Here is a 56,198-nt window from a genome sequence, read left to right on the forward strand (position 1 = left end):
ATCAAAACCGAACGGGCTTTGCTGCCATTCTGCTCGGATATAAAGCCATGCTGTTCGATCAGATCCATCAATCGGGCTGCACGATTATAGCCGATATGGAATTTCCGCTGCAGAAGGGACGTCGAAGCACTCCCCTGTGCCATGATAAAACGGCAGGCCTCTTCAAAGAGATCATCCTGCTCAGCCGGGGACTCGCTTCGCTTGATCAATTCCTCTTCTTTAAAGAAGTATTCGGGTTTCCCCTGCAACCTCACATGCTCGATGACTTTTTCAATCTCGTCGTCGGTGACGAACGTTCCTTGCAGACGGCTGGGTGCCGACATGCCATTTCCAAGATACAGCATGTCCCCTCTTCCGAGAAGACGCTCCGCTCCCTGGGAATCGAGGATCGTGCGGCTGTCCACCTGTGAAGAAACTGAGAAAGCAATGCGTGTCGGGATATTAGATTTGATCAACCCGGTAATAACGTCAACAGACGGCCTTTGCGTCGCAATCACCAAATGGATTCCGCAGGCACGCGCTTTCTGCGCAATCCGGCAAATTGAATCCTCGACGTCTGATGGAGACATCATCATCAAGTCTGCCAACTCGTCGATCACTATCAGGATATAGGGCAGATGCTGCGCATGATCCCCTTTTTCTTTCACCAGCTTATTGTAACGGCTGATATCGCGGACGCCACTGTGGGCAAACAATTGGTAGCGGCGCTCCATTTCTTCCACTGCCCATTTGAGCGAAGCGGTTGCCGCTTTGACATCTGTAATGACTGGGCTGACAAGATGCGGGATATGATTATAAGGTGCCAGCTCGACCATCTTCGGATCGATCAACAGCAGCTTCAGATCTCTTGGCGAGGATTTATAGAGCAAGCTGACCAACAGTGAATTAATGCAGACGGATTTACCGGAGCCTGTAGCCCCAGCAATCAGGCCGTGCGGCATTTTTCGCAAATCCAATGTGACCGGCTTGCCTGTCAAATCCAATCCTAGTGCCGCTTCCAGCGGAGAATCCGACTCTTCGAAAACCGGGCTGCCGATAATCTCCGAAATGCGTACTGCACGGCTTGTCCGGTTCGGTATTTCGATGCCGATGGAGCTCTTGCCGGGAATCGGTGCCTGAATCCGGATATCCCTGGCAGCCAATGCCAATTTCAAATCATCCGCTAAGTTGCGGATTTTGCTGACTTTAATCCCTTGAGCGACCTTCAGCTCGAATTGTGTGACGGCAGGTCCTTGGACAGTGCTCAAAATTTCAGCTTTGATCTGGAAATATGATAAAGCTTCAATCAGGCGCTCACCCTGCTCCTCCATCCACTCTTCGTCTTTCCGGTCATTTTCAGGAGGCATTAAATATTCCGGCAACGGAAATTCATAGGCTTTCGATTCAGCTTCAGATACTGAATTCAGTGCTTGCTTCGGCTCTTCAACTGAATCTGCCGTTTTTTTTTCCGCTTGCACAACTGAATTTTCAAGTTTTGGTGTGACGATAGGACGCGATTGCGCCTTATTTTTCAATAGTTCTTTATCAGATTTGAGCATCAGCACATTGAATGGCACGGTTTTTTCACGCTTTGGCGCCGCTGATGGTTTTGTTTCTGTATCTTGCTTTAATTCCGGAGCCGCCTCTGCTTCTGTAGCCGAATCTAATTCCGGGTTCGATTCTGTCACTAACTCATTCTCCGGTTCAGGTTGTGGATCTTGATATGATTCTGGTTCTTGGTGAATTTCCGGTTCCAGTTCCGGTTCCGGCTCTTGATATACTTCAGGTTCTGGGATTGCTCCTGACTCCAGTTCCAGCACTGTTTCACCAATAGGAGCCGATTCTTTGACTTCTGTGGTGTCAATCGATGGCTCCCTATGTACATGGCCAGTATCGGGTACAGCCTGCTCTTCGACAAATTCCGATGTTACAACTTCCGTGTCTTCAGAAGCTTTGGATGCACGTAGATCCGTTGGTGCTTCCCTTTCAGCTTTCGGTGTTTCTTCTATCGTTTCACGAACCGTCTGCTGTGTCCGTTCTTCCTCGAAGATCGGTGCAATTTCATGTTCCACTACCGGTCTTGGCTTATGCCAGCCGGCTCTTGCTCTTTCCTGAATCGCTTCATCATGCAATTCGCGGTTATACTTGCTTTCTCTTTCTTCCGTCATTTTTTGGGTAGGCGCAGGACGTGCCGTATTATAGCCATAGACCGATGAAACGGAGCGGCTTGGTTCGAAACGGCGCGCAGCAGCAGGAAGTTCGGGTGTTTTAGCTTTTCGCTTCGCTGCCGTTGGGCGGACTGGCGCTTCTTTAGGCCCCATAATTGGCTTCTCTGCAGCCGGCATAGATTCTTTTCGAAGAATCTCTCTTTCCTGCTCATCAAAAATAGGCATTTTCGGACGGTTTTCTGCCCGTTTTACGTCATGGATAAAATCGTCTTTTTCTTCATCCGGAATCAAGGGGAAACGAAAAGGCGCTTTTTCCTTCTTTTCAGCCGGGGGTGCTTCATAAACTGCCTCTTCTTCGATTTCATCAGTGTCATCAGTAAACATGCGGTTCCATACATTTTTAAACCAGCTCATAATGCGTCACGCCTTTACTTCAAAAGCTGAACCGATTTCTGCATCTTCAGGAAGCACAAGAATCCCTTTTTCCTGAGGTGCATCCGGCAAAGCCAGTTCTTTTGCTGAACAGATCATTCCGGACGACGCCACTCCCCGAAGTTCCGCATCACGGATGACCATACCTGAAGGCATGACAGCCCCCACTTTTGCCACTACTACTTTTTGCCCCTGTTCAACGTTCGGAGCTCCGCAGACGATCTGCAATTGCTCGTCGCCGACAGCAACCTGGCATACATTCAATTTATCGGCATTTGGATGCTTGTCCTTAGCCTCTACAAAGCCGACCACAAATTTCGGTGAAAAATCCACTTCCAAAGTGAAATCGATCTCGTTTTTCGCTAAAGCATTCTGTAAAGAAGTAACAAGCGCTTCCGATAGCTCCACTTGCTCGCCTTCTGCCAATTCTGCATAACTTGAAGCATTGAACAAGTTGAACCCGGCGATTTTGCCGGCCTCATCTTTGATCAATGTTACATCCCCTGACTGCTCAGGATGGATTTTTTCTGGAGTTTCTGTTTGCAGTTGAACCAGCAGTACGTCGCCAATTCCGTGTTTATTATAAAATACATTCATTTTTTATCGTTCTCCTCGTTAGGTCTATTTTTCGCCATGATGAAAATTGGCTCCAGTTCGTCATTTTCATAAATGAACGATAAGGAAGTGATCGGAACTTTGCCATTGGTGAAGAAGTGCATGGCCATTTGCGCGAGCACGTCGTATCCCGTTTCATTTTGGATATCACCGATGATCAATACATCCTGATGGGGCACTGACACGGTCATATCGCCGGTGATTTTTGTTTTCATTTCTTTTAGGAAAGATTCATTCAGGATTCTTGATGCATCATAGCCATCATTTTCATTCAGAAAATAAAAGACATTTCCTGCAACATGGTCTTCTTTTACAGCGGTTTTCAATTTTCTCACTTGAAACTTCGCAATTTCCTTTATCTGCTCTTCTGTCAGACTTAATGAATTTACCACATTTTCGTCAATTAAGCGATAGGTAGTCCCCACGTCCAAAGCAAAATAAATGCGTGTTTCCGCTGTGTGTTCAGACGTTATGAACTTATGGCCTTCATTGGATTCTGTTGGAAAAGAAGTTGAGCGGATAACCGGAAAAATGTGTTCGGTCGATTTCATTTCGCCTTTCGCTTCCCGTTCCATTGCGTCGAAGGTTTCTGTTATCGTATAGACGATTTCCTGGATGGCCGCATCGCCTTTCGATTCAAATCGGTTGATCACCTGTGGCAAAGAAATGCTCATGCCTTTGCCAAGTTCCTTGTGGCGGATATGTGCAGTTTCTTTTTCACGGTCAAAGCGCCATTCCAATTGAGGACTCGGCATCCGCTCTCTAAGTATATTAAAAAGTTCAGTAGATTTCATCGTTGTTTGGCCTCACTTTCATAAATAAACGGTTCAGCCAAAGTCTAGGCGAACCGTCTGTAATGTTATTTTGGCAGATTCGAAATAAACCCTTCAATTTCTGCTTGTGTTTTACGGTCTTTGCTGACAAAGCGCCCGGTTTCCTGCCCATTTGAATAAGCAAGGAAACTTGGGATTCCATAGACATCCTGTTCGATGCACAAGTCGATAAACTGGTCGCGATCCACTGATACAAAAGTTTGGTCCGGAAACGCTTTTTCAACATCAGGCATTATCGGATCGATGACGCGGCAATCCGGGCACCACCCTGCTGTAAACATAAAAATAGCCGCAGGTTTTTTGGTCAATTCTTGAAATTCCTCAGTTGATTGTAAGTTTCTCATTTAGGTAATCTCCTATTCATCGGTATCTATGGAACGGACGGTTTTCATCATCCAGTCCATATTTTTCGGAATATCACTTTCTTTTGTAATAGTCGTCAATTTAACGCCGCCAGCACTGACTACAAGTTCCAGCTGGTCTTCCGCGATTTCCTTGACTGTAGCAAACCCGAAACGCCCGTTTTGCTGGAAAGTTTCATCGGCTACCCATTGCTGTTCAGGATCAGCTTTTTGCAGATCATAGAACAGGGTGCTCGTGGCTTTTTCATTCGGATTAATGAATAAAGCAAAAGACTCGCTGCCTTTTGTAATCAACCGGTTAAAATCGTCCGCAGGTTCTTCAATTTCATAGCCGCTAGGCATATACAAATCGATTTCCCCTACCGTCTCATTTGCACTTTCCGGCTGTTCTTCAAACGCTTCACGTGCGTTCGATACCCCTTGTACAACCCGTTCTTCCGGTGTTGCCATGCAGCCGGCCAACATACCCGACAGCAAAAGCGTTCCAAAAATCAATCTATATCGAGGCACGCTCATTCCCCCTAACGTTACTGCTATTTATTTTAAAGGTGTTTACAGGCACATGCAACTTAATCGCTGTCCCTCTGGTACTGTCCAATCAATAATTTGACTACATGGCTGAACATTTCCCCTCGATTGACGAGGCCATCCGTTAAGATGCCAATGGCGCCTTTATGCTGGCGGATTCCGCTTTCATTGGCATAGTCGTCCATGACCGGTCCAAGCTCAATCCCCGTGTGGAGCTTGGCCGCAATTTCTTCCGGCAATGGAATCTGGGCTCCGGCTGCTGTAAACAGACGCCCGTCTTTAGCTGCTAAGGCACCCCAGTTGCATAAATAGAGCGCGCCTTCCATCTCGTAGACACCGCCTTCCAGGCCAATGGCGAAATCATTGTCACCTAACGCGTTGTTTGCCCTATTCATTGCTCCCTGCCGTGTTTCCTGCTGGGAAAAAGGCTGCGCTGAAACATCCGATTCTGCATCTATCGCCGATAAATCGACGGACCAGTCCAAACTAGCAAGAACGCTGGACACGGCATTGATTTTTGCTGGATTTTTTGAGGCTATTGCTGCACGAATTTTTTTCATTTCCATTAGTCCTTTCAAAAAAAAAGAGCCCGAAGGCACTTTTCAGACATTTTCTTTGATGGTTTCAAGTGTTGTACGGTCGGACGCTTTAACAAGTTTCGTCAAGAGTTCTTTCGCCGCTGCATAATCATCCGTATGAATGATGGACGACGAGGTATGGATATAGCGTGAGCAGATGCCGATAACAGAACTTGGAATCCCTTCATTGGCTGTATGCACACGTCCTGCATCCGTCCCCCCTTGTGAAACGAAGTATTGATAAGGGATATTATGCGTTTCAGCAGTGTCCAGGATAAATTCGCGCATGCCACGGTGCGTCACCATGCTCTTGTCCAGGATGCGCAATAACGTTCCTTTGCCCAGCTGGCCAAATTCGTTTTTATCGCCTGTCGCGTCGTTCGCCGGACTGGCATCCAATGCGAAGAACAGATCCGGTTTGATCATAGCTGCTGCTGTTTGTGCTCCGCGCAGACCCACTTCTTCCATCACTGTCGCGCCGGAAAATAATTGGTTCGGAAGTTTTTCGTCTTTCAATTCTTTTAGAAGTTCAATCGCAAGACCACAGCCATAGCGGTTATCCCAAGCTTTCGCCATAATTTTCTTATCATTGGCCATTGGTGTGAACGGACTGAATGGAACAATTTGCTGGCCAGGTCGAATCCCCAGCGACAGGGCATCCTCTTTATCGTCTGCCCCGATGTCGATCAGCATGTTCTTGATGTCCATCGGCTTGCTCCGAAGTTCCTCGCTCAAAAGATGTGGAGGAATCGAACCGATGACGCCTGGAATTGTACGCTCTCCAGCAATGATATCCACGCGCGTTGCCAGCATCACCTGGTTCCACCAGCCGCCCAGAGTCTGAAACCGGATCATGCCATTGTCGGTGATTTGCGTCACCATAAATCCGACTTCGTCCATATGGCCTGCAACCATGATCCGTGGCCCATCCTGCTGTCCATCTTTTACGCCAAAGATACTGCCAAGATTGTCCTGGATCAATCGATCGGATACTTGTTCCAGTTCCTGCCGCATAAACTTCCGGACTGCATGTTCATTTCCGGGGGCTCCCGGCAGTTCGGTCAAAGTTTTAAACATTTCACGAGTTTCAGCATTCATATCAAAGTTCCTCCTAAATAAATTACCTCTATTAAGTTTAGAGCTTCTGTCTGACAATTTCCAGTTATATAATTCGTTTTTCGAAAGATTAGCGACATTCAAGCTTTCATTTCGCCCTTCAAAATATTTATGGTACAATTTATCCAGTAAGCAGAGGAGGGATTTTAGTGAACAATCGTGATTTACTTATTGGATTCGCTACAGGCGTAGCAGCAGCTTATTTGGTAAAAGAAGTGGTTGACCGCAAGGAAAAACTATACCCGGCAGATGATGTACTGAAAGAAGTCAAATCTGCATTTAAAGAAGAAGGCCCAATCGACGGTTCTTGGATCTTCATGAAAACCGAGCCTTACAAGCAACATGCGTTGACGACTGAAGTCTATAAAGGCGGCATCACCCGCCATAAAGAAGACGAACTCCAGCAGTTCGAGTTTTTGGCTGATGCTTTTACAGGCGCAGTAATCGAAGTCAAACAGGTATAAAAAAAGGAGCCGAATCGGCTCCTTTTTTATAGGACTTTTTCTTTGCGCTCAAGTGATTCGACAATTTCTTTGCCGTCCGCACTCCATTTCAGGATGCGGTAATAGGCATCATGGTAAAAGCTGAAATAATAGCCGTTTTCCAGCGCTTCTTTCATGAGCTTTTCTTTGGCATAAATCGAATCCATTGGATAATCATCGAATGCCAATACCCATAATGGATTTTGATGGGCGTGCGTCGGCATGATATCCGCCATATGAAGGATGGCTTCATTGCCGCTGGTCATCTTGATGACACTGTGCCCATCGGAATGGCCTCCGGTATGGATCAGTGTAATGGCACCAAATAAGGTTTTTTCGCCTTCAAAGGTTTCGACCTGATCGACGATCGGCTCCCAATTTTCTTTCCAGTAGGTGTTGCGTGAACGGATATTCGGATGCTGCATTTCATTCCATTCCACTGCAGAGACATGGATTTTAGCATTCGGAAAAGCGGAAACCAACTCTTCCCCCTGCCATTTCGTCAAACCCGCTGCATGGTCTCCGTGCAGATGGGTCATCAGGACCGTATCAATATCTTCAGCCGTCAAGCCAAGCTCCGCCAAATCCTCTTCAACACGCGACTGTTCAGAAACCCCTAAGTTGCGCATTTGGCGTTCCGTCAATTTCCCGGCGCCAAGGCCGCTGTCAATCAGGATATTGTGGCCATCGTATTGGACCAGGATCGGATGTGTCGGCAATTCGATTTGGTTTTTTTCATTGACCGGATAACGTTTTGACCAAACTACTTTCGGCACTACCCCAAACATCGCGCCGCCATCCAAAAAAGTCGTTCCCCCATCAAGCCAGGTCAGATTCATTTCGTGAAATTGAAATTTCTGCATTCCCTAATCCCCCTTGTCATGATCAACTAACTGAAAACTGTGCTTCCAACCGGTAAATCGGCTGGCCTTTTTTCGAAAACTTCTCTTCGTACTCCGTCATGATATTCCATTCAGGTTCATTGTCGTGAAGATCCAATGAGACATCCTTTAATAACATACCATATTCAGAAATGCTCGTAAGTGAATATTCAAAAAGTTTTCGGTTATCGGTCTTAAAATGGACTTCTCCCTTTTTAGGCAATACCGCTTCATAGAGTTTCAAAAAAGATTCGTGTGTCAATCTGCGCTTGGCATGACGCTTTTTCGGCCATGGATCCGAGAAGTTCAGGTAGAGCCTGTCCACTTCCCCTTTTTCGAAATAATCGGCGACGTTTTTCGCGTTGACTTTCAATAAGCGCAAGTTGGGAACACCCTTCTCCTCTTCTAAGATGGTCTCGAGCGCCGTAACGATGACACTGTCGAATAGCTCGATGCCGATATAATTGATAGCGGGATTGGCTTTTGCCATACCGATGATAAAACGGCCTTTGCCGGTTCCTGCTTCAATGTGAAGTGGATTTTTGTTGCCGAATACTTCCTGCCATTTCCCTTTTTGCTGCTCCGGGTCCGGAATGACGATCTCCGGATGTGTATCGATTAAATCTGCTGCCCATGGTTTAAATCGTGATCTCATGTTTCATCCTCTTTCTATTCCATTAATTTATTGAATTCCATTTTTTATGGCCGACCGTATAAACAACCGTTTCGTTTTGTGGGCTCATACCAGCATCATCGCCATCCACATGGCGGCAAATCGGTCTGTCGGTAGAAAGACGGAATTCCGGGCCGCTCATTTGGCTGAGCTCCTTGAAACGTGTATGTGCTCCGCTGAATACCGTACCAAAAACCAGCAAGAGTTTCAAACGCGAAATGTGGTGGACGACCGTCAATTCAAGCAATCCGTCATCTGTTTTCGATGTCGGGGATATTTTCATACCTCCGCCGAAATAGGGTTGGTTGCTGACGGTCGCCAGCCAGACATCTTTATAGACAACTGGAGTCCCGCCGTTTTCCACGGTTAAAGTGAATTTCTCGAACTTCAGGAACGTCCTGACTACATAAAGCAGATAGATCAGTTTCCCGAGGCCGACCTGGTTGAGCTTTTTCTTGATGATCGACCGGTTGACCGCAATGGAGATTGCCGCATCAAAGCCGATTCCTGAGCTGCTGACGAACTGATAACCCTCGCCATCGCGAAATTCGCCGAGGTCTTCCTTACGGGAAAAAGGCTGATTGAGAAACTGTTCAATTTCCTGTGCATCTTTGAACGTTCCATAAGCTCTCGCAAAATCATTGCCGGAGCCTGCCGCTACAGAGCCGATCATCAGCTCTTTCGCTCCTGCTGCCCCCACGACGATTTCACGCAAGGTTCCATCTCCACCGAAGCCGATCAACAAGACTGGCTGCTGCAGTTCCCGGAAGCCGGCCGCTATCTCGGTGGCATGTCCAGGAAACCGGGTAATGAGCTGTTCGAATGGAAACTGGATGGTTTTTTCAAAGTGACGCCATTTCTTTAGCGCTCTGCCATTACCCGCGACCGGATTGATGATAAATACTGTTTTCATAAACACTCGCCTTTGGACGTATTAAATGCCGGTGCTCAACGGATAATTCGCGATCTTTTGATAACGCGGATTTTCCATTGGTGCAATTCGAAACAGTGAAAACTCCGTCACTTCGAATAGCATTTTGTCGACTGAAAAATGCATTTCTGCCGGATCGCCGCCAGCCCATTTGCTGGCCAACGTAATATGCGGCACAAACTTCTTTGAATCAGGGCGGATCTGCAGCGATTTCAGATTTTCGAGCACCTGCTGCTGCAGTTCCTCCAATTCCTTGCTGTCTTCAAGAGAGGCATAAATCACTCGGGGAGTTGCAGGATTGCCGAATTTCTTAATGCCATCAATGGTCAGGCTGAATGGCTGCTGATCAATCCCTGCAAGCAGTTTTTCCACCTGATCGATTTCATCGTGCACATCTTCGCCGATGAACAAGAGCGTGATATGCATATCCTCCGGCGGCGTTTGCCTTTTATGGCTCTGTAAATTCCAGGAGCGCCGCTCTTCATCCAACTTCTCCGCAATAGCTGACGGAATTTTTATCCCAATAAAATAATGTGGTTTCATTGTCATCACCTGGCTTCAGTTTACCATGCCACGAGACACAAAAAAATAGTGATTGGCCGGGGCCAATCACTTTTCTCAAGAACTGTATCTGTTTACGATTTTACGCCCACTCCAACGCGTGCTTCAAAAGCGGTCTGCAGTTTACGGGTCAATTCCCCGGGTACACCTTGACCGACTTTTTGGTCGCCGATTTCAACGATCGGCATCACTTCAGAGGTTGTGGAAGACATGAAGAATTCGTCCATTTCGAGTGCTTGCGTTTTCGTGAAAGCTATTTCTTCCACTGGAATGTCCAGCTCTTTGCACAGCTCAAGAATGACTCTTCTCGTAATGCCATTCAAAATAAGGTTATTGGCAGGATGGGTATATAGAATGCCATCTTTAAAACCATACATATTCGATGAACAGCCTTCTGTCACGGTTTCACCACGATGCAGAATGGCTTCAAAAAACCCTTCTTCGGTAGCTTCCTGTTTGGCCAGCACATTGCCGAGCAGATTCAGGCTCTTGATGTCGCAGCGCAACCAGCGGATATCTTCGATGAATTTAGCTGTTACGCCGGATTTCATGCTTGCAATCGGGCGTTCCACCGTTTTGGTATTGCCGGTGATGACCGGAGTTGCCTGAGTCGGGAACTGGTGCTGGCGTTCTGCGGCACCACGGGTGATCTGCACATAAACCTGGCCATTATCGATATTGTTCATTTCAACAAAATCATACATCATTTTATGGAATACGTCTTTTGTATGCGGAATGACGATTTTGATTTTATCGGCGCTTTCATAAAAGCGGTCAATATGCTCTTTCGCTGTAAACAGATTGCCGTCGTAAACGCGAATCACTTCATAGATCCCGTCTCCAAATTGATAGCCGCGATCTTCCTTCGAAATCACCAAATCCTCTTCACGAATAAACTCTCCATTATGCAATATCATATCCATATCCATTCCCTCTTTCCTCATTTTTTACAAGCTAATTGGTAAATCGCTTCCGCGTAGATCGCAGTCGCTTTAATTAAGTTGTCGATGTCGACAAATTCATCCGCTTGATGGGCAACATCCGGTTCGCCTGGGAACAGCATACCGAAAGCCACTCCTTTATCCAAAACACGCGCATAGGTGCCTCCACCAATAGCGATTAGTTCTGCTTTGCTGCCGGTCTGCTTTTCATACGCGTTTTGAAGCGTCTTAATGAACGGATCGTTTTCGTCCACATAATGAGGCGGAGAATTGGACGCAATGTCCACTACGAAATCCTTTAACTGGTAGGCAGCCATCTTCTCTTCAAATGGGTAACTGACGGAATACCGCATGCTGACATTGATCATGGCGGTTTTGTGTTTCTCAAAACGGATAATTCCGGCATTGAATGTCGTATCCCCTGACTGTTCATCCGTAAAATCGAGGCCGAGCTTGCGGCCCCGTGAATCCTGATAGAACGTGTCTGCAACGAATGCAACAAATTTCTGGCCGTCGCCTTCCAACCGGTCCTTCAAAAACAGTGCCAAAAGAATGCCGGCATTGATGCCGTTATCCGGTTCCATCGCATGCGCTGCTTTTCCGTTGAGAGTCAACTCGGTTGAGCCGTTATGCTGTTCGACCACCCCTGTCACCTGATGCTCTCTGCAAAACTCCTTGAATTCTTCCTGCCACTCCTCCAGCTGGCCATTTAAAATGGCTGTCGCCTTATCGGGCACCATATTGGTCCGGTACCCAGCAATAAATGATTCCAGGATGGCATCTTCATACATCGAAAAAGTCGAAAAAACCAGATTGGCGATGCCTTTTTCCGCATTGATAATGGGGAAATCAGCGTCTGGCGCAAACGCCATCGTCGGCATTTCTTCCGTCTCGAAATAGCCTTCTACACAACGGAAGCCGCTTTCTTCGTCGGTCCCGATGATCAACCGGATCCGTTTGGTAAATTCCACATCCGCATCTTTCAGCATATTCAATGCTGTCCAGGCGGCAATTGTCGGTCCTTTATCATCGATGGCACCGCGGCCATAAAGACGACCGTCCTGAATTTCTCCACCGAACGGGTCTTTGGTCCACCCTTCGCCAACCGGCACGACATCGACATGCCCTAAAATTCCGAGTAATTCTTCACCTTGTCCAATTTCCAGATGTCCTGCGACATCCGCTACATTTTTTACCGAATAGCCTTGCTCTCTTCCTTTTTCCAAAAACCAATCCAATGCCTGCTTAACTTCTTTTCCAAAAGGAGCTGTTGGCGTTGTTTCGTCACTCAACACGCTGGGAATTGCCACTAATTCCTGTAATTCACGCAGCATGGTTTCTTTGCGTTTTGTTGCTTCTAGCAGCCAATCCATGTTTCACACTCCTTTTTGTTATGGCTATTGTACACCTTTTTTCAGTAATTTAAAGAATTTGTCTCTAATTTGCATAAAAAATTCTGTCTTTCTAATGTTATTTTTGTGTAAAAATAAAGGAAAATCCTAGAATTCGAGATGTTTTTCCGCTATAATCTAATTGTCAGACTAGTAAGAATGACACATCTTTTTAGGAAAAGGGGCTGTCTTTGGCATCTATCATAAACCTGCTGTATAAACCTCAGCACATCGTCCGCTAGTCTTTGCCAATGGGAAAAAAGATGAAGGAGTGGTTCTATTACTATGAAACCTACAACCGATCGCATGCTCATTCGAATTAAAGATATGTATAAGTACATTCTCGAAAATGGGACTGTAACGACGCAAGATCTTGTCGACGAATTCGGCATCACTCCTCGCACCATTCAAAGAGATTTGAATGTGTTAGCCTTTAACGACTTGGTGACCAGCCCAACTCGAGGCAAATGGACAACGACGCAACGGAAAGTGAAAATGACGTCCTGAAAAGATTTCCTAAACAAAGAAAATGACCGCAGCTATGCGGTCATTTTCTTTGTTTTAAACTGTTTACTTCTTCTTCCGTCAAATGCCGGTATTCCCCGAGATCAAGCTCCGGATCAAGGCTTAACGGTCCCATCGATAAACGCTTCAAGTAAACCACCTGTTTGCCGACACTCTCGAACATCCGCTTAACCTGGTGGAACTTGCCTTCTGTGATGGTCAATTCGATTTTGGAAAAAGCACCGCTTTCGAGAATGTTGAGGCTGGCGGGCTTCGTTACATAACCGTCGTCCAGCGTGACGCCCTCCTCGAATGCTTTTGTATCTTCTTCTGTAACAATTCCTTCGATCTTCGCATAATAGGTTTTGTCCACATGCTTTTTGGGCGACAGTAATTCATGTGCCAATTTACCATCATTGGTCAGCAACAGGAACCCTTCGGTATCCTTATCCAGACGTCCGACCGGAAACGGTTCGAAATGCCGGTCTTCTTCCGCCAACAGATCTATGACTGTCTGATCGTATTTATCTTCTGTCGCCGAAATGACGTCCGGTGGTTTGTTCATCAGCAGATAGATGAACTCGGTATAGGCAACCGGCTCTCCGCCGACCAGCACTTGGTCAGCGTGTTCATCGACATGGACTTTCGGGTCACGGACGACTTCGCCGTTCACTTCCACCGCTTTTGTCTTCAGCAGGATCTTGACTTCTTTTCTGGAACCGAAGCCCATATTGGAAAGGTATTTGTCTATACGCATGCTGTCACTCCTAAAAGCCTAATTTCCGGGAAATTCTTGTTATTTTCGAGCCAAGCAATTTTTGCGCCAAGCCGGTTTTCAAACCGAGATAGCCGTAAACGATGGCACCCACGCCACCAATCAGGATAATGCGCAGCATTGACAGGAATTTATTGTCCAGCCCGATGAATAGGTCCAAACCTGACATCACCAGGTAAACCGCACCGGCCATGATCAGGTTCAGGATAACGATCAAGATGACACGTCTTCCAACCATCTGCGAGCGATAGTTCATCGTTTTGACGATGACCAGCATGTTCATGCCGATGGCCACCAGATAGCCGATAATCGTCGCTGCGATGGCGCCATCTGTTTCAAAACGTTCGATGAGCGGAGTGTTTAAAATCCATTTCAACAATAAGCCGAGAGTTAAGTTGATGATGATCCATTTTTGTTTGTTGATGCCCTGGAGGATTGAGGCCGTTACCGGGAAGGCCGCAAACAGAATAGCCACCGGCAAGTAATGAGCCAGGATTTCAGAACCTACATCACTGACTTCATAGAAGACATGATACAGTTCGTCGGATAACATCGTCATGCCGATAACGGCAGGCAAAGTCAGGAACAGCAGGACCTGTATTGACTGGTCCAGTGTCCGCGACACTTGAAGATGTTCATTGCGGGTAAAATGCTTGGTGATCAACGGAATCAAGGCCATTGAAAATCCAGTGGCCAGCATGACCGGAATCATGACCAGCTTATGGGCCGTCAAGTTCAAAATTCCAAGCAGGTCGATTTCCGAGAAATTGCCGCCGGAACTCATCGCCCGGTTGAAAGTCATCAGATCGACAAATTGGAACAAAGGATTGGCGATGCCGAGGAAAATGACAGGAATCGCATAGATGACGATTTCTTTGTACATATCCCGCAATTTAACATCGTAGGATTCAACTGAATTGGCCAAGAGGCGATTGTATTCCGGTTTTTTCTTTTTCCAGAAATAAGCCAATGTGACGATTCCGCCAAGTGCTCCAACGGCCGCAGATAATACAGCAAATTGAATGGCTGTTTTCGGTGTGCCGCCAAAAATATAGATGACCGCAAACGCTCCGCCCAATAGGAAAATGATGCGGACAATCTGCTCGACCAGCTGCGAAACCGCCGTTGGCATCATGTAGTTATAGCCTTGGAAAAACCCTCTCCATAGACTCATGAATGGAACGACGATCAACGCAAAACTGACCCAACGGATCGCTTCCGTAACATCCCCGACTGAATAGATTCTTTCATCTTCGGAAATGGTGATGCGGGCAAGCGGTTCTGCAAAGAGGTAAAGCAGGAGGAAAGCAACAAAGCCGGTGACCATCATGGTCAAGAGGCCTGACTTCAATAATCTCCTTCCGGTTTCATAATCTCCGAGGGAATTGTATTTGGCGGTGAATTTCGAGAAAGCGATCGGGGCTCCTGAAATGGCCAGTGCCAGCATCAGGTTATACGGTATGTATGCGTATTGATAAAGACCGATATTGTCTTCTCCCACCATGCTGTAGAACGGGATGATATAAATAACGCCAAGGATTTTTGATAAAAACAAACCCAAGGTTAAGATGGCTGTACCTTTAATTAATGACGACATTTTGCACTTCCTGACTTGTTCATGATAAAAGCAATCTACACGATAGTTTACACCTATAGAAGAAATTACTCAACGAGTTTCGCATCATCGTGTATACTGAAAGAAAAACGAAAGCGAGTTCTTATTTTATGTATGACGTTATAATCATCGGCGGGGGTCCCTCCGGTTTAATGGCATCGATTGCCGCAGCTTCCAATAACCAAAAGGTTTTATTGATCGAAAAGGGTAAGAAATTAGGGAAAAAATTAATCATTTCCGGCGGTGGGCGCTGCAATGTGACCAATCGTCTGCCTCTTGACGAAATTGTGAAACATATTCCAGGGAACGGCCGTTTTCTTCACAGCCCGTTTTCCGTATTCAATAATGAAGACATCATTTCTTTTTTCGAAGGACTCGGCGTCGCTTTAAAGGAAGAAGATCACGGCCGGATGTTCCCGGTATCCAACCGCGCACAGGATGTGGCTGATGCCATGTTCAAGGAAATGGACCGGCTGAATGTCACCGTGCTGCTCGACTCGCCTGTCAAGAAGCTGTTGATGACGGATGACAAAGTAACAGGTGTCCGCCTGCACACCGGCGAAGAGTATACCTCTAAAGCAATCGTCGTAGCGGTAGGCGGAAAAGCGGTCCCTCAAACGGGCTCTACGGGAGACGGCTACCCTTGGGCGGAAAAAGCGGGGCATACTGTCACCGACCTTTACCCGACCGAGGTGCCGCTGCTGTCGAAAGAACCGTTTATCGTCAGCAAGGAACTTCAAGGCCTTGCGCTGCGTGATGCAGCTGTAACCGTCTTGAATAAAAAAGGCAAAGTCCTCGTGACACATCAAATGGATATGCTGTTTACCCATTTCGGATTGAGTGGACCTGCAGTGTTGCGCTGCAGCCAGTATGTCGTCAAGGAAATGAAGAAAAACGGCGGCCAGCCTGTTGAAATGCGCATCAATACCCTTCCGGATGAAAATGCGGAGTCCGCTTTCCAGCTGCTCTTTAAGATGATGAAGGACGAACCGAAAAAATCGCTGAAAAATGTCTGGAAGAGCCTAGCACAGGAGCGCTGGCTGCTATTCCTTCTTGCGCGTGCAGAGATCGATCCTCAATTGACCGGCGCGGAACTTGCCAGCGATAAAGTGCGTGCATTTGCGCAGCAATTGACTGCTTTCAGCATGTTTGTCAACGGCACTCAGCCGATTGAGAAAGCTTTTGTTACCGGCGGCGGTGTGTCCATCAAGGAAATTGAACCGAAGACGATGGCTTCCAAAAAGAAACCGGGCTTGTATTTCTGCGGTGAAATTTTGGATATCCATGGTTATACCGGTGGCTACAACATCACATCTGCACTCGTGACCGGCAATGTCGCCGGCCAAAGTGCAGCACGGTTCGCTAAGGAAAGCCAGGTAGAAAGCGGAGTTTAAGAACAACGACATCGATAATATAAAAAGAGTCAGACTGGAAATTCTCCAGTCTGACTCTTTTTATGTTTCATATTCTATTTTTCTTTTGTCCAGACTCCGCTGTTCTTTTTACCCAACTACAATATTGACCAATTTCCCTGGAATGACGATGACTTTGCGTACTTGTTTGCCATCTGCCGCTTTTTGGACTTGCTCGTCCGCGAGCGCCGCCGTTTCCAGCTGTTCTTTCGTACTGTCTTTAGCGATGGTCAACTTGGTTTTCACTTTACCATTGACCTGCACCACGACTTCGACTTCATCATCGACCATTTTCGTCTCGTCGTACTGCGGCCAGTTTTCGTAAGAGACCGATCCTTCGTGGCCCAATTTCTCCCATAGCTCCTCTGCTACGTGAGGCGCAATCGGTGACAGCAATTTCACGAAGCCTTCCACGTATTCTTTCGGAATGGAATCCACTTTATAGCCTTCATTGACGAAGACCATCATTTGCGAAATGGCTGTATTGAAACGCAGTCCTTCAAAGTCGTCGGTCACTTTTTTGACGGTTTGGTGATAGATTTTTTCCAGCTTGCCGTCATTGGCATCGGTGACTTTCGCACTCAATTGCTCATCGTCCATCAACAGGCGCCAAACGCGGTCAAGGAATCGGCGGGAACCGTCCAAGCCGTTTGTCGACCAGGCGATTGACGCTTCCAGTGGACCCATGAACATTTCGTACATGCGCAAAGTGTCTGCTCCATGGCTTTCGATGATTTGATCCGGATTGACGACATTCCCTTTGGATTTCGACATTTTCTCGTTGCCTTCACCCAGGATCATGCCTTGGTTAAACAATTTCTGGAACGGTTCTTTCGTTGATACCACACCGATATCGTAAAGTACTTTATGCCAGAAGCGCGCATACAATAGATGAAGTACGGCGTGTTCGGCACCACCGATGTAAACGTCTACTGGCAGCCAGCGTTTCAAGAGTTCCGGATCAGCGAGCATTTCATCATTGTCCGGATCGATAAAGCGCAGGTAATACCAGCAGCTTCCTGCCCATTGTGGCATCGTATTGGTTTCACGGCGCCCTTTCATGCCGGTTTCCGGATGGACAACATTGACCCACTCATCGATATTGGCAAGCGGTGATTCACCGGTGCCGCTCGGCTTGATGTCCGTTGTCACCGGCAGCATCAATGGCAGGTCTTTTTCTTCGACCGGCGTCATTGTGCCGTCTTCCCAGTGGATAATTGGAATCGGCTCGCCCCAGTAACGCTGGCGGCTGAACAGCCAGTCGCGCAGACGGTACGTAATTTTCTTTTCGCCGACCTGCTTGTCGACCAGCCAGTTGATGGCTTTTTCAATAGCTTCTTTTTTATTCAATCCATTAAGGAAGTCGGAATTGATCAATTCGCCGTCGCCAGCGTATGCTTCTTCTTCAATATTGCCGCCTGAAACAACTTCGACGATCGGCAAATCGAATTGCTTGGCAAACTCGTAATCGCGCTCGTCGTGAGCCGGAACGGCCATGATGGCGCCTGTCCCATAAGTAGCCAATACATAATCGGCAATCCAGATCGGCATTTTTTCGCCGCTTGCCGGATTGGTCGCATAAGCGCCTGTGAAGACACCTGACTTGTCTTTCGCCAAATCCGTGCGCTCCAAATCACTTTTCGTCTTGACGTCATCGATGTATTTTTCCACAGCCTGTTTTTGATCGGCTGTGGTGATGGCCGCCACCAATTTATGTTCAGGTGCCAATACTGCATAAGTCGCCCCGAAAATCGTGTCCGGACGTGTCGTGAACGCACGGAAGGAATAATCGGTGTCGGCAACCTGGAATTCCAGCTCTGCCCCTTCGGATTTGCCGATCCAGTTGCGCTGCATGTCTTTCAGGCTTTCCGGCCAGTCCAGTTCATCCAGGTCTTCAAGCAAACGGTCCGCATACTCAGTGATGCGAAGCACCCATTGGCGCATCGGACGGCGCTCGACCGGATGGCCCCCACGCTCTGATTTGCCGTCGATCACTTCTTCATTGGCCAGAACTGTGCGAAGTTCCGGACACCAGTTGACAGCCACTTCATCTACATAAGCAAGGCCTTTATTGTACAATTGGATAAAAATCCATTGCGTCCATTTATAGTAAGAAGGGTCCGTTGTGTTGATTTCGCGGTCCCAGTCATAGGAAAATCCAAGTTCCTGAATTTGGCGCTTGAATGTCGCAATATTTTTGGCAGTGAATTCCGCCGGATCGTTGCCGGTATCCAATGCATACTGCTCTGCTGGAAGGCCGAATGCATCCCAGCCCATCGGATGAAGGACATTATAGCCCTGCATACGTTTTACGCGGCTCAAAATATCCGTTGCCGTGTAGCCTTCCGGATGGCCTACGTGAAGCCCGGCGCCTGATGGATACGGAAACATATCCAATGCGTAGAATTTTGGTTTGGACGGATCGTCCACCATTTTGAATGTTTTGTTGTCCTGCCAATATTTTTGCCATTTCTTTTCAACTGTCTTGTGCTTGAATGTCATTTCCTGTTCCTCCTCAAAATAAAAACTCCCGTCCCTCATAAATAAGGGACGGGAGTTTTCCCGCGGTACCACCCAAATTAGCGATCGCTCGCTCAACTTGACTCCTTAACGCGGAAAACGGTGTATCTTACTTGGTTTCACATACACTGACTCCAAGGTGAGTTCGGTTGCGCGTTTTACCGGCTTGCACCATCCGCCGGCTCTCTGTGGAAAACACACAAACTACTAGTCCTCTTCGCTGTCATTGGCTATTGTCTTCATTTTAGACGAACGGCCGTTTTTTGGCAATAGCCTACGAGACTTTAACGTTATCGGTATTCAGCGGTGCATCGGTCGAGTCGATGATATCCTGGACCGTAAAGCCCTCGAACACCTCTGACAGCACCAATCCAGCTTCTGTCACTTCGATAACCGCGCGTTCTGTGATGATTTTGTTGACCACGCCTTTGCCTGTCAGCGGCAAGTCGCATTGCTTCTTGATTTTGGAAGAACCGTCTTTTGAGACATGATCCATGATGACAATGACCTTTTTGGCGCCATGGACCAAATCCATCGCTCCGCCCATGCCTTTGATCATCTTGCCGGGAATCATCCAGTTCGCCAAGTCGCCGTTTTCAGCGACTTCCATGCCACCGAGAATGGCCACATCGATATGGCCCCCACGGATCATCGCGAAAGACTCGGCACTTGTAAAGAACGCAGATCCCGGAATGGTGGTGACCGTTTCTTTTCCGGCATTGATCAGATCCGGATCCACCTGATCTTCTGTCGGATAAGGGCCGATTCCCAACAGGCCGTTTTCTGATTGAAGAACGACGCTCTTGTTTTCGGAAATGAAATTAGCGACCAGGGTCGGCATGCCGATTCCCAGGTTCACGTAATCGCCGTCATTGATTTCTTTTTCGGCTCGCTTTGCAATACGTTCTCTGACTAATTGTTTATCCACGATTTTCTCCACCCTTTCCTAGACAGTGCGTGTTGTTAGACGTTCAATGCGTTTTTCCTGCTTGGCCTGAAGCAAGCCTTGTACATAGATGCTTGGCGTTTGGACATGGTTCGGATCGATCGCCCCGATTTCCACGATTTCTTCGACTTCTGCAATCGTGATCTTTCCAGCGGCTGCAGCCAGCGGATTGAAGTTCTGGGCTGTTTTGTTATAAACCAGATTGCCCATTTTATCTGCTTGATAAGCTCTTACAAGCGAAAAGTCTGCCCGCAAGGCGTGCTCAAGTACATATTCTTTGCCATCAAATTCGCGAATTTCCTTGCCTTCTGCAACTGTCGTGCCAACGCCCGCCGGTGTAAAGAAAGCTGGAATTCCCGCTCCCCCTGCGCGCATCTTTTCAGCAAGTGTTCCCTGCGGCGTCAATTCAACTTCGATTTCGCCTGATAACACCTGGCGCTCGAACTCTTTGTTTTCGCCTACATAAGAACCGATCATTTTTTTGATCTGCTTATTTTTCAATAATAACCCCAGTCCCCACTCGTCCACTCCGCAATTATTGGAAATGACAGTGAGGTCGGTAACCCCTTTATCGACCAGTGCCAAAATCAATTGTTCAGGTATCCCCACTAATCCAAAACCGCCTACCATGATTGTGGCGCCATCCTGAATCTGTTCAACCGCTTCTTTCGCCGAACTGTAAATCGGTTTCATCCCATTGTGCCCCCTCTGTCCATTATCTGAATACCAATCAATAAAACGCTTTCATACCCAATTTAAACAAACTATTGCAGTAAACGCAATATTCATAAAATCAAAGACGCTCTATTAGAGCATTGTTGGCTGTTTTATCGACATGCTACAATGTCAGAAGAGGAGTTGTTTTTAAGTGCATACAGAATTTCCTTTTTCATCTGATGGAAAACGCTACTATACATGGAATCGCCATCTGCGCGATCATTTTGGTTTTAAAGTCATGAAAATCGCTTTGGATGCGGGCTTTGACTGCCCAAATCGCGACGGTACTGTCGCCCATGGCGGATGTACATTCTGCAGCGTTGCAGGGTCCGGGGATTTTGCGGGCGACCGGGTGGATTCGATTCCCGAACAGTTCGATAAAATCAAAGCAAAAATGCACCGCAAATGGAAAGATGCCAAATATATGGCTTACTTCCAAGCCTACACCAATACACATGCGCCGCTTCCGGTCATCAAGGAAAAATTTGAAGCGGCGCTGGAACAGGACAATGTCATCGGTTTAAGCATCGCGACACGCCCCGACTGCCTGCCGGATGACGTTGTCGATTACCTCGCGGAACTGAACGGACGGACATACCTGTGGGTCGAGCTCGGACTTCAGACCGTTCACGAACGGACGGCGCTATTGGTCAACCGCGCCCATAACTTCGAGGCATATGTCGAAGGCGTCACGAAATTGCGCAAGCGCGGCATACGGGTCTGCACCCATATCATCAATGGCCTGCCGCTGGAAGACCGGGACATGATGATGGAGACTGCACGTGAAGTCGCAAAACTTGATGTGCAAGGCATTAAAATCCACCTGCTGCATTTGTTGAAAGGCACGCCGATGGTAAAACAATACGAAAAAGGCATGGTCGAATTTCTGGAAAAACAGGAATATATCAATTTAGTGGCCGACCAGCTCGAAGTGCTGCCGCCTGAGATGGTGGTCCAGCGCATCACGGGCGACGGTCCTATCGATTTGATGATCGGGCCGATGTGGAGCGCCAATAAATGGGAAGTCCTGAATGGCATAGATGCTGAACTGGAGCGCCGCGAGAGCTGGCAAGGAAAATTGGCTGCGGGAAGTGTCACGTTATGACATTGCAGCGTGTTTTGCCTTACACCAAATTCCTTCTCGAGCAGGCCATCTCCCCGGGAGACTGGGTAATCGACGGCACTGCCGGCAACGGCCATGATACGCATTTCCTCGCCGGATTGACCGGAGCCACAGGAAAAGTCTTTGCTTTCGATATCCAGGCAGAAGCGATCCTGGCCACTGGCGAACGGGTCAAGGATTTCCATCATGTCGAGCTTGTCCATGACAGCCATGCCAAAATCAAGGAGTACGTCACAAGCCCGATTTCAGCAGCTGTCTTCAATCTCGGCTATTTGCCGAAAGGCGACCACAGCATCATCACGAAAGCACAAAGCACCTTGACAGCCCTCGAACAATGCCTGGAGCTCTTGTCAGTCCATGGCTTATTGCTGGTCGTCGTGTACAGCGGGCATGAAGGCGGCAGCGAAGAGAGGGATGCTGTCATGGAATTCGTTTCAGCACTTCCGCAAAAATCATTCGATGTCCTAAAGTATGAATTCATCAACCAGCAGCATTCTCCGCCCTTTCTATTGGCGATCGAGAAAAAATAATAGAAAATGCCGAAAGAGACCTCGTCCCTTTCGGCGTTTTTCTGTTAGACGAACAATTGATCATTCGGGATTCCATTTTGAGTCTGTTCGAAAACTCCGTTCATAATTCGTCAACTCTGAATCAGACATCTTTGCATAAACTTCGGAATCAACCGCTGCAGCTGCAGCTTTATCCATGAGAGCATTCGTCCGTTGACCTGTTTCCACTGCCTCCAAAAGAAGCGAAGCTGCCTCTATTCGGTAAAGAATAGCTCCTTCCAAATATAATTTATAATCGTGCAGATGCTGGGCATGGGCTGTCGAGCTTTTAAATTCCATCACCCTTATTCGGTTCAGCAACGATTCATATTTTCGTTGTATGCTCGTCAAATGATTGTACAATGCATCTTCATCCAGCGATTCCGGATCTGTGACCAAAACTCCCCAATGGCTTTGCCAGATTTCATTGAATCTGCTGTTCACTTCATTGATTTCCAGCCAGGCATAATTCATAGAAAAATCATATTTGCTTAATACGGCATGTGCAACATGCGGCTCGTTAAAGTCATCCGATGGCACATTGATTTCGGTTGGATCTTTCAATGAAAGAACCACCATCTCCCATCCTTCTTTTTGTAAACGCCTGAGGAGCTCGCCGCCGATTTCATGGCTTGTAACTATCGTTTCTACCTTTACGATTTCCATTTCTCCAACTGCCTTTTCTTCTTGTTGACCGACCTCATGAGAAATCTCCAGTTCTTCCGCCGACTTTTCCTGCGCTTCTTTTTCTTGCGTCATTTGTTCATTCATTTCACTGCAGCTCCCTAACAGAAGACAAACCACCAGAAAATGACTTGCCCGTAACAACCGAACATCGACTCTGCTTTGTGTATTCATAAAACTCAACCTTCCTCCATAGGTTGTTGTGAATTAGATTCCCTTTGACATCAGCGCAAGGTCTTTCTGCCCATACCATGGAACAGAGCAGCTTTTCTATGTACTTTGTTATAGAGGTTGAATTTTTATCATCACTTGATTAGTTTATCAATACCATCTTTTCCCTTTTTTAAAACACCGAATCCAAACATTCCGTACACGAAAGAGAATGAACTGCCTTTTGCAAAAGATAGGGTTCCACTTTCGGCTGACACGCACCAGTACTAAAACAAATCTATATTAGTTCAGTTTGCCTGTTTAAAGGAAAATGTAAATGACAGACAAAAGCCGATTTCCTCTTGGCAAAAGGAAATCGGCTTTTTTCATTTTAATCCAGCTAGACACTTCACGCTTTTAACAACTTGGCATTGATGGCGACAATAACGGTACTTAGGCTCATGAAAACCGCCCCGATTGCTGGGCTGATGACAATTCCCCAAGGCGCCAGAACACCTGCAGCTAGTGGAATCGCGAAAATATTATAGCCAGTCGCCCACCATAAGTTCTGCACCAATTTCCGATAGGTTTTTTTGGAAAGTTCAATCAGCGCCACTACATCGTTCGGATTGCTCCTTACAAGCACAACATCAGCCGTTTCCATGGCTACGTCCGTTCCAGCTCCGATTGCAATTCCAAGGTCAGCGGTTGCGAGTGCAGGCGCATCATTTACACCATCTCCGGTCATCGCCACTCTCCAACCTTTATCTTTTATCTTTTTGATTTGGTTGGCCTTATCATCCGGCAGCACTTCTGCATAGACTTCATCAATGCCCAGTTGTTTCGCTACCCAATCCGCCACCTTTTGGTTATCTCCAGTCAGCATGATGGAATGGATGCCTTTTTCCTTAAGGGCCGCTACAGCTTCTTTCGCGGTTTCCCGAACGATGTCAGCTAAAGCAATCATACCGGCAAGCTGATCCACCACAAGGACGAAGACAACGGTCTTCCCTTCTTCTGATAGCTCATTAAAATCCTTCTTGCTATAGCTTAAGTCATTGCTGTTCATATATCCGGGACTGACAACATTGACTTTCTTTCCATCTACTGTCCCTTGGATGCCTTTGCCGGTAATCGATTCAAAATCGCTCACTCGGCCGATCCGTATCTCTTTTTCCTTGGCGGATGCAACAATGCCTGCAGCAATCGGATGCTCCGAATTTTGTTCGATTGCTGCTGCTAACTGCAGCAGGTGTTCATCAGTATAGTTGCTTTCAGTGACGATGTCCGTCACACCGAATTCACCTTTTGTCAATGTGCCGGTTTTATCAAATACCACTGCATCCAGATTTCGTGCTCCTTCAAAATTTGCACGGTTTCGGATCAGCAGCCCCTGTTTAGCGGAAATGGATGTGGAGACAGCAACCACCAGCGGCGCTGCCAGACCCAAAGCATGCGGACAGGTAATGACCATCACCGTAACCATCCGTTCAATGGCGGTATCAAACGCATATCCGAACGCCAACCAGGCGAATAACGTGACGAAGCCAGCAACCAAAGCTAAATAAAACAGCCACTTGGCCGCACGATTCGTGAGGTCTTGTGTTCTGGATTTAGACTCCTGCGCTTCTTTCACCATTATGATGACTTGGGACAAATACGATTCTTCCCCTGTTTTCTCCACTTCAATAATCAAGGAACCTTCTTTGTTCACCGATCCCCCAATGACGCCATCGCCTTCTGTTTTATCGATAGGAACAGATTCCCCAGTCAGCATCGATTCATCAATTGTTGATTTCCCTTCAAGAATTAACCCATCCACCGGAACTTTTTCCCCCGGCTTCACCAATACCCGGTCCTTATGGCGGATTTCGGATAACGGTATATCTTGTACTTGGTTGTGTTCATCCAATTTATGCGCTTCACTCGGCATTAATTTCACCAGCTGCTCCAATGCATTCGATGCTCCCATAATTGACCGCATTTCAATCCAGTGGCCGAGCAGCATAATAACCACAAGTGTCGCCAGTTCCCAATAAAGCTGATTGCCATCCCACCCAAAAACGACCAAGGTACTGTAGCTGTAAGCAATACTGATGGCTAAAGCGATCAAAGTCATCATGCCTGGATTTTTTTCTTTCAGTTCGCTGATGCCGCCGGTTAAAAATGGCCAACCACCATAAAAGAAAACGATAGACGATAGGGCAAATAAGATGTACAGATCGTTCTCAAAACGCCAGTCGACTCCCATAAAATGCTGAATCATCGGGGACAATGCCACTATTGGAATGGTGAGGACCAAAGATACAAAGAACCTCTTCTTGAAATCCTCTACCATCTCTTCATGTCCGTGATGTCCGTGATGTCCGTGATTGCCATGTTTTTCAGGAGTTGACTGACCCTGTTCTTCTTGGATGGTCGATTCGTCCTGTCTCCTATCTGGATGATGACTAGGTTTTTCAGTGGAATGTGAATGTTCTGCATGACTGTGTTGATTTTCTTGGTTTTTTGCCAACGGAATCCACCTCTCAATCAATATTCGTCTTGTAAACTGCTCATGCTGCTAGTATAAAATCGAGTTGTCGAGAATGTGTGCAGAGTTACTCCCCTCTAGCAGATTTTCTTCGCATCCCTGCTTTTTCCAAAGAAAAAAAGAGCCCATTTAGAGCTCCTTTCCATACTGCTGTTATTTCACAATCAAAACCGGACAATTTGCGCGCTTTACAACTTTATGGCTGACACTGCCAAGAACCATTTCCTGCAGTGAGTTCAACCCGCGGCTGCCGATGACCAGGACATCGAATTTTTCTTTATTGGCATATGCGACGATTGTCGGCCCCGGTGTGCCGTGTAGGATTTCCAGCTTGTAATTGATGTTTCCGGTTGCCAATGCCTCTTCGATTGGTTGAAGTTTCTTTCTGCGCTTCAAATCCAGCTCGACAGAACTGCCGCTGTGCAGCACTTCGTATTTGGCGTTGTCATAGTCTGCCACAAACACGATGGTCACTTCAGACTCTGGTGAACCTGAGGCTAACTTTACGGCCTCTTTTGCCGCACGTTCTGCGTGCTCCGAACCGTCCACTGCCAGCAATATTCGATTATACATCCTCAACACTCCTTAAGGTTTTAATGGCTTGGTAATTTGGCATTCTCGCTGTTAAAGATCGCCAGCTGATCGATCAGCTTTTGGCTGCCTGTATCCAAGCCGATAATTCCCACTTCATTGCGGTTTTCCCTGAACTTCAAGACGACGCGGTCAACGGCACCGACACCGGAATCATCCCAAATATGCGCTTCGGTGAAATCAATGATGACTTTCTGACCTTCTGCGTCATAATCGAATTTCTCAAGGAAATCTTCAACCGAGGCGAAGAACAATTGGCCGCTCACCTCATAATGCGTAGCTTCGAGTAATTTCTTCTTCACTTTAATTTTCGAGATCTTGGCGACAAAGAAGATGGCGCTCAAGAGCACGCCGGCCAATACACCGATGGAAAGGTCATGTGTATAAACAACGATTGCAACGGTTGCGACCATGACGATCGAATCGGCTTTCGGTGCTTTTTTCAAATACGTAAATGACGACCAATCAAAGGTGCCGATGGAAACCATGATCATGATACCAACCAAAACCGGCATCGGAATCTGGACAACCACGTTCCCTAAGACAAGGATGAGGAACATCAGGAAAGCACCGGCAACGAGCGCTGATAATCTTCCCCGGCCACCTGACTTGACGTTGATGATGGATTGTCCGATCATAGCACAACCGGCCATTCCGCCGAAAAATCCGGTGACGAAATTGGCAATCCCCTGCCCTCTGGATTCTTTGTTTTTGTCACTGGTCGTGCCTGTCATATCATCGACAATATTGGCGGTCAATAACGATTCCAGCAAGCCGACCACTGCCAAAGCCAGTGAGTACGGTAGGATGATCATCAAGGTTTCCAGGTTAACCGGCACATCCGGCAATAGGAAAGTCGGTAAGGTCTGGCTGATGGTTCCTAAATCCCCTACTGTCCGGAGATTGAAACCTGAATAGATGGCGACAGTGGTTAAAAGAACCAAGGCAATGAGCGGCGCTGGTATCGCTTTGGAAAACCGTGGAACAATGTAGACGATTGCCAACGTCACTGCGACAAAGACATAGGTCAGTATATTGATGCCGATGAAATGCGGCACCTGCGCCATGAAGATCAGGATGGCAAGTGCATTGACGAAGCCGATCATGACAGCCCGAGGGATGAATTTCATCACTTTCGCCACTTTAAAGACGCCGAAAAAAATCTGGATGACGCCTGTTAGGATGGTGGCTGCCAACAAGTACTCCAGGCCGTGTTCCCGCACGAGCGGCACCATCAACAAAGCCATGGCTCCAGTTGCGGCCGAAATCATACTTGGACGGCCACCTACGAACGCGATGATCACCGCGATGCTGAAGGATGCATATAATCCCACCATTGGGTCGACACCGGCGATGATGGAAAAGGCGATGGCTTCCGGAATCAATGCCAAAGCGACGACTATCCCCGCAAGGACATCCCCCCGTACATTTCCGAACCACTCCGTTTTAATTTTTTTCCACACAATATCTTACCTCTCTTATTATTTATTTTGATGGCTTTTAACTCTCATAAAAGCCGTGCTCTTCCAACAATGGCATTAGTGTATCACCTTATTACCCAAAATAGTACCTTTTTGGGACTTTTTTATTGTATTTATGGTATGATGGATAGAAATTGGAATGTGAGGGGATTTTAACGTGTTGATTGGATATGCAAGACCCAGCGCCGAAGATTCGGATTGCCGAAACCAATTGCTGCTCCTGAAAAATGCAGGCTGCACTGAACTATATACAGAAGAACATGCCTCTCCTAAAAACCGTGAACAACTTAACAAAATGTTGGAAGATGCGGAATTCGGTACCCAAATAGTCGTTTCAAAACTTTATACATTTGCGGACTCAACACGCCACTTAGTGGAGCTTTTGGATAAGCTTGAAACAAAAGGCCTGTCTCTTCTTTCCATTCAGGAAAATATTGAAACCAAAAACGATATGGCATACCCTTTCACTAAAATACTTCACTGCCTGGCTGATTTTCAAAGTGATGCCATCAGTGAGAAAACCAAAGCCGGCTTGTCTGTGGCTAAAGACAAAGGCGCCGTCTCTGGCCGGCCTCGAAAAGCAGATGAAAATGTCAAAAAGGCAATTGAAATGTATAACAGCAAAAAATACAGTTTAGTAGAAATCAAGGAAAAGACCGGCATCAGCAAATCCACTTTATACCGTTACTTGGAAAATTAAAGCTTGGCGCTCATTTAAAAGGAGAATTTAGATGTTAACTAAAAAATGGCCAAAACACACGATACTCGCAATCGCTATCATCGCTACCTGGCTGAAAACTTATATCGCCTACCAAACAGGGTTTTCGATTACGCTTGATAACGGCATGCAGGAAGCCATCCTGTTTCTCAGTCCGCTGAGCTTGCTTCTCTTCCTGTACGGGTTATCCTTGTTCTTCAAGAAGCCCAAAAATAAAAACCGGTATTTGCTGGCGATGACCCTCGTCACTTCCATTATTTTGTATGGCAATATCGCTTTTTACCGTTTCTTCAACGATTTCATCACGTTGCCGGTGCTGTTTCAGACCGACAACTTTGGAGACCTCGGCACTAGTGCCGCCGCAAGCATCTATCCGACAGACATCCTTTATTTCAGTGATTTCATCCTGTTGTTGCTTGCCGTAAAATTACTGAAGATCAAAGAAGAAAACACAAAATCCCAGACCACTGCGCGGAAAGCCTACTTTGTTCTTTCTGCAGCTATTTTATTTTTGAATCTTGGATTAGCTGAAGCCGAACGTCCTCAATTATTGACCCGCAGTTTCGACCGGGAAATGCTGGTGAAGAATCTGGGGATCTACAATTATCATTTGTATGATATTTACGTGCAGTCCAAGTCCCAGGCACAACGGGCTTTTGCGGATGGTTCAGAATTGACGGATGTCCAAAACTACGTTCGAGCCAATAAAGTCGAACCGTCTGAAGACATGTTCGGGATTGCGAAAGGCAAGAACTTGATCGTTGTGACACTGGAATCCATGCAGACTTTCACTATGAATGAGGAAATGAACGGCCAAACTATCACGCCGTTTCTGAATGAGTTGACGAAAGACGAGGACACGGTTTACTTCCCTAATTTCTATCATCAGACGGGTCTCGGCAAAACATCAGATTCCGAATTTCTGCTTGAAAACTCCCTTTATCCGTTAAGCGGAGGAGCCGTATTCTTTACGCACGGCGGCAATACCTATAACTCGATGGCAGAAAAGCTTGGCAAGCATGGATATGCAACCAATGTCCAACATGCCAACAGCAAAAGTTTTTGGAATCGCGACATGATGTATGAGTCGTTGGGCGTGGACGAGTTCCTCGATATCCAAAGCTATACAGTCGGAGAAGGCGAGGCAGTCAATTGGGGAATGAAAGACATCCCCTTTTTCGAACAGTCTGTTGCCCATATGGCAGAGATGCCGCAGCCTTTTTACAGCCGATTGATCACATTGACCAATCACTATCCTTTCACTTTGGATCCACAAGACAAACTGATCGATGAGTTCGACTCCAATTCAGGTACACTCAACCGTTTTTTCCAGACGACGCGTTACCTGGACGAAGCGGTAAAGGAGTTATTTGATGATCTGAAAGAACAAGGCCTTTACGAAAATTCGATTATCGTCATGTATGGCGATCATTACGGCATTTCAGAAAATCATAATGAAGCCATGGCCCAATACCTTGGAAAAGAAATCACGCCTTATGAATCGGCACAGCTTCAACGGGTCCCCTTCTTCGTGCATATTCCCGGTTCGGGACAAGGCCATGTAAATGAAGAAATTGGCGGACAAATCGATATACGCCCGACCATCCTCAATTTGATGGGAATAGAATCCAATACGGATATGCAGTTCGGAAGTGATCTGTTTTCCGAAGAACATGAAGAGTTTGCTATTTTCCGTGACGGCCGCTTTGTCACTGAAGAATATGTCTATGCCGGCAATACCTGCTACGAAAATGGAACAGGTGCAGCAATTGACCAGGAGTTATGTGCGCCGTTCGCAGAGCGTGCTTTCGAAGAACTTGGATATTCAGAAAAAGTGATCAATGGCGATTTGCTCAGGTTTTACGATGAAGAAACCGGCCAATTGCTTGATACAGAACAATAAGAAAAAAGGAAGATCGGATGCCGGCCGGCATCCGATCTTCCTTTCTTTTTTTCCGTATATCAGCTGAACCAATCTTTAAGCTGCCTGCTCTTTTTTCTTCTTGATGCTGATTAAAGCGCCTACTAGCACAATTCCCAACAGCACTGCCCAGAAAATCAGTTTCCATTCTGTTGAATGCGCAAAATCATATGGCAGATAACCCAGTTTTTCATGTGACAACGTAAGAACGGTCAATTTGACGCCTACCCATCCGACAATCACAAAAGCAGTCGTTTCCAATTGCGGATAGTTTGCCAGCAGCTTGACGAATTTATGGGCTGCAAAACGCATGACGATGAGGCCCACGATTCCGCCTGCCAGCATGACGGCGAATTGTCCGCCATTTATTCCGCCGATTTCCATACTTCCCAGATGCGGCAAAGTAATCGCCAGGGCAACGGCAGCCAGCATCGAGTCAACTGCAAAAGCAATATCCGCCAGTTCCACTTTCAATACCGTCATCCAGAATCCTGAACCTTTTGTCGTTTCCGGTTCGATGGAATGTTCTTTTCCTTTCTTCTGGTCGTATATATGCTTGAAAGCAATAAACAATAAGTATGCGGCTCCCAAAGCTTGAATCTGCCATACATCGACCAGCAAGGTGATCATGAACAATGCAGCAAATCGGAAAACAAACGCTCCGACCAATCCATAAAACAACGCTTTTTTCTGTTGCTCTTTCGGCAAATGCTTCACCATAACCGCCATGACCACTGCATTGTCTGCAGCAAGCAATCCTTCCAACGCTATCAATACCAGCAGTACCCATACATACTCCAATAAAATCGCTTCCATTTCATCTCATCCCCTTAATTTTTTCCAACAAAAAAGACCCTTGCCTAATTAAAGGCAAAGGTCTCGCTAAGCAAATTTCTGCTATCACAACCGATGGCGTTGAACCATGTAATGACGATTGTGAAATAGGTTTCCCTAAAGCTACTCCCCTTTGACGTGAAGTCAAAAGTATATTTCGTTGTATAAATACAATAGCATGGCGCGGGGTTTTTAGAAAGAACATTTTTGTCGGAATTGCGAATTATTTTACTTTTAAGTTCAGATGGTTTCAACTGCACTCAAAAATCTTCATTTCCACTTTAATAAGCTGTTTAAATCATCAAACATATAGTCCGGCTCTAAATCGAGTTCTTCCACCGGCAGGTTCTTCCGGTTGATCCAAGCCGTTTGAAAGCCGAAGTTTTTAGCACCTGATATGTCCCATCCATTTGAGGATATAAATAGGACTTCGCTGCTTGCCAGGCCAAGCTTATCCGATGCGTATTGATAGGATGCCGGTGCCGGCTTGAACTCCTTAATCTCATCGGCGCTGAGGATATGCTCAAAAACACCGGTCAATCCCGCGTTTTCGATCAATGGATCCAGCATATCATGGGAACCGTTTGAAAAGACCACCAAATTATTGTCTTTCAGTTGGCTTAGAACTCCCTCCACTTCTTCGTAAAGCGGCAGATGTAGATAAGCAACCATCAATTTCTGCTCGGTTTGCTCACTGGATTGCAGGTCATTTTCCTTCAGCACATACTTTAATGCCTGATGTGTAATGGTCTGGAGGGTAGCGTAATTGCCCATGAGCTGCCGCAGCATGAAATACTCGACTTGTTTGGCCCTCCAGGATTGGCTGATTTCTTCACCGTACCCCGGATAGAGATCCTCACATTCTTTTTTGACCGCCGTTACATCAAACAAAGTGCCATAGACATCGAATACAAAAGCTTTGATGGATTTGTCCATTGAATATCCTCCTTTGGCTGTCCACTTGAAGAAAAATTTCTGCAGTCTTTTACATTCTTTACCCCAATGCAATCAGGCTAGTCTTTGTAAAAAATGCGTTCGAGAGACTCTTTCAATTGTGGCTTCACCATGATGACCGGTCGTATAGCAGTTGCTTGGGCTTCTGCTTCCTCGACTGTATCCGCTTTGCCGAGTGCCAGAAGTGTCCCGATCGCTACAGTACCGGCCCGGTTGCTTCCGCCTGCACAGTGGAAATAGACTTTCTTTCCATCATTATAGGCATCCACTACTTGGTCAATCGCTTTCTTAATCGATTCATCCTGCTGTTCGTCGGAATCATCAACTATCGGACTGTGGATCCGGACATAGTCGTAATCCCCTTCTGCCGCTTCTGCACGCAAGTCGACGACTACATCAATCTTTTCGGCTTCTGCCGCCCCTTTTGCATCGGCTACACCGCCAATGAAGATGCGGTTTTCTACCAGTTCCTGATATTCTTTCGCCATTTTATTTCCTCCTATTCATATCAAAGTCTGTCTATTTTCAGAGTAACATATGTCTTTCCCCAGGAGTAATTGCAGCATCCGAGAGGAAGGTTGAAAAGGAGCCAGAGACCTCTGTCAAACAGCAAACAGCTTTTCATTTGCTCGCTCTATATTTTTGTTGCAAATGCAACTAATTGATGATATATTCTATTCATCCCGTTTTCCAGCGCATTTACCGGCAAATTTATTGAATGAGGAGATTGTTATGAAAGAGATTTTGCGTGAAATCGGCATGATAGCAAGGGCATTGGATTCCATCAGCAATATCGAATTTAAAGAGTTCAACCTGACCAAGGGACAATATTTATACGTCGTTCGAATCTGTGAAAATCCCGGAATCATCCAGGCACAGCTATTGGAATTGATCAAAGTGGATAAATCCACTGCAACACGTGCACTCCAGAAACTTGAAATGAATGGTTTTATTGAAAAGAAAGACGATCCGCATAATAAAAAAAACAAACATCTTTATCCAACGGAAAAAGCGCAGGCGGTCTATCCAATCATCAAAAGAGAAAATGCCCATTCCAACGATATTGCTTTAAGCGGCTTGTCGGAAAAAGAAGCCGAAACTGCTTTCGATCTTCTCCAGCGCATCCGCAAGAACGTTGAAAAGGATTGGGAATCTGTAAAAAAAGGCAGCAAGCGGGACTATTAATCGACTGAAGGAGCGGCAACCCATATGACAACGATGATTAAAAAATGTACACGCGACGATCTTCACGCACTTCAAGCCATCAGCATCGAGACATTCACCGAGACCTTTAAGGAACAGAACTCGTCTGAAGACCTTCAGGCTTATTTGGACAAGGCCTATGACCTGGGCAAACTCGAACAGGAACTCGCCGTCTCTTCTTCCTCTTTCTTTTTCATTTATTCAGATCAGGAAGTGGCTGGATACCTGAAGCTCAATACCGACGATGCACAGACAGAGTCCATGGGAGATGACTCCCTCGAAGTCGAACGGATTTATATAAAAAAGGCTTTCCAGAAATATGGTTTCGGAAAGCTTTTGATGAACAAAGCGATTGAACTGGCAAGGGAACAGAACAAAAAGAACATTTGGCTCGGGGTATGGGAAGAAAACGCCAACGCGATTGCGTTTTACCGAAAAAAAGGATTTGTGCAGACAGGATCCCATTCCTTCTTCATGGGGGATGATGAACAAGTCGATTTGATCCTGGTTAAGCCGCTCCATTAACTCTATCCTGAAAGGCGGAATGACATGTATACTCCAAAACATTTTAAAGTCAGCGATTTTGAGGAAATCCGCGAGTTTGTTCAACAGAATTCCTTTGGAACGCTCATCACTACCAAAAAAGGAAAGCCGATTGCCACCCATCTTCCTTTGCAGCTGATAAAAGAAGGCAAAGAGTTCTTCATAACCGGGCATATGGCTTACGGAAATCCACAGTGGCGGACGTTTGAGGCCTGTGAAGATGTTCTGGTCATGTTCCAGGGACCACACGCCTACATCTCTTCTTCCTGGTACGAACAGGAAAACGTTCCGACATGGAATTATCAGGCTGTCCATATCTATGGAACCGCTCAACTTTTAACGGAAGACGAACTGAAACAGGACCTGACAAGCTTGATGGAAAAACATGAAGGCCATCGTGAAAATCCTGTCCTATGGGATACACTCTCCTCTTCATTGCTGGAAAAAGAACTGAAAGGGATCGTTGGATTCAAAATTCCAGTGAGGGAAGTTCAAGCTGCCTATAAAATGAGCCAGAACCGCAACGAATCGGATTACCAGAATATCATCGACCGCTTGCAGCAGGAAGAGGATTCGAACTCAAAACAACTGGCTAGCGTCATGCGCACGAAATCGAAAGACTCTCTTTGAATCCCCAGCTGTTCATCTGCACAGGTATCAAAAGCTGTTTCATTGAAAGATTCCTGCAAAGCAGATACACTATAGACTAATTGCATATCTGAAATGTTTTCTAGGGTTCCGCAGCAAACAAGCTGGCCTGGTCCGAGAGAAAACTCACAGCTCTGCTGTGCCACGGAAGGACAAAAGCCTGGGAGAAACTGTTTTTACAGTTCTCCCAGGCTTTTTTTAGTTTCTGTGAACACCATAAGGAGGTGGATAAGATGAATTCGAATTGGTTGAAAGTCGTAATGGCGGCGATGTTTGAAGTGGTTTGGGTCATCGGCCTGAAACATGCCGATGGATTCTGGGATTGGATGATTACCGTTATAGCAATTGTCATCAGTTTTACCGTCATGATCATGGCGGGTCGAAAGTTACCGGTCGGAACCGTCTATGCGGTTTTTGTCGGTCTGGGGACAGCCGGTACGGTGCTGTCTGAAATCATTATTTTCAACGAAGCCTTCAGTGGCGCAAAACTGCTGCTGGTCGGCGTGCTGTTGGCAGGGGTCATCGGGTTGAAACTGGTCACCAAAGATCCGGTTTCTGAAGGAGGGGAAGCGTAATGGCGTGGGCAGCATTAGTGTTAGCTGGGCTATTTGAAATGTTCGGTGTGGCCATGATCAACAAGTTGCACCAAGACCGCAATTGGCAATCTCTTGTGTGGCTGATTTTCGGATTCGGGTCGAGCTTTGTCTTTTTGGCTTACGCTATGGAAACATTGGCCATGGGAACAGCCTATGCGATTTGGACCGGCATCGGCGCTTCTGGCGGAGCAATAATCGGCATGCTATTTTACAATGAATCCAAAGACTGGAAGCGGATTTTCTTTATTGCGATGGTGCTAGGTGCGGCAGTGGGATTGAAGCTGGTTTCTTAGGTCTAATTCCATCTATTCACTAAAGTAAGCGGAAAACATAACTCTATGTTTTCCGCTTACTTTAGTGAATATAATGCTTTGCAAAATTTCAACTTATTTTCAATCCCAGTTTCCCTACATAATGTTTCTTTAAAGCAAAATGAGCTGTAGACGCTTGTTCCAATGGGAAGGAATGATCGATATGCGCTCTGATATTTCCACTCTTCACGTAATGGGTAAACCGGCTTAGTATATCCGCATCGGGATCCCCATTGTAAGCAACGGCCTTAACTTCATCACTTTCCGGCAGTGGAAAAATACCGTTCGGATAGGCGATTCGCCCATCCGCTTTCATCATCTGGGCAATCGTTTTAACGGCTTCCCCGCCTGCAGTCAATAAAGCTGCATCAAACCCTTCCGGTTCAACCGCTTTCGCTGCAGACAGCAGATCATCCTTATAGCCATCCACTGCATTCTCAATGCCAAGCTTCTGGAGCATCTCAACACCATCAGCTCCTGATGCAATAGCAAAGACCCTCGCACCGATCTGCTTAGCGAGCTGAACGGCCAAATGGCCAACTCCGCCACTCGCTCCAAACACAACGATCGACTCATCTTTTTTCAGCTGCAGGACATCTTCCAAACCACGCAAAGCCGTTATTCCTACTCCTGAAATAACACCCGCTTCTTGAATACTGATAGACGGTGGGAGATGCGTTACGTACTTTTGGTCGATTGCGGCAAACTCCGCATAGAAACCGCCTTTAGGATTCAGAAATCCTGTCGCCATTACTTTATCACCTACTGCAAGCCCTTTTACCTCCTTGCCTATCGAAACGATTGTTCCTGAACCTTCAGATCCCAGCACATAAGGGAATTTCACATTCATTTCCAGCATCTCCGCGTAACCGCCTTCTCTTTCAAAGATGTCCCATTGCCCGATCCCTGCAAATTCTACTCTGATCAATACTTCGGAATCACCCACATCAGGTAACCGAATGGTTTCAGTGACCAGTTGTCCTTCAGATCCGAATTCATGTAAGACAGCGGCTTTCATCAATTCAGCAGGAGTACCTGAGTTACTGTTCATTGTTTTTCCTCCCCTCATTAACTTAGTATTTATTTTAACATTTCCCTCTAGAAGTTTACGCTTCAATCGTCGTTTACGACTTTTTCCCGACTGGAACATTTCTCTTCAATACAGCCGTTTCAACTATTCATACAGATCAAATTTCAGGCGAACTGCTAAAATCCAATCACGACGTTAACCTGCTGCCGCAACTATTCTGGCCACTGTAACCTCAAAATGAGCTTCAGAGGTTTAGAAATGATTTAAACTGAGAATCCAGTCTTTATACAGTGAATATAATCCAATAAGTTTAATGAGCAGAATTTTATCAAACATTGCTTTTGCTGGAAAAGTGGTAAATCTAAATGTTAGGGGATTTTAAACATGATTGATTATACGGAGACCTCCTTCAACGGAAACGAATCCATTCTCTTTATTCATGGACTTGGAGCGAGCCGTTGGATGTGGTGGCAACAAGAACCAGCATTCTCGGATTATCAAGTTATTCTGGCAGATTTACCCGGACATGGAAAAAGCGTCTCCACTCCTTGGTTAAGTTTGGCGGATACTACAAATCTGATTGCACAACACGTGATAAAAAGTCGAAAGATCCATGTTGTAGGGATTTCATTGGGAGGCCATGTTGCTTTAGAATTAGCAAAACATTACCCTGAAAAGATTCTCAGCACATTCATCAGCGGTATTACCGTCCAACCCATGCAGTTCCAGTTCTTGCTTAAAATACAATCCCGAATAGTTCAACGAGGCATCAGGAATGACCGATATCTCAACAAACTGGCTCATGGCTACTACCATTTGCCTCCCAATAAATCGGCTGAGTTCATAGCGGACTATCAGCTACTGACTAAAGAAACATACGAAACCATCTGGCAAGAAATCATGCAGTTTCGTCTGGATGAATCATATGGGCATATCGATAGTCCGTGTCTGATAGTTGCGGGAGATCAGGAATCGCGAGGCATTCTGGAATCCATCGAGATAGCCCCGCAGTTCATACCGACCGCGGTAACCAGGTTAATCTCTGATGCCCAGCATGCTTGGCCCGTGCAAAAAGCACAGCAATTTAACCGTACTTTGAGAGAGTGGTTAGTTCACCAAAGTAATGGGATGGATTCACGAAATAAAAATACTGAATAAAAAATCGGCTATGACCTTCATTATTTATATGTTCAGGCTCCTTGTGCCTCTTTTAGCAACTAGTTTGAAATGCATTAAGCTACAACAGGATCATTGGCCATTCCGGGATGTCCAATACTCCCCCAAAAACGCCGATAGGAACTCTCCTACCGGCGCTTCTTCATTTCTTCCGCTACGAGCTGGAAGGTTCTTAGTTTGTCGGTAAAATTATAGGCAGAGGAAACCAGCATCACTTCGTCTGCTCCATACTCGTCTGCAAAGTCTTCCAACCTGTCCACTACCTGTTCCGGTGTCCCGACGACCATCCGGCGGCGGTTTTCGGCGACCAGCAGTTTTTCGAATTTGGAATAGGGGTAGTCCATTGCTTTTTCAGGCGGTGGCGTACCTTTTGAAGGCATCCCCTGCGCTCCCATGCACAATGAAAGATCCATTGACGAAGCGACTCGTTCCGCTTGTTCCGGTGTTTCCTGGCAGACCACAAAAATAGCAAAGCCGACATAAGGTTTACTGTCCTTATAAGGCTTGAAGCGATCACGGTATTCTTTGGCAAACTGCTGTCCGCCTTCGCCGTTGATGAAATGGGCGAACATATAAGGCAGCCCTTTTTCCGCTGCCAGCTGCGCTGAGTTTTCACTCGAACCCAGCACCCAAATTGGTGGGCTGTGCTTGGTTACCGGTGTCGCTTTCATGCCGTAATATGGATGTTCTTCCGGTATGGAATCCGTCAGGTACATGCGAAGATCGTCGATTTGCCTCGGGAATTGGCTGGTGTCCCGCTTTTTGCCTTCGTTTAAAGCATAGGAAGCACGCGGCATGCCTCCTGGCGCTCTTCCGACTCCTGCATCAATTCTATCTGGATACAAAGCTTCCAACAGCTTAAAGTTTTCCGCAATTTTAAAAGGCGCATAATGCGGCAGCATAACGCCCCCCGAACCGAGCCGGATGGTTTTGGTCACGGCTCCAAGATGTGCAATCAACACTTCCGGAGAAGAGCCGGCCAGAGTCGTTGCATCGTGGTGCTCTGACACCCAAAACCGGGTATAGCCCCATTGCTCGGCTTTTTGTGCAAGGATCGCCGTCTGCTTCAGGGCTTCCTGGGGGGAACTGCCTTCTGAAATCGGGGATTGGTCCAGTATGCTGTAATTTAAAGCCATTTTGATCTACTCCTTTGTCCCGCGTATACGACCAGTAGATAAAGAAAAACCCCCTGGCAATAATTTATACGTTTTCTTCGATCAGGTAACCGACAGAACGCAGAACGGTGTGGATAAAAGCCTGCGTAGCCAGAAAGACTTCTTCTTTTTCGGGTTCCTGAAAAATATCATGATAGCAGAATTTCCATTCCTTGTAACTGAATTCGGTCAGCTGCTGCTTCATTAGCCACTGCCGGGAAGCTTCCACTTCTGTGATCATATCCCGTTCTGCTGTATGCAGATAGGTGGGAATCTGTGGATACAGCTCGACAGCGGCCGCAGTTTCTTTCATATAGCCCTGCAATTCCTTATACCACCCTGCCGTGATGACCGAATGATACAACTTGTTTTCCGTTTCCTGGTCAAAGGAAAATTGGTCTCTGGTCAGATGCCGAAGCTCGATTCCATGATCCATTTTTCTGCGGCCCGTCAATTGTGCAACGCCGGGAAAAGCATTGGGTGCTTTAGGGGGCAATTTTTTCAATTGAAGCCACGGCGACGTAAAGATGGCTCCGGCTACATTAAATTTTCGGTTGCCGAGGACATTCATGGCGATTGTAGCTCCAAGGCCGTGCGCGATGACAAACACCGGCAAATCGTTTTCCGATGATAGCTTCAGCATTTCGCTCACTGCCCGTTCATAATCCTCAAACGATTCCCGGTGGACATGATCCGCTCCGGCGTTCTTGCCATGGCCCGGCAGATCAGCCGTATAGACATGAAACCCTGCCGATCGCCATTTCTCAATTTGCCACGCATAGCGCATATGCTGTTCGTACGCATTATGGATCAATACCACTACTGCTTTTGCTGTTCCTTCCGCCTGCCATTTCCACATAGTCCGACTTCCTTTCTTCGCCAATCGACTCTTATTGCTGATTTCCTATTTGACGTTTCGATTTGATTTGTTACGATTATAGAATATCTTATCTTTTTTAAAGGAGCTTTGCCATGATTTATCCATATAAAGACAAATTCCCCCAAATCGATCCAACTGTTTTCATCGCAGACTACACGACCATTTCTGGCGATGTAACCATCGGTGCTGAATCATCGGTTTGGTTCAACACCGTCATCCGCGGCGATGTATCTCCAACGGTTATCGGCAATAAAGTCAATATCCAAGATCTTTGCATGCTGCACCAAAGCCCTGGCAAGACATTGCTTCTGGAAGACGAAGTGACCATCGGCCATCAGGTGACCCTTCACAGTTGCACGATCCGTAAAGGTGCCTTAGTTGGGATGGGGTCCGTCATCCTGGATGGCGCAGAAGTCGGTGAAGGCGCATTCGTCGGAGCCGGCAGCCTGGTGCCGCCCGGTAAAGTTATCCCTCCGGGCATGCTTGCTCTTGGACGCCCGGCGAAAGTCGTTCGTGAACTCCGCGAAGACGATAAGATCGACATGGAACGGATCGTCCGCGAATATGCGGAAAAAGGAGCTTATTACAAATCTCTTCAAAAGCAATGAACCCTGTTAGAAAGAAGAAGCGATGGACCCAGTCCACCGCTTCTTCTTTTTTCAGTGAATTCACCTATGAGATCAATCCGCTCCTGATCGCTTCTCCGATAGCTTGTGCCCGGTGCCTGACGTTCAATTTTTTCATGGCAGAGGCAATATAATCCCTTGCCGTAAATTCACTGATCCCCATATTCGACGCCATCTCTTTCGTGCTCCATCCGAGCGACAGCTGTTCAAGAACTTCAATTTCCCGTTTGCTCAACTTATGCTCCACCTGTTCCTCATTGATGAAAGACAATTTGTTGAAGGCTTTTCCAAAATAGTTCTCCACCAGTTGGACCAGTGTTTCCTTTACACTGCCTTCCCCTTTGTAGCCGTCGATCAACACACAGCCGATGACCATCGCCCCTTTTTTGATGGGGACGACAAGGACAGAAGACAATTTATATTTTTCGACATACTTTGCAGGCAGCTCAGATTTATTTTCGCCGACCGTTATGTATCTTGCTTTTTTGTCCAGAATTGCGTCGTAAATAGGCTGGATCGTCCGAATGTCTTCCCGGATGGCATCTTGGTTGAGTGTCGACCCATCGGCATGCAGCGAAAAAATCAATTCCCCTACGAAATTGATGGGAGAATAAGAAAATAAGGACAGCCTGGAAAAAGGAAAGAAACTGAAAAACCCTTCCACAATCCGGCTGATTTTTTCCTCAGGACTTTCTGCACCTATCAGACCATTGATATATTCCTCTACAGAAACCGGTAACCCTTGCATGAGTGTCCCCCTCTTTACCCCTACATTTTCAGGGATGTACTTTTCTCTTGCCCTATTCTAAGCTTCAACTGTAAGCCCTTACATTTTTATTGGAATATTCCGTCTTTTCACAGATCAGTTCCATCATAGCCTGTCTGACAGAAAAATTCAATTGGAGGTAAAGCCATGTCTATTCAAGTTGGAGTTCAGAACTTTTCACATTTCATCAACGGCGCTTGGGTTTCTTCTTCAAGCGGCGAGACGTTTGACGTCCATAATCCCGCGACAGGTGAAGTCGTCGCCAAAGTTGCGAAAGGGTCGGAAGCAGAAGTCGACCAGGCAGTTGAAGCGGCTCATAGCGCTTTTGAGAATTCCGGTTGGAGCCAAATGGCCCCACTGGAAAGAGCCGATGCTTTAAACCGGATTGCAGATGCCATCGCCATGAACAAAGATGAACTCATCTACTTGGAATCCCTGACTTCCGGTGGCACCGTGCGCCGCATTGCAGGAAACGACATCATGAGCATCATCGACCTGTTTCAGCAAATGGCCAAATTCGTCGTGGACTATCCGTTCAACGAAACCTTGCCTTCCCCCCTGTTTCCAGGGCCTGCCCATAACTTCGTCTGGCGGGAGCCGATCGGCGTTTGCGCAGCCATCACCCCTTGGAATATGCCTTTACTGATTGCCGCGTGGAAAATAGCGCCTGCTCTCGCTACCGGCAACACCATCGTTTTAAAACCAGCCAGCCATACACCGGTGACTGCTCTGCGCCTCGCAGAAATCATTTCGGAGGTTGTTCCTCCAGGCGTCATCAATGTCGTCGCCGGATCTGGCACAGAAGTCGGCGAACCGCTCGTGCGCCATCCGAAAGTCGGTAAAGTCGCCTTTACCGGTTCTACTGAAGTCGGCCGCAACATCATGAAAATCGCCGCCGAATCAATCAAGAATATCACCCTTGAACTTGGCGGCAAGTCGCCGAATATTTTATTGGAAGATGCGGACCTTGAAATCGCTTTGCCGGGCAGCCTGTTCGGTGTATTTCTCCATTCCGGCCAATTATGCGAATCGGGCACTCGCCTGTTTGTTCCGGATTCGCTCTATGATGCCGTGGTCGAAAAGCTTGCCGAACTGACAAAAACACTGAAGATCGGAAATCAATTGGAGGAATCGACTGCCATGGGCCCCGTCATTTCTCAACGGCAGAAAGAGACCATCCTCTCCTATATCGAAACCGGCATTAACGAAGGAGCGCGTCTGGTGTGTGGAGGAAAAGAAGCGGTGGTCGAAGGATTCGAAAACGGGTATTTCGTAGAGCCGACGATTTTCGCGGATGTCACCAACGACATGGCCATTGCACAGGAGGAGATATTCGGTCCGGTCCTGACAGTTATCCGCTACAGCGATGTGGACGAAGCTATCCGTATGGCCAATGACACGATCTATGGCCTCGCGGGTGGTGTCTGGACTCAGGATGTCAACAAAGCCTATGACGTTGCACACAAAATTAAAGCCGGTGTCATTTGGATCAACGACTGGCATATGCTGCGCAACGATGCACCGTTTGGCGGTTATAAGCAGAGCGGCATCGGCCGCGAGATGGGCAAGCATTCTCTTGACGCTTATACGCAATTGAAGCATGTCCATACCTCCATGGTGCCCGAGCTTGAACGCCGGATTGCATTTGGACTGCTGTTCCCGGAAGGTACGAACGACCAATAATTTGAAGATTGGGGGGACTCTCATTGATTACAACGTATTCGAATTTTGCATTGATGACCACCATCCATAGCGGCTCCAATACCAGAGCCATGATTCCGGACCTTTTCAACGGACTGGGAGCCAAGCGTGTTGTCCTGTTCAGCGACCAAGGCTTAAAAGACGCCGGCATCGTCGATAAAGTAGCAGAAATCTTCCGCTTGACGCAAAACGGCACTGGCGCACAATTAGTCGGCATCTTCACCGATATCCAACAGGATGCCGGCAGTGAATCCGTAAACCGCGCCATCCAATATGCCCGTGAAATGGCCGCTGACTCTTTGCTTGCCGTCGGCGGCGGCAGTGTGCTCGATACCGTAAAAGGCGTCAAATTCGCATTGCATCATGGAATGACGGACATCAAAAAAGCGATTCCAGGCGGATTGGCATATTATACTTGGCCGGAAGCACAATTCATCCCGATTCCGCATATCGCTGTTCCGACGACAGCCGGAACCGGTTCGGAAGTATCGCCGATTGCGGTCATCTACAACGAAGAAAAAAGGATTAAGACGAATATCATCCACCCTTTTATCAGCGCCAATATGGCCGTGCTGGACCCGGATCTGACCCTTGGTCTGCCGCCATTCATTACGGCCTTCACCGGCTTTGACGCATTGACCCATGCCATTGAAGCTTTGATGTCGCCTACAGCAACCGGCTTTACCGATGCCTATGCGCTCCAGACCATTCGGATGTTCGAAAAGAACATCGTTGAAGCTGTACAAAACGGCAGCAATGTCAAAGCGCGCATGGAAATGCTGCAGGCCAGTACCATGGGCATCACCGCCTTCAGCTTCGCGCTGAACGCCATTCCAGTCCATAATCTGGCACATGCCTACGGGGCACTTTACCGTATACCGCACGGCCTCGCGAATGCCGTTTTCCTGCCCCATGTCATTGAAATGATTCCGGCGCTGTACTTGCCGAAAATCGATCAATTGGCGCAGGCCCTGAATCTGGATATCCGCAATAAATCTCCACAAGCTCTACTCGAGGAAGTGGTCGAGAAAATCCGCAATCTGCAGGAGCAAGTCGGTTTGCCGAAAGATTTCTCGAAATTCGAGATTCCAGAGGATTCACTGCAGACCACTATTGCCGCAGTCCAATCAGATCCGGCAGCCATGAACTTCCCATTGCCAGCTGAATTGATTGAAGCCATCGGAAAGCGTGTCGACAAACTGCAGACAAGCTCCACTTCATAAGAAAAGGACGACCGGGCATCGCTGCCCGGTCGTCCTTTTTTCTTTTCAATTTTAAATGCCGGCTTGAACGCCAGCTTGTTCTTTCAGGATAGCGGCTTTGTCTGTACGCTCCCAAGGAAGATCGACATCCGTACGGCCGAAATGTCCGTAGGCTGCAGTCTGCTTGTAGATCGGGCGGCGAAGATCAAGCATTTTGATGATTCCGGCAGGACGCAAATCGAAGTTCGCGCGTACCAAATCGTCCAATTTGTCTTCATCGACTTTGCCGGTACCGAATGTATCAAAAGCGATGGAGACGGGATGTGCCACACCAATTGCATAGGCCAATTGCACTTCGCATTTGTCTGCTAGGCCAGCCGCTACGATGTTTTTCGCTACATAACGGGCCGCATATGCTGCTGAACGGTCCACTTTTGTGGCGTCTTTACCGGAGAATGCTCCACCGCCGTGGCGAGCATAGCCACCGTAGGTATCCACGATGATTTTGCGGCCAGTCAAGCCCGCATCTCCCTGAGGTCCGCCAATTACGAAACGCCCAGTTGGGTTGATGAAGTATTTAGTATCTTCATCGATCCATTTTGCTGGAACGACTTCATTGATGACGTATTCTTTGATATTGCGTTGAATCTGCTCAAGCGTTACTTCCGGGTGATGCTGAGTAGAGATGACAATCGTATCCACGCGAAGGGGTTGATTGTTTTCATCATATTCAACAGTCACCTGCGTTTTGCCATCCGGACGCAAATACGGAAGAATTTCTTCCTTGCGTACTTCAGCCAAGCGGCGCGCCAATTTATGTGCCAATGAAATCGGCAACGGCATCAATTCTTCTGTTTCGTTGTTAGCATATCCGAACATCAACCCTTGGTCGCCTGCTCCGATATCATCCATTTCTTTATCTGTCATTTGGCCTTCACGTGATTCAAGTGCCACGTTGACTCCTGCAGCGATATCCGGTGATTGCTCATCAATTGCTGTAAGAACTGCACTTGTTTCTGAGTCGAAACCATATTTAGCGCGTGTGTATCCGATTTCTCTTACGGTTTGTCTAACGACTTTCGGGATGTCCACATAAGTGGAAGTGGTGATCTCCCCAGCTACTAAAACAAGTCCTGTCGTGACGGTCGTTTCGCACGCAACACGCGCATTTGGATCCTCGGTTAAGATAGCGTCCAAAATAGCATCTGAGATTTGGTCACAGATTTTATCCGGATGTCCTTCTGTTACTGATTCTGAAGTAAATAATCGACGGTTTTTCAAAAAATGTTCCTCCTTATATCCTGCGAGATTGCTCTCGAAATTGATACGGTACTCGTTTCCCATGTCAAGTCCGTTCCAGACAAAAGCCGGATTGAACTTCAAGCCGTTTGTGGCCTTTCACACGAGGATTAAGGGCATTCCATAAAAAAATCCCTTCACTCATTCATCATGAGGAAAGGAGAATCATCATAAGCACCTTTCACTCTTATCATCCAAGGCCTGTAAGCCTTGTTTCAGGTTTGGCACCATCACTGCAGTTGCAGCAGGTTGCCGGGTTTCATAGGGCCTGTCCCCTCCACCAGCTCGGAATAAGAGTATCCGTTCAATTTTTCATCATACGGAAATAGCACCTGGATGTCAACGTTTTTGATCAAAAAAAAACTAAAGCAGTTTATGGTAGTTAAGAATTCAGCGTTTTGTCTGGCAAAGATGACAACTCCTGCATGTGCCCGGTCATTCTCACTTTAATCGTGAAGCTATCAGGTTTATATAGTACAACTTATATAAATTCAGACCTACTGATTAACAGATTAAAAACTGTAGAAAAAATAGTGGAATCCGGACTGCAAAAGCTCTCATCCCACGTTTCCCTAAGTAATGGCTAATAGATTTTTCCCTATTATAGAAACCTGATTTAATATTTTTTGAATTCTGCAATGGATTAGTATAGACTAATAAACCTAATGTGTTATACTAATGAACGAATATACATCCTCCCCATCGCTATGGGAATAACAGAAAAGGAAGGTACATATATATGACTTCAGTGAACTTTGCAAACGATTTGAAGGATCTTTTAACTGGCCAAAATGTACATGTTCAATTATCAGTGCCACAATTAGTGGAGGCAGCAACATCCCGCGGCGAAGCGGTATTGACTCGGGAAGGCGCTGTAACAGCGGAGACTGGCAAATACACAGGCCGCTCACCGAAAGACAAATACATGGTGGAAGAAGAAAGTTCTAAAAACAAAGTCGACTGGGGCAATGTGAACCGTCCGATTTCCAGCGAAGTGTTTGAAAAACTATACGCTAAAGTCATCAAGCACTTAAAAGAAAAAGATGCGCTTTTCGTATTCAAAGGATTTGCAGGAGCAGACCACGAATCTCGTGTGCCGATCCAAACAATCAATGAATACGCGTGGCATAACCTGTTCGCCCACCAATTGTTCATCCGCCCGACGGCTGAAGAATTGAAAACGCATGATGCTGAATTCACTGTAGTCTATGCACCTACATTCAAAGCAGACCCTTCAGTGGACGGAACAGCTTCTGAAACCTTCATCATCGTGTCGATGGAACAACGCATCATTTTGATCGGGGGGACTGAATACGCTGGCGAGATGAAGAAATCCATCTTCTCAATCATGAACTACCTATTGCCTGAAAGAGGCATCCTACCGATGCACTGTTCAGCTAACGTTGGACAAGATGGCGATGTTACCTTGTTCTTCGGTTTATCCGGTACTGGCAAAACGACTTTGTCGGCTGATGGTGACCGTAAACTGATCGGTGATGACGAGCACGGCTGGTCCGATAACGGCGTCTTCAATATTGAAGGTGGCTGCTACGCAAAAACCATCAACCTGTCGCGTGAAAACGAACCACAGATCTACGACGCCATCCGTTTCGGTTCAGTTCTTGAAAACGTCGTAGTGGATCCTGACACGCGCATCCCGGATTATAATGATGATTCATTGACAGAAAACACACGCGCTGCATACCCGATGCAGGCAATCGACAATATCGTGGATCCTTCAGTTGCGGGACACCCGAAAACGATCGTCTTCCTGACAGCGGATGCTTTCGGCGTCCTGCCTCCTATCAGCAAGCTGACAAAAGAGCAGGCAATGTACCACTTCCTAAGTGGCTACACATCGAAATTGGCTGGTACGGAACGCGGCATCACGTCTCCTGAAGCAACATTCTCGACTTGCTTCGGTTCACCGTTCCTTCCACTGCATGCAACCGTGTACGCTGAAATGCTCGGCAATAAAATCGATGAGCACGGCGTTCAAGTCTTCCTTGTCAACACTGGTTGGACTGGCGGCGTATACGGAGTCGGAAGCCGCATGAAGCTTTCTTACACACGGACAATGGTTCGCGCTGCCATCAAAGGCGAATTGAATGACGTTCCGACTGAAAAAGAAGCATTCTTCGGCCTTGAGATTCCTGTAGAGGTACCGGGAGTTCCAACAGAAGTCTTGAACCCGCGCAACGCATGGGCAGATAAAGAAGCCTACGACCAAAAAGCATTAGAATTGGCACAGGAATTCCAAAAAAACTTCGAGAAATTCGGCACCGTCGCACCTGAAATCACGACACTTGGCGGCCCGCTTCAAAAATAAGCATTCGTTAAAACCCGTTCGGAGTAAAATCCGAACGGGTTTTTTGTATATGCTGATCAAACTTAATCAGCTATATTCAGCCTAATATGCTGATTTTCAGAGTTCGCTATGCTTCCTCCTGATCTCTCATCCATTTGCAGACCGCTTTGACTGCATTGCGGTTGGCTGCCGGTGGAAAGAAATGTGTATACTCCGGGAAGTACCACGTTTCGTGCCTCTGGCCATTCAGCTTCAGCGCCTCTTCCAGCAAATAAGCTTGCGCCGGATAGACGTTTTCATCTTTCAATCCATGGATGATCAGAATAGGCGCGCTGCTTTCTTCGATCCGCAGCAGTGGATTGCGTTCTTCATATTCCGTCAAGGCTGTATTCGGTGTGCCTCCATAGAGCCGTTTCATCATGCGCCGCATATCGGGACGCTCTTTATAGGTCAGCACCGTATCCGTAACCCCTGCCCATGTAACGAGCGACGTGATATCACTCCGCAGGATTGCCGTCCATAAGGCCATGATGCCCCCTCTGGAAAACGCCAGCAGGTGCACTTTCCCGTTGCTGTACTTCCTCAGTACGTCTACCGCATTGACTGCATCCCAGCGGTCCGCTCCCGCAAATTCATCCCGGCCTTCTCCGCCTCGATTGCCCCTGTAATAAGGTGCAAACACCACGAAGCCCTGTGCTGCAAATTGGGCAATCCGTGCAGGGCGCACCATCCCGATCGACTGGATCCCTCCCCTTAAATACAGGATGCCGCTGTAGGTGCCTGGCTTTTTCGGTTCCGCCAGCATGCCTTTCACCCGCAATCCCTCCGACCAATAAACGATTTCCGTTAATTGGACATGAGGATTCGGTGAAGGGTAGCGTTTTTTCGTTTCAATCGTCCCATTTTCCAAGCTGCTTCACCTTCTCAATTATTTTACGCATTCCAGCGTCCTTCATTAAAAAGCTGAATCCATCCCCCAGCTCTAATTCCTTCAGCAAAAAAATTCCCTGCGTTTCAAGAAGCGGAATCGGATCCACACTGTCCACTGTCCCGATATAAACCGTTTTGCAGAACGGCTTTTCCGAATAAACCACATATTCAGCGAACCATTCCAACTCTTTAACGTGAGCGCCTGTTTCTTCATAGACTTCCCGCTTTGCAGCCTCCTGCAAACTTTCACCGGCTTCCACTTTCCCGCCTGGAAATTCAAGACCCCGCTTATTGTGCCGAGTCAGAAGCCATTTCCCCTGATACCGGCAAATCACCAGCACATGCCTGCTTTCAAAAGGAAATGTTTTTTTTTCGAATGATAGTTCACAGGGATAACCGTTCAGATCCTGATAGTGCATTTTTCCACCTCGATGCCATAAGAAAAGCGTACACTAGAATTCAGTGTACGCTTGTATAATCCTATTTTACTTCTTTTCGCCCAAGAATGCTGATAACATCCAAGAATGTTTTTCAAGATTCTGGTGAATGGCGTTCAACATATCTTCTGTCATGTCATCGCCGTCTTTAGCAGCCAATTCCATGCCTTTTTTCAAGGATTTCATGATTTTGTCGTAATCACTGACAATGGTATCCACCATTTCTTCAGCAGTTTCCTTTTTGTTCGCTTCTTCTATAACGGATAGCTCAAGCTGCTCTTTCATTGTGGCGACAGGTTTTCCGCCAAGTGCAAGCAAGCGCTCTGCGATTTCATCCATATGAAGGGTCGCTTCGTTGTACAACTCTTCGAATTTTACATGCAATGTAAAGAATGAAGGCCCTTTTACGTACCAATGAAAATTATGTAATTTCGTATAAGCTACAGACCATGTTGCCACTTGCACGTTTAGTTCCTGGTTTAATTCGTTAGACATTTCCAATCACTCTCCAATTAGTTTGATAAGTACTTATACTTTATTTATACCTCTAATGCCCCTACAATAAACATATGAAGTATTTCCCCCGAAAAGAGCTGAATGATCATGAAGACCGTTTTACTGAAGATTTTCCGCTTTTACCAGCGGTTCATCTCGCCTTTATCTCCGCCGAGCTGCCGTTTCTACCCGACCTGTTCCCATTACGGCATCGAAGCCGTCGAGAAGCATGGTGCCCTGAAAGGCGGATATTTAGCAGCCAAACGTATCTTAAGCTGTCACCCTTTCCATAAAGGCGGAATCGATTTTGTTCCGGAAGAATGGCCACCAAAAAAATAATTGGTGGTTTTTCTTGTGTTTTTTAAGAGCATCCTGTAGTATTCTAATAGTTATTAAAACGTAATCGTTACATTTTGGAGGTTGAACATGAAAAAGATTCTATTATTGATGCCCTTATTATTATTAGCCGCCTGCGGACAAACAAGCGAAGAAGCGCAGAGTATTGACCAAGACCCGGAAAAATTGCAGGTTTACACGACGGTTTATCCCTTGACTTATTTCACTGAACGCATCGCCGGCGATTTGGTTGATGTGCAGTCGATCTATCCTGCCGGTTCAAATGAACACACCTTTGAACCGACGCAGCAGGAAATGATCAAGCTGGCAGACGCAGACCTGATGTTCTCCATCGGTCTCGGCCTGGAAGGATTCATTGACAGTGCCAAAAAGACTTTGCAGGACGAAAATGTCGAATTTATCGCCACTGCCGATCAGATTTCAGATGAAGAGTTGGAAGCGGCACTTGGCCATAAAGAAGACGGCCACGAAGAAGAGTCCCATGATGAAGAGGCACATGGCGAAGAAGCACACGCTGAGGAAGCCGGGAGCCACGACGGCCATGACCATGGTTCAACCGATCCGCATGTCTGGATGTCTCCGGTCCTGAGCGAAAAACTGGCAGAGTCCATCAAGGTTTCATTGACGGAAGCCGATCCTGAAAATGCGGAAACCTACGAAAGCAATTACACGGAATTGGTTGTAGAGCTGGAAATGCTGGATCGGTCGTTCGAGGACTTGTCTGAACGCGTCAGCAAAGATACGTTCTTCGTATCCCATGCGGCTTTCAGCTATCTTTCCGAACCATACGGTTTTGAACAAGTGGCCATTGCAGGGTTGAACAGCCAGGACGAGCCTTCACAAAAAGAATTGACGGAAATCGTTGATTTGGCAAAAGAAAAAGAGATTGAGTATATCGTCTTTGAGCAGAACGTTTCGTCGAACCTGACGGAAGTCATCCAGAACGAAGTGGGTGCTGAAGCGATTGAAATGCATAACCTTGGTGTTTTAACACAGGAAAACATCGACAACGAAGAAACCTACTTCACCTTGATGGAAAAAAACCTTCACGTGCTGGAAACGATCTTGAAATAAGAAAAGCATGATAAAAGCACTGCAGCGAGCGTTCGCTGCAGTGCTTTTATTTTTTAAAAAAACAACAACCGGGTTAGCCGCCGGCTGTCAATTTGATTAATCGCTTGGTCAAAAACTGACGCCAGTCATCGGCCAGTTCTTCCGCTTCTAATACTTTGACGATTCCATCGATATCTTTTGGACGGTGGTAATTCACTTCATTGGCATAAAGAACCGATACTTGCTGAGAATCTTTCGCCACAGGACGGATGGTCGAATCTGCCCTGACCATTCCTTCTTCCAACACCCGGCATAGATAGCCCGTATAGCCGGTCTTGACCATCTCCTTCAACAACGGCTTCATATCAAGCCTTCTATCAATGACATTGCAAGGCACTCTTCCTTGCGTCACCTGAATGACCGCCTCTCCTATTTGGAAAATGTCGCCGATGCAGATATCCCGCTCCAGCATATTCGTCACCGTCAGGTTCTCCCCAAAAGCAGCACGGGGCAATTCGGTTTCAAAAAAGTCATTCCAGTAAGCATAGTGTTCATAAGGATAGATGCACACGGCTCTCTCCGGCCCTCCGTGATGCTTTAAATCCGCAACGCCGTCCCCTTCAAATCCGTCCTTGGTTAAATACGCTTCCTGTACCGGTTGCTTTCGAATAGCTGTTTCCATTTCCTTGCCGTTTCCATAAGCCATCTTTTCCGGCAACCCGACAGCAAAGTTTTTTATGATTGGCTTCTCGGAATTCTTCACATGCCACCCCACCTTATATTCAGTCACAATAAATACACTGATTCAGTTTTCTTTAGTATACAGCTTCACGTCAATCTTCCAGTATCTCTTTCAAAAACTTTTCCCGGTGATCCAAAAAATACTTGGTGATCCGGTAATGGTCTGTCATTTCATAATCGATTTCTTCGATGGAGCCTCCATCGAAACTTAAGATTTTGGCGTCCGGATAGCCCAGGAGAATAGGCGAATGGGTCGCGATGATGAACTGGCAATTCTCCTCAGTGGTCAAGTCCTTCAATAACCGGAGAAACGTCAATTGCCGCTGAGGTGACAATGCCGCCTCCGGCTCATCCAGCAGGTAAAGAGCACGGCCGTTAAAGCGGTTCAGGAACAAGGATAAGAACGACTCCCCATGCGATTGTTCATGCAGGGAACGGCCTCCATAAGACTGAAACCCATCTTCGTCGACATCTTCGAGATGAGTGGCGAAATGGTAAAACGATTCTGCCCGCATGAAGAACCCATTCGTCACTTTCGGCATCCAGGAAAGTCGGATGTAATCGCCCAATACTGCTTGTGCCGCATGCACTTCATAGGTGTTGTTGCGGCCGCCGCCAGCTGTATTGAAACCGCATTTATCCGCGATTGCTTCAAGGAGCGTAGACTTGCCCGAGCCGTTTTCCCCAACGAAAAAAGTGATCGGATTGGTCAAATCCACTTGTTCCATATTGCCGATCGAAGGAACAGAAAATGGATACTCCCCGAAATCCTCAATATCCTCTTTCAATAAACTGATTCGATTTAAAAACACCGGCTCACTTCCTTCGTATTCGTTCGTATTTTATCGGGACAACCAGCAATCGGCTTTACTCTATCCAATGGAAATGAAACCTATATAAAAATTCATAGTTATTCACCTTAGTTAATTTTTATTCATTGTCTCACAATTTCTCTCAACTGAAAACAAAAATCCCAGCTTTATTTTATTTTTAAAAAAGCCTGAACCCCAATCGATTCAGACCACATCATATCCGATTCCCGGTCGGTCGCTCAAAACGATTTTTCCGCTTTCCACGGTGATTTCAGGCTCAATGATGTCCTTCTCCCAGAAATGCCGGGAAGCTGAGAAGTCACCCGGATACACAATCCCAGGCATGGACGCCAAGGCCAGATTATGCGCTTTGGAAACGCCGAATTCAATCATCCCGCCGACCCACATGCCAATGGAATGCGCCTGGCACAACCTAACCACCTTCAAGGTTTCGGTCCATCCGCCTAACCGGCTCATTTTCAACACGATAATATTCCCTGCCCGTGAGTCGATCATCTGTTGAACGTCCTCAAGAGAAGCGATGCTTTCATCCAAACAGATTTTGGTGTTCAACTCTTTTCTGGCCTGTGCATGCAAAGTCCATTGCCGCTCACCGAAAGGCTGTTCAATCAGCGTGAAACCGACTTCATCAAATGCTTTTAAGCATTCAACACCCTGTTCCCAGAAGCTGCCATTGGCGTCTGCAAAAAACTGCAGTCCGGGATAGGCAGCCACCACTGATTTAAGCAAAGTGATATCCATATCCGGCTGTATTTTTATTTTAACGCGCCGGTAGCCGGATTCAGCAGCCTGCGCCACTTGTTCCGCAATTTTTGAAGGATCGGCCGCTACGACGACGCCTGCTGGAATCGGGTCTTCTGAACCCCCGACAAACTTCCATAGCGGCACTTTTTGCTGCTTAGCAAACAAATCCCATACTGCCATCTCTACAGCGGCTTTGGCCATCCGGTTGCCTTTGACAGCTCCGAACAGCTCCCAGACGTCTTGTGGATTTTCGATGGTTTTATTCGCAAGCAAAGGCACCAGTACCTGTGCCAGCACAAAACGGCAGCCCATGATGGTTTCTTCCGTATACCACGGCGTCTCGAATGCCACACATTCCCCGTAGCCGACAAGTCCGGTGTCACCCGTGACCGCAACTACGATCACTTCACGTTCTTCTACCTGCTGCAGCACCGTCTTGAACGGATTCTTCAGCGGCTGCCGGACCGTTGTCAATTGGATGTCCCGGACCTTCACAGCCATGTTCTCAGCTCTCTTCTCAACAGCTTGTTCGATGCGTTGCGCGGCAGCTCCTCGACAAACGACAGCCGCTTCGGCACCTTATAGGATGCGATCTGTTCGCGGCAGTACGCCAGCAAGTCATCCGCGGCTGCTTCTTTGTTCAACACCACGAACGCCACGGGAACCTCGCCCCATTTGTCGCTGGCTGCACCGCAGACACCCGCTTCACGGACTGCCGGATGGGCCAGCAATACCTTCTCGATTTCAGCGGGGTAAATATTCTCTCCACCGGAAACGATCAAGTCTGAACGGCGGTCCACGACAAATAAAAATCCTTCGTCATCCAAATAGCCGACGTCACCTGTATGGAGCCAGCCGTCTTCCTGGACTTTCCGCTCTGCAAATGCCCCGATATAGCCTGGCGTCACTTGAGGACCGTGGATAAGAATCTCACCTGGTTCTCCAGCTTTTTCGGTTCCGTCTATTTTCACCTGGTATAAAAATAAGGGCTTGCCGGAAGAACCGATTTTCCATTCCGCGTCTGCCGATTGTAAGGTCGTAGTCTGCGAAGAAGTTTCCGTCATGCCATATGTCTGCAATACTGGAATACCACGGTTGTTGGCGCGCTTGATGTAAGCGACCGGAATCGGGCCGCCTCCTGCAAGAGCTGCTTTGAACCGGGGAGACGCCTGCATTGACGCTCTTTCCATATGGCTCAGTATGCGTTCAAGCGTGACGCCGACCATCGACATATACGTCACCTTCCCGCTGCAGATTTCCTCTGCACTGCGCTCGGCGTCAAATTTCTCATAGAGCCTTACGCCCATGCCATAGATCAGCGAGCGCATCAGGATCGAAAACCCGCTGATATGGAACAAGGGCACCGAACAAAGCCAGACATCATCCGGTGAAATGCCGATATTAAGGGCCGAAGAAACAGCACTGGAAAAATGGTTTTCCGCTGTCTGCCGCACCCCTTTCGGATTTCCTGTGGTCCCGGATGTATACATGATCGAAATGGTGCGATCTTGCCGCCATTGCTTTTGCGGCTCGATTTCAAGAGCAACCGCCTCTTTTATTTCACTGAACAGAATCATAGTGGAAGAGTCCAGTTTTTCCTTCAGTACGTCAGCCGCCAAAATATGATCCACTTCAGAATCGTCGATTTGATACGCCAGTTCAGCTTTCGCTAATCGTTCGTTCAGCATCACCATCTCACACCCTAAATGGAGGCAGCCATACATGACAAAGATGGACTCCGGATTGGATTTGGCAAGGATCGCTACGCGTGAATTCGCCTTTACGCCAAGCGTTTTCAGCTTTCCGGCATAGACAAGCGCCACGTCATTGATTTCTGAAAATGTCCATTGCTGCTCCTCAAACGATAAGGCCATTCGGTCTCCGCTCAAATAACTCCGCTGGCTCAACCAGTTCGGATACGTCATGTAAAAAATCCTTTCTCTAAAAAAAGCTGTCCCCTGAGAGGACAGCTTTCAATTATTCGATGATCACGGGAAACGCGGGAATTGGCCAAAGTCCGGTTTGCGTTTTTCTTTGAACGCATCGCGGCCTTCCTTTGCTTCATCCGTTGTGTAATACAATAGCGTTGCGTCTCCAGCCATCTGCTGCAATCCAGCAAGGCCGTCTGTATCAGCATTCATTGCCGCTTTAACGAAACGAAGTGCAGTCGGGCTCATTTCAAGCATTTCCTGGCACCATTGAACGGTCTCGTCTTCCAGCTGCTCAAGAGGAACCACTGTGTTGACTAAGCCCATATCCAATGCTTCCTGTGCATCGTATTGACGGCATAGGTACCAGATTTCACGCGCTTTCTTGTGTCCGATGATGCGTGCCAGGTAACCAGAACCGTAGCCTGCATCAAACGAACCGACGCGTGGGCCAGTTTGGCCGAAACGTGCGTTGTCTGCAGCGATCGTCAAGTCACATACTACGTGAAGGACGTGTCCGCCGCCGATTGCATAGCCTGCAACCATTGCCACGACCGGTTTTGGAATGACGCGGATCAAACGCTGAAGGTCCAGGACGTTCAAACGCGGAATCTCATCTTCCCCAACATAGCCGCCATGTCCGCGTACGGATTGGTCTCCACCTGAACAGAAAGCCTTTTCGCCTTCTCCAGTCAAAACGATGACGCCTACCTCTGCATTATCGCGTGCACGGGAAAATG

At 47.0% G+C, this 56,198-nt stretch carries 57 protein-coding genes, 2 riboswitches and 1 other annotated feature (2 of these 60 cut by a window edge); of the genes, 19 read left to right on the forward strand and 38 right to left on the reverse strand.

Annotated features, from left to right (window positions below):
* The 7 genes from ACRC6Q_RS17350 to ACRC6Q_RS17380 all read right to left on the reverse strand — a co-directional run.
* Positions 1–2,561, reverse strand: the 5' portion of a protein-coding gene (locus ACRC6Q_RS17350) for a DNA translocase FtsK (protein WP_431467143.1). It extends 34 nt beyond the left edge of the window; the window shows 2,561 of its 2,595 coding nt (coding positions 1–2,561); it begins with the start codon at positions 2,559–2,561; its stop codon lies beyond the left edge, outside the window.
* A gap of 6 nt (positions 2,562–2,567) precedes the next feature.
* Positions 2,568–3,176, reverse strand: a complete 609-nt coding sequence (gene ytpR, locus ACRC6Q_RS17355) for a YtpR family tRNA-binding protein (protein WP_431467144.1) — start codon at positions 3,174–3,176, stop codon at positions 2,568–2,570.
* Complete coding sequence (locus ACRC6Q_RS17360) at positions 3,173–3,988, reverse strand: DUF1444 family protein (RefSeq protein ID WP_223642164.1); 816 nt, start codon at positions 3,986–3,988, stop codon at positions 3,173–3,175. The genes ytpR and ACRC6Q_RS17360 overlap by 4 nt, the downstream gene beginning before the upstream one ends.
* Before the next feature lie 65 nt (positions 3,989–4,053).
* Positions 4,054–4,371: a thioredoxin family protein gene (locus ACRC6Q_RS17365; protein ID WP_223642162.1), complete on the reverse strand. Its 318-nt coding sequence runs from the start codon at positions 4,369–4,371 to the stop codon at positions 4,054–4,056.
* A 12-nt stretch (positions 4,372–4,383) separates the two neighbouring features.
* Entirely contained in the window at positions 4,384–4,899 is a 516-nt protein-coding gene (locus ACRC6Q_RS17370) for a hypothetical protein (protein ID WP_431467145.1), read from the reverse strand.
* A 59-nt stretch (positions 4,900–4,958) separates the two neighbouring features.
* Complete coding sequence (locus ACRC6Q_RS17375; RefSeq protein ID WP_223642158.1) at positions 4,959–5,477, reverse strand: DUF84 family protein; 519 nt, start codon at positions 5,475–5,477, stop codon at positions 4,959–4,961.
* A gap of 42 nt (positions 5,478–5,519) precedes the next feature.
* On the reverse strand, positions 5,520–6,593 hold the full coding sequence (locus tag ACRC6Q_RS17380) for a M42 family metallopeptidase (RefSeq protein WP_223642156.1): 1,074 nt from the start codon (positions 6,591–6,593) through the stop codon (positions 5,520–5,522).
* A 167-nt stretch (positions 6,594–6,760) separates the two neighbouring features.
* Here ACRC6Q_RS17380 and ACRC6Q_RS17385 point away from each other — a divergent pair, with 167 nt between their 5' ends.
* Positions 6,761–7,075: a PepSY domain-containing protein gene (locus ACRC6Q_RS17385; RefSeq protein ID WP_223642155.1), complete on the forward strand. Its 315-nt coding sequence runs from the start codon at positions 6,761–6,763 to the stop codon at positions 7,073–7,075.
* 26 nt (positions 7,076–7,101) lie between these two features.
* On the opposite strand, the gene ACRC6Q_RS17390 is transcribed toward ACRC6Q_RS17385, so the two are convergent.
* The 6 genes from ACRC6Q_RS17390 to pepV all read right to left on the reverse strand — a co-directional run bounded on the left by ACRC6Q_RS17390 (position 7,102) and on the right by pepV (position 12,453).
* Positions 7,102–7,956 carry a YtnP family quorum-quenching lactonase gene (locus ACRC6Q_RS17390; RefSeq protein WP_431467146.1) on the reverse strand — a complete coding sequence of 285 codons (855 nt, stop codon included), beginning with the start codon at positions 7,954–7,956 and terminating at the stop codon, positions 7,102–7,104.
* Between the two features lie 22 nt (positions 7,957–7,978).
* On the reverse strand, positions 7,979–8,629 hold the full coding sequence (gene trmB, locus ACRC6Q_RS17395) for a tRNA (guanosine(46)-N7)-methyltransferase TrmB (RefSeq protein WP_223642151.1): 651 nt from the start codon (positions 8,627–8,629) through the stop codon (positions 7,979–7,981).
* Between the two features lie 22 nt (positions 8,630–8,651).
* Entirely contained in the window at positions 8,652–9,560 is a 909-nt protein-coding gene (locus ACRC6Q_RS17400; RefSeq protein ID WP_223642149.1) for a diacylglycerol/lipid kinase family protein, read from the reverse strand.
* 21 nt (positions 9,561–9,581) lie between these two features.
* Positions 9,582–10,121 (reverse strand): RNA 2',3'-cyclic phosphodiesterase, encoded by a 540-nt coding sequence (thpR, locus tag ACRC6Q_RS17405; protein ID WP_223642147.1) that lies wholly within the window; start codon positions 10,119–10,121, stop codon positions 9,582–9,584.
* 92 nt (positions 10,122–10,213) lie between these two features.
* Positions 10,214–11,062, reverse strand: a complete 849-nt coding sequence (dat, locus tag ACRC6Q_RS17410; RefSeq protein WP_223642145.1) for a D-amino-acid transaminase — start codon at positions 11,060–11,062, stop codon at positions 10,214–10,216.
* A gap of 17 nt (positions 11,063–11,079) precedes the next feature.
* The gene (gene pepV / locus ACRC6Q_RS17415; RefSeq protein ID WP_223642143.1) at positions 11,080–12,453 is read right to left on the reverse strand and encodes a dipeptidase PepV; all 1,374 of its coding nucleotides are present in this window, start codon (positions 12,451–12,453) and stop codon (positions 11,080–11,082) included.
* Positions 12,454–12,756: 303 nt separating this feature from the next.
* On the opposite strand from pepV, the gene ACRC6Q_RS17420 reads away from it, so the two are divergent.
* Entirely contained in the window at positions 12,757–12,978 is a 222-nt protein-coding gene (locus tag ACRC6Q_RS17420; protein ID WP_142829443.1) for a DeoR family transcriptional regulator, read from the forward strand.
* A 40-nt stretch (positions 12,979–13,018) separates the two neighbouring features.
* On the opposite strand, the gene ACRC6Q_RS17425 is transcribed toward ACRC6Q_RS17420, so the two are convergent.
* On the reverse strand, positions 13,019–13,732 hold the full coding sequence (locus ACRC6Q_RS17425; protein ID WP_431467147.1) for a pseudouridine synthase: 714 nt from the start codon (positions 13,730–13,732) through the stop codon (positions 13,019–13,021).
* A 10-nt stretch (positions 13,733–13,742) separates the two neighbouring features.
* Entirely contained in the window at positions 13,743–15,347 is a 1,605-nt protein-coding gene (locus ACRC6Q_RS17430; RefSeq protein ID WP_223642139.1) for a putative polysaccharide biosynthesis protein, read from the reverse strand.
* A gap of 128 nt (positions 15,348–15,475) precedes the next feature.
* Here ACRC6Q_RS17430 and ACRC6Q_RS17435 point away from each other — a divergent pair, with 128 nt between their 5' ends.
* Positions 15,476–16,759 (forward strand): NAD(P)/FAD-dependent oxidoreductase, encoded by a 1,284-nt coding sequence (locus ACRC6Q_RS17435; RefSeq protein ID WP_223642138.1) that lies wholly within the window; start codon positions 15,476–15,478, stop codon positions 16,757–16,759.
* Positions 16,760–16,867: 108 nt separating this feature from the next.
* Here ACRC6Q_RS17435 and leuS read toward each other — a convergent pair whose 3' ends face one another.
* The 3 genes from leuS to ACRC6Q_RS17450 form a co-directional block, all read right to left on the reverse strand.
* On the reverse strand, positions 16,868–19,279 hold the full coding sequence (leuS, locus tag ACRC6Q_RS17440; RefSeq protein ID WP_431467148.1) for a leucine--tRNA ligase: 2,412 nt from the start codon (positions 19,277–19,279) through the stop codon (positions 16,868–16,870).
* A gap of 41 nt (positions 19,280–19,320) precedes the next feature.
* Positions 19,321–19,527: a binding site (T-box leader), on the reverse strand.
* 44 nt (positions 19,528–19,571) lie between these two features.
* Complete coding sequence (locus tag ACRC6Q_RS17445; protein ID WP_223642134.1) at positions 19,572–20,225, reverse strand: 3-oxoacid CoA-transferase subunit B; 654 nt, start codon at positions 20,223–20,225, stop codon at positions 19,572–19,574.
* 18 nt (positions 20,226–20,243) lie between these two features.
* Positions 20,244–20,936, reverse strand: a complete 693-nt coding sequence (locus ACRC6Q_RS17450) for a CoA transferase subunit A (protein WP_223642132.1) — start codon at positions 20,934–20,936, stop codon at positions 20,244–20,246.
* A gap of 175 nt (positions 20,937–21,111) precedes the next feature.
* Here ACRC6Q_RS17450 and ACRC6Q_RS17455 point away from each other — a divergent pair, with 175 nt between their 5' ends.
* Both ACRC6Q_RS17455 and ACRC6Q_RS17460 read left to right on the forward strand, forming a co-directional pair.
* Positions 21,112–22,065 carry a TIGR01212 family radical SAM protein gene (locus ACRC6Q_RS17455; protein WP_431467149.1) on the forward strand — a complete coding sequence of 318 codons (954 nt, stop codon included), beginning with the start codon at positions 21,112–21,114 and terminating at the stop codon, positions 22,063–22,065.
* Positions 22,062–22,613 carry a class I SAM-dependent methyltransferase gene (locus ACRC6Q_RS17460; RefSeq protein WP_223642121.1) on the forward strand — a complete coding sequence of 184 codons (552 nt, stop codon included), beginning with the start codon at positions 22,062–22,064 and terminating at the stop codon, positions 22,611–22,613. Before ACRC6Q_RS17455 ends, ACRC6Q_RS17460 begins: the two co-directional genes overlap by 4 nt.
* Before the next feature lie 60 nt (positions 22,614–22,673).
* Here the strand turns inward: ACRC6Q_RS17460 and ACRC6Q_RS17465 are convergent, their stop codons facing one another.
* The 4 genes from ACRC6Q_RS17465 to ACRC6Q_RS17480 all read right to left on the reverse strand — a co-directional run bounded on the left by ACRC6Q_RS17465 (position 22,674) and on the right by ACRC6Q_RS17480 (position 28,052).
* Positions 22,674–23,402: a hypothetical protein gene (locus ACRC6Q_RS17465; RefSeq protein ID WP_431467150.1), complete on the reverse strand. Its 729-nt coding sequence runs from the start codon at positions 23,400–23,402 to the stop codon at positions 22,674–22,676.
* Positions 23,403–23,874: 472 nt separating this feature from the next.
* Positions 23,875–25,803 (reverse strand): heavy metal translocating P-type ATPase, encoded by a 1,929-nt coding sequence (locus tag ACRC6Q_RS17470; protein WP_431467170.1) that lies wholly within the window; start codon positions 25,801–25,803, stop codon positions 23,875–23,877.
* A 348-nt stretch (positions 25,804–26,151) separates the two neighbouring features.
* Positions 26,152–26,571, reverse strand: a complete 420-nt coding sequence (locus ACRC6Q_RS17475; protein WP_431467151.1) for a universal stress protein — start codon at positions 26,569–26,571, stop codon at positions 26,152–26,154.
* A 20-nt stretch (positions 26,572–26,591) separates the two neighbouring features.
* Positions 26,592–28,052, reverse strand: a complete 1,461-nt coding sequence (locus ACRC6Q_RS17480) for a SulP family inorganic anion transporter (protein WP_431467152.1) — start codon at positions 28,050–28,052, stop codon at positions 26,592–26,594.
* A gap of 175 nt (positions 28,053–28,227) precedes the next feature.
* On the opposite strand from ACRC6Q_RS17480, the gene ACRC6Q_RS17485 reads away from it, so the two are divergent.
* On the forward strand, positions 28,228–28,770 hold the full coding sequence (locus ACRC6Q_RS17485; protein WP_431467153.1) for a recombinase family protein: 543 nt from the start codon (positions 28,228–28,230) through the stop codon (positions 28,768–28,770).
* Positions 28,771–28,801: 31 nt separating this feature from the next.
* Entirely contained in the window at positions 28,802–30,691 is a 1,890-nt protein-coding gene (locus tag ACRC6Q_RS17490; protein ID WP_431467154.1) for an LTA synthase family protein, read from the forward strand.
* 75 nt (positions 30,692–30,766) lie between these two features.
* On the opposite strand, the gene ACRC6Q_RS17495 is transcribed toward ACRC6Q_RS17490, so the two are convergent.
* From ACRC6Q_RS17495 to ACRC6Q_RS17505, 3 genes are all read right to left on the reverse strand, one after another.
* Complete coding sequence (locus ACRC6Q_RS17495) at positions 30,767–31,525, reverse strand: TerC family protein (RefSeq protein ID WP_431467155.1); 759 nt, start codon at positions 31,523–31,525, stop codon at positions 30,767–30,769.
* A gap of 288 nt (positions 31,526–31,813) precedes the next feature.
* Positions 31,814–32,479, reverse strand: a complete 666-nt coding sequence (locus ACRC6Q_RS17500) for a haloacid dehalogenase type II (protein WP_431467156.1) — start codon at positions 32,477–32,479, stop codon at positions 31,814–31,816.
* A gap of 77 nt (positions 32,480–32,556) precedes the next feature.
* Complete coding sequence (locus tag ACRC6Q_RS17505; protein ID WP_431467157.1) at positions 32,557–32,985, reverse strand: protein-tyrosine phosphatase family protein; 429 nt, start codon at positions 32,983–32,985, stop codon at positions 32,557–32,559.
* A 244-nt stretch (positions 32,986–33,229) separates the two neighbouring features.
* On the opposite strand from ACRC6Q_RS17505, the gene ACRC6Q_RS17510 reads away from it, so the two are divergent.
* The 5 genes from ACRC6Q_RS17510 to ACRC6Q_RS17530 all read left to right on the forward strand — a co-directional run bounded on the left by ACRC6Q_RS17510 (position 33,230) and on the right by ACRC6Q_RS17530 (position 35,780).
* Positions 33,230–33,682 carry a MarR family winged helix-turn-helix transcriptional regulator gene (locus tag ACRC6Q_RS17510; RefSeq protein WP_223642102.1) on the forward strand — a complete coding sequence of 151 codons (453 nt, stop codon included), beginning with the start codon at positions 33,230–33,232 and terminating at the stop codon, positions 33,680–33,682.
* Positions 33,683–33,706: 24 nt separating this feature from the next.
* Entirely contained in the window at positions 33,707–34,225 is a 519-nt protein-coding gene (locus ACRC6Q_RS17515; protein ID WP_431467158.1) for a GNAT family N-acetyltransferase, read from the forward strand.
* A 24-nt stretch (positions 34,226–34,249) separates the two neighbouring features.
* On the forward strand, positions 34,250–34,873 hold the full coding sequence (locus tag ACRC6Q_RS17520; RefSeq protein ID WP_431467159.1) for an FMN-binding negative transcriptional regulator: 624 nt from the start codon (positions 34,250–34,252) through the stop codon (positions 34,871–34,873).
* 89 nt (positions 34,874–34,962) lie between these two features.
* Positions 34,963–35,060, forward strand: a riboswitch (guanidine-I (ykkC/yxkD leader).
* A gap of 64 nt (positions 35,061–35,124) precedes the next feature.
* Positions 35,125–35,466 carry a DMT family transporter gene (locus ACRC6Q_RS17525; protein WP_431467160.1) on the forward strand — a complete coding sequence of 114 codons (342 nt, stop codon included), beginning with the start codon at positions 35,125–35,127 and terminating at the stop codon, positions 35,464–35,466.
* A complete protein-coding gene (locus ACRC6Q_RS17530; protein WP_223642087.1) occupies positions 35,466–35,780 on the forward strand; it encodes a DMT family transporter in 315 nt (104 codons plus the stop codon). Before ACRC6Q_RS17525 ends, ACRC6Q_RS17530 begins: the two co-directional genes overlap by 1 nt.
* Positions 35,781–35,868: 88 nt before the next feature.
* Here ACRC6Q_RS17530 and ACRC6Q_RS17535 read toward each other — a convergent pair whose 3' ends face one another.
* Positions 35,869–36,849, reverse strand: a complete 981-nt coding sequence (locus tag ACRC6Q_RS17535; protein WP_223642085.1) for an NADP-dependent oxidoreductase — start codon at positions 36,847–36,849, stop codon at positions 35,869–35,871.
* Positions 36,850–37,212: 363 nt separating this feature from the next.
* Here ACRC6Q_RS17535 and ACRC6Q_RS17540 point away from each other — a divergent pair, with 363 nt between their 5' ends.
* On the forward strand, positions 37,213–37,986 hold the full coding sequence (locus ACRC6Q_RS17540) for an alpha/beta fold hydrolase (RefSeq protein ID WP_223642084.1): 774 nt from the start codon (positions 37,213–37,215) through the stop codon (positions 37,984–37,986).
* 146 nt (positions 37,987–38,132) lie between these two features.
* Here ACRC6Q_RS17540 and ACRC6Q_RS17545 read toward each other — a convergent pair whose 3' ends face one another.
* Together ACRC6Q_RS17545 and ACRC6Q_RS17550 are read right to left on the reverse strand one after the other, a co-directional pair.
* Entirely contained in the window at positions 38,133–39,140 is a 1,008-nt protein-coding gene (locus tag ACRC6Q_RS17545; protein ID WP_223642082.1) for an LLM class flavin-dependent oxidoreductase, read from the reverse strand.
* 64 nt (positions 39,141–39,204) lie between these two features.
* Positions 39,205–40,017, reverse strand: a complete 813-nt coding sequence (locus ACRC6Q_RS17550; RefSeq protein ID WP_223642080.1) for an alpha/beta hydrolase — start codon at positions 40,015–40,017, stop codon at positions 39,205–39,207.
* A gap of 113 nt (positions 40,018–40,130) precedes the next feature.
* Between ACRC6Q_RS17550 and ACRC6Q_RS17555 the strand changes: the two genes are divergently transcribed.
* Entirely contained in the window at positions 40,131–40,646 is a 516-nt protein-coding gene (locus ACRC6Q_RS17555; protein WP_223642078.1) for a gamma carbonic anhydrase, read from the forward strand.
* A gap of 64 nt (positions 40,647–40,710) precedes the next feature.
* Here ACRC6Q_RS17555 and ACRC6Q_RS17560 read toward each other — a convergent pair whose 3' ends face one another.
* Positions 40,711–41,412, reverse strand: coding sequence for a helix-turn-helix domain-containing protein (locus ACRC6Q_RS17560; protein ID WP_431467161.1), 702 nt, complete (start codon positions 41,410–41,412; stop codon positions 40,711–40,713).
* A gap of 165 nt (positions 41,413–41,577) precedes the next feature.
* Here ACRC6Q_RS17560 and ACRC6Q_RS17565 point away from each other — a divergent pair, with 165 nt between their 5' ends.
* Together ACRC6Q_RS17565 and ACRC6Q_RS17570 are read left to right on the forward strand one after the other, a co-directional pair.
* Positions 41,578–43,113 (forward strand): aldehyde dehydrogenase family protein, encoded by a 1,536-nt coding sequence (locus tag ACRC6Q_RS17565; RefSeq protein WP_431467162.1) that lies wholly within the window; start codon positions 41,578–41,580, stop codon positions 43,111–43,113.
* A gap of 23 nt (positions 43,114–43,136) precedes the next feature.
* Positions 43,137–44,354, forward strand: a complete 1,218-nt coding sequence (locus ACRC6Q_RS17570) for an iron-containing alcohol dehydrogenase (protein WP_431467163.1) — start codon at positions 43,137–43,139, stop codon at positions 44,352–44,354.
* A gap of 51 nt (positions 44,355–44,405) precedes the next feature.
* Here ACRC6Q_RS17570 and metK read toward each other — a convergent pair whose 3' ends face one another.
* Positions 44,406–45,614 carry a methionine adenosyltransferase gene (gene metK, locus ACRC6Q_RS17575; protein ID WP_223642063.1) on the reverse strand — a complete coding sequence of 403 codons (1,209 nt, stop codon included), beginning with the start codon at positions 45,612–45,614 and terminating at the stop codon, positions 44,406–44,408.
* Between the two features lie 202 nt (positions 45,615–45,816).
* Positions 45,817–45,929: riboswitch (SAM riboswitch) on the reverse strand.
* Positions 45,930–46,371: 442 nt separating this feature from the next.
* Between metK and pckA the strand changes: the two genes are divergently transcribed.
* The gene (gene pckA / locus ACRC6Q_RS17580; RefSeq protein ID WP_223642061.1) at positions 46,372–47,961 is read left to right on the forward strand and encodes a phosphoenolpyruvate carboxykinase (ATP); all 1,590 of its coding nucleotides are present in this window, start codon (positions 46,372–46,374) and stop codon (positions 47,959–47,961) included.
* Between the two features lie 106 nt (positions 47,962–48,067).
* Here the strand turns inward: pckA and ACRC6Q_RS17585 are convergent, their stop codons facing one another.
* The 3 genes from ACRC6Q_RS17585 to ACRC6Q_RS17595 all read right to left on the reverse strand — a co-directional run bounded on the left by ACRC6Q_RS17585 (position 48,068) and on the right by ACRC6Q_RS17595 (position 49,802).
* Positions 48,068–48,850, reverse strand: coding sequence for an alpha/beta hydrolase family protein (locus ACRC6Q_RS17585; RefSeq protein ID WP_223642059.1), 783 nt, complete (start codon positions 48,848–48,850; stop codon positions 48,068–48,070).
* Positions 48,831–49,289: an RNA deprotection pyrophosphohydrolase gene (gene ytkD, locus ACRC6Q_RS17590; protein ID WP_223642050.1), complete on the reverse strand. Its 459-nt coding sequence runs from the start codon at positions 49,287–49,289 to the stop codon at positions 48,831–48,833. The genes ACRC6Q_RS17585 and ytkD overlap by 20 nt, the downstream gene beginning before the upstream one ends.
* Before the next feature lie 66 nt (positions 49,290–49,355).
* Complete coding sequence (locus tag ACRC6Q_RS17595; RefSeq protein ID WP_223642048.1) at positions 49,356–49,802, reverse strand: Dps family protein; 447 nt, start codon at positions 49,800–49,802, stop codon at positions 49,356–49,358.
* A gap of 108 nt (positions 49,803–49,910) precedes the next feature.
* Here ACRC6Q_RS17595 and yidD point away from each other — a divergent pair, with 108 nt between their 5' ends.
* The gene (gene yidD / locus ACRC6Q_RS17600) at positions 49,911–50,141 is read left to right on the forward strand and encodes a membrane protein insertion efficiency factor YidD (protein ID WP_191716661.1); all 231 of its coding nucleotides are present in this window, start codon (positions 49,911–49,913) and stop codon (positions 50,139–50,141) included.
* An 87-nt stretch (positions 50,142–50,228) separates the two neighbouring features.
* Positions 50,229–51,233 carry a metal ABC transporter solute-binding protein, Zn/Mn family gene (locus tag ACRC6Q_RS17605; protein WP_223642046.1) on the forward strand — a complete coding sequence of 335 codons (1,005 nt, stop codon included), beginning with the start codon at positions 50,229–50,231 and terminating at the stop codon, positions 51,231–51,233.
* A 73-nt stretch (positions 51,234–51,306) separates the two neighbouring features.
* Here the strand turns inward: ACRC6Q_RS17605 and ACRC6Q_RS17610 are convergent, their stop codons facing one another.
* The 5 genes from ACRC6Q_RS17610 to menB all read right to left on the reverse strand — a co-directional run.
* Positions 51,307–51,918, reverse strand: coding sequence for an MOSC domain-containing protein (locus ACRC6Q_RS17610; RefSeq protein ID WP_223642331.1), 612 nt, complete (start codon positions 51,916–51,918; stop codon positions 51,307–51,309).
* Between the two features lie 127 nt (positions 51,919–52,045).
* Positions 52,046–52,765, reverse strand: coding sequence for an AAA family ATPase (locus ACRC6Q_RS17615; protein WP_223642044.1), 720 nt, complete (start codon positions 52,763–52,765; stop codon positions 52,046–52,048).
* Positions 52,766–52,969: 204 nt separating this feature from the next.
* Positions 52,970–54,031 (reverse strand): o-succinylbenzoate synthase, encoded by a 1,062-nt coding sequence (gene menC, locus ACRC6Q_RS17620; RefSeq protein ID WP_431467164.1) that lies wholly within the window; start codon positions 54,029–54,031, stop codon positions 52,970–52,972.
* Positions 54,022–55,455 (reverse strand): o-succinylbenzoate--CoA ligase, encoded by a 1,434-nt coding sequence (locus ACRC6Q_RS17625; protein ID WP_431467165.1) that lies wholly within the window; start codon positions 55,453–55,455, stop codon positions 54,022–54,024. The genes menC and ACRC6Q_RS17625 overlap by 10 nt, the downstream gene beginning before the upstream one ends.
* Positions 55,456–55,518: 63 nt before the next feature.
* Positions 55,519–56,198: the 3' portion of a 1,4-dihydroxy-2-naphthoyl-CoA synthase gene (gene menB / locus ACRC6Q_RS17630; RefSeq protein ID WP_223642031.1), read on the reverse strand. Its footprint extends 139 nt past the window's final position; the window shows 680 of its 819 coding nt (coding positions 140–819); the start codon falls outside the window, past its right edge; it ends in the stop codon at positions 55,519–55,521.

This window comes from Planococcus sp. SE5232 (genome assembly GCF_050686535.1).
Classification (GTDB): Bacteria; Bacillota; Bacilli; order Bacillales_A; family Planococcaceae; genus Planococcus.

Excerpts from the sequence above, each read along its gene's own strand:
- trmB (WP_223642151.1), bottom strand. The coding sequence starts at position 8,629 with ATGAGATCACGATTTAAACCATGGGCAGCAGATTTAATCGATACACAT.
- ACRC6Q_RS17595 (WP_223642048.1), bottom strand. The coding sequence starts at position 49,802 with ATGTCTAACGAATTAAACCAGGAACTAAACGTGCAAGTGGCAACATGG.
- ACRC6Q_RS17545 (WP_223642082.1), bottom strand. The coding sequence starts at position 39,140 with ATGGCTTTAAATTACAGCATACTGGACCAATCCCCGATTTCAGAAGGC.
- ACRC6Q_RS17420 (WP_142829443.1), top strand. The coding sequence starts at position 12,757 with ATGAAACCTACAACCGATCGCATGCTCATTCGAATTAAAGATATGTAT.
- thpR (WP_223642147.1), bottom strand. The coding sequence starts at position 10,121 with ATGAAACCACATTATTTTATTGGGATAAAAATTCCGTCAGCTATTGCG.
- ACRC6Q_RS17365 (WP_223642162.1), bottom strand. The coding sequence starts at position 4,371 with ATGAGAAACTTACAATCAACTGAGGAATTTCAAGAATTGACCAAAAAA.
- leuS (WP_431467148.1), bottom strand. The coding sequence starts at position 19,279 with ATGACATTCAAGCACAAGACAGTTGAAAAGAAATGGCAAAAATATTGG.
- dat (WP_223642145.1), bottom strand. The coding sequence starts at position 11,062 with ATGGATATGATATTGCATAATGGAGAGTTTATTCGTGAAGAGGATTTG.
- pckA (WP_223642061.1), top strand. The coding sequence starts at position 46,372 with ATGACTTCAGTGAACTTTGCAAACGATTTGAAGGATCTTTTAACTGGC.
- ACRC6Q_RS17450 (WP_223642132.1), bottom strand. The coding sequence starts at position 20,936 with ATGAAACCGATTTACAGTTCGGCGAAAGAAGCGGTTGAACAGATTCAG.
- ACRC6Q_RS17430 (WP_223642139.1), bottom strand. The coding sequence starts at position 15,347 with ATGTCGTCATTAATTAAAGGTACAGCCATCTTAACCTTGGGTTTGTTT.
- ACRC6Q_RS17390 (WP_431467146.1), bottom strand. The coding sequence starts at position 7,956 with ATGCAGAAATTTCAATTTCACGAAATGAATCTGACCTGGCTTGATGGG.
- ACRC6Q_RS17535 (WP_223642085.1), bottom strand. The coding sequence starts at position 36,849 with ATGAACAGTAACTCAGGTACTCCTGCTGAATTGATGAAAGCCGCTGTC.
- ACRC6Q_RS17500 (WP_431467156.1), bottom strand. The coding sequence starts at position 32,479 with ATGGACAAATCCATCAAAGCTTTTGTATTCGATGTCTATGGCACTTTG.
- ACRC6Q_RS17460 (WP_223642121.1), top strand. The coding sequence starts at position 22,062 with ATGACATTGCAGCGTGTTTTGCCTTACACCAAATTCCTTCTCGAGCAG.
- ytkD (WP_223642050.1), bottom strand. The coding sequence starts at position 49,289 with ATGCACTATCAGGATCTGAACGGTTATCCCTGTGAACTATCATTCGAA.
- ACRC6Q_RS17490 (WP_431467154.1), top strand. The coding sequence starts at position 28,802 with ATGTTAACTAAAAAATGGCCAAAACACACGATACTCGCAATCGCTATC.
- ACRC6Q_RS17550 (WP_223642080.1), bottom strand. The coding sequence starts at position 40,017 with ATGTGGAAATGGCAGGCGGAAGGAACAGCAAAAGCAGTAGTGGTATTG.
- ACRC6Q_RS17505 (WP_431467157.1), bottom strand. The coding sequence starts at position 32,985 with ATGGCGAAAGAATATCAGGAACTGGTAGAAAACCGCATCTTCATTGGC.
- ACRC6Q_RS17520 (WP_431467159.1), top strand. The coding sequence starts at position 34,250 with ATGTATACTCCAAAACATTTTAAAGTCAGCGATTTTGAGGAAATCCGC.
- ACRC6Q_RS17610 (WP_223642331.1), bottom strand. The coding sequence starts at position 51,918 with ATGGCTTATGGAAACGGCAAGGAAATGGAAACAGCTATTCGAAAGCAA.
- ACRC6Q_RS17465 (WP_431467150.1), bottom strand. The coding sequence starts at position 23,402 with ATGAATGAACAAATGACGCAAGAAAAAGAAGCGCAGGAAAAGTCGGCG.
- ACRC6Q_RS17625 (WP_431467165.1), bottom strand. The coding sequence starts at position 55,455 with ATGACGTATCCGAACTGGTTGAGCCAGCGGAGTTATTTGAGCGGAGAC.
- yidD (WP_191716661.1), top strand. The coding sequence starts at position 49,911 with ATGAAGACCGTTTTACTGAAGATTTTCCGCTTTTACCAGCGGTTCATC.
- ACRC6Q_RS17510 (WP_223642102.1), top strand. The coding sequence starts at position 33,230 with ATGAAAGAGATTTTGCGTGAAATCGGCATGATAGCAAGGGCATTGGAT.
- ACRC6Q_RS17530 (WP_223642087.1), top strand. The coding sequence starts at position 35,466 with ATGGCGTGGGCAGCATTAGTGTTAGCTGGGCTATTTGAAATGTTCGGT.
- ACRC6Q_RS17540 (WP_223642084.1), top strand. The coding sequence starts at position 37,213 with ATGATTGATTATACGGAGACCTCCTTCAACGGAAACGAATCCATTCTC.
- menC (WP_431467164.1), bottom strand. The coding sequence starts at position 54,031 with ATGGCTGTGAAGGTCCGGGACATCCAATTGACAACGGTCCGGCAGCCG.
- ytpR (WP_431467144.1), bottom strand. The coding sequence starts at position 3,176 with ATGAATGTATTTTATAATAAACACGGAATTGGCGACGTACTGCTGGTT.
- ACRC6Q_RS17360 (WP_223642164.1), bottom strand. The coding sequence starts at position 3,988 with ATGAAATCTACTGAACTTTTTAATATACTTAGAGAGCGGATGCCGAGT.
- ACRC6Q_RS17375 (WP_223642158.1), bottom strand. The coding sequence starts at position 5,477 with ATGAAAAAAATTCGTGCAGCAATAGCCTCAAAAAATCCAGCAAAAATC.
- ACRC6Q_RS17525 (WP_431467160.1), top strand. The coding sequence starts at position 35,125 with ATGAATTCGAATTGGTTGAAAGTCGTAATGGCGGCGATGTTTGAAGTG.
- ACRC6Q_RS17560 (WP_431467161.1), bottom strand. The coding sequence starts at position 41,412 with ATGCAAGGGTTACCGGTTTCTGTAGAGGAATATATCAATGGTCTGATA.
- ACRC6Q_RS17475 (WP_431467151.1), bottom strand. The coding sequence starts at position 26,571 with ATGTATAATCGAATATTGCTGGCAGTGGACGGTTCGGAGCACGCAGAA.
- pepV (WP_223642143.1), bottom strand. The coding sequence starts at position 12,453 with ATGGATTGGCTGCTAGAAGCAACAAAACGCAAAGAAACCATGCTGCGT.
- ACRC6Q_RS17565 (WP_431467162.1), top strand. The coding sequence starts at position 41,578 with ATGTCTATTCAAGTTGGAGTTCAGAACTTTTCACATTTCATCAACGGC.
- ACRC6Q_RS17605 (WP_223642046.1), top strand. The coding sequence starts at position 50,229 with ATGAAAAAGATTCTATTATTGATGCCCTTATTATTATTAGCCGCCTGC.
- ACRC6Q_RS17555 (WP_223642078.1), top strand. The coding sequence starts at position 40,131 with ATGATTTATCCATATAAAGACAAATTCCCCCAAATCGATCCAACTGTT.
- ACRC6Q_RS17515 (WP_431467158.1), top strand. The coding sequence starts at position 33,707 with ATGACAACGATGATTAAAAAATGTACACGCGACGATCTTCACGCACTT.
- ACRC6Q_RS17495 (WP_431467155.1), bottom strand. The coding sequence starts at position 31,525 with ATGGAAGCGATTTTATTGGAGTATGTATGGGTACTGCTGGTATTGATA.
- ACRC6Q_RS17435 (WP_223642138.1), top strand. The coding sequence starts at position 15,476 with ATGTATGACGTTATAATCATCGGCGGGGGTCCCTCCGGTTTAATGGCA.
- ACRC6Q_RS17470 (WP_431467170.1), bottom strand. The coding sequence starts at position 25,803 with ATGGTAGAGGATTTCAAGAAGAGGTTCTTTGTATCTTTGGTCCTCACC.
- ACRC6Q_RS17400 (WP_223642149.1), bottom strand. The coding sequence starts at position 9,560 with ATGAAAACAGTATTTATCATCAATCCGGTCGCGGGTAATGGCAGAGCG.
- ACRC6Q_RS17425 (WP_431467147.1), bottom strand. The coding sequence starts at position 13,732 with ATGCGTATAGACAAATACCTTTCCAATATGGGCTTCGGTTCCAGAAAA.
- ACRC6Q_RS17380 (WP_223642156.1), bottom strand. The coding sequence starts at position 6,593 with ATGAATGCTGAAACTCGTGAAATGTTTAAAACTTTGACCGAACTGCCG.